This window comes from Stenotrophomonas sp. GSD10, from assembly GCF_056172695.1.
In genome coordinates, this window is the sequence record NZ_JAOCMC010000002.1 from 2,171,598 (window position 1) to 2,229,089 (window position 57,492).

General features: G+C 67.7%; 43 protein-coding genes and 6 pseudogenes (2 of these 49 running past the window's edge). 22 read left to right on the plus strand and 27 right to left on the minus strand.

The genetic code is table 11. The features are described 5' to 3' along the window. Positions 1-1,021 (plus strand): annotated as a pseudogene (locus tag N4G47_RS10320) (TonB-dependent receptor); it begins 1,297 nt to the left of the window's first position. Between the two features lie 21 nt (positions 1,022-1,042). Further along, positions 1,043-2,503 (plus strand): esterase-like activity of phytase family protein, encoded by a 1,461-nt coding sequence (locus N4G47_RS10325; RefSeq protein WP_475286918.1) that lies wholly within the window; start codon positions 1,043-1,045, stop codon positions 2,501-2,503. Positions 2,504-2,682: 179 nt separating this feature from the next. Here the strand turns inward: N4G47_RS10325 and N4G47_RS10330 are convergent, their stop codons facing one another. From N4G47_RS10330 to N4G47_RS10375, 10 genes and pseudogenes are all read right to left on the minus strand, one after another. Continuing rightward, entirely contained in the window at positions 2,683-3,168 is a 486-nt protein-coding gene (locus N4G47_RS10330) for an REP-associated tyrosine transposase (RefSeq protein ID WP_475286920.1), read from the minus strand. Between the two features lie 204 nt (positions 3,169-3,372). Beyond that, the gene (locus N4G47_RS10335; RefSeq protein ID WP_475286922.1) at positions 3,373-4,131 is read right to left on the minus strand and encodes a 2,3-dihydro-2,3-dihydroxybenzoate dehydrogenase; all 759 of its coding nucleotides are present in this window, start codon (positions 4,129-4,131) and stop codon (positions 3,373-3,375) included. Then, a pseudogene (locus N4G47_RS10340) lies at positions 4,122-8,011 on the minus strand (amino acid adenylation domain-containing protein). The gene N4G47_RS10335 and the pseudogene N4G47_RS10340 overlap by 10 nt, the downstream one beginning before the upstream one ends. Then, on the minus strand, positions 8,008-8,265 hold the full coding sequence (locus N4G47_RS10345; RefSeq protein ID WP_475286924.1) for a phosphopantetheine-binding protein: 258 nt from the start codon (positions 8,263-8,265) through the stop codon (positions 8,008-8,010). The pseudogene N4G47_RS10340 and the gene N4G47_RS10345 overlap by 4 nt, the downstream one beginning before the upstream one ends. Further along, entirely contained in the window at positions 8,265-8,897 is a 633-nt protein-coding gene (locus tag N4G47_RS10350; protein ID WP_475286926.1) for an isochorismatase family protein, read from the minus strand. Before N4G47_RS10350 ends, N4G47_RS10345 begins: the two co-directional genes overlap by 1 nt. Further along, positions 8,897-10,549 carry a (2,3-dihydroxybenzoyl)adenylate synthase gene (locus tag N4G47_RS10355; RefSeq protein ID WP_475286928.1) on the minus strand — a complete coding sequence of 551 codons (1,653 nt, stop codon included), beginning with the start codon at positions 10,547-10,549 and terminating at the stop codon, positions 8,897-8,899. Before N4G47_RS10355 ends, N4G47_RS10350 begins: the two co-directional genes overlap by 1 nt. Then, a complete protein-coding gene (locus tag N4G47_RS10360; RefSeq protein WP_475286930.1) occupies positions 10,546-11,739 on the minus strand; it encodes an isochorismate synthase in 1,194 nt (397 codons plus the stop codon). Before N4G47_RS10360 ends, N4G47_RS10355 begins: the two co-directional genes overlap by 4 nt. Beyond that, a complete protein-coding gene (locus tag N4G47_RS10365) occupies positions 11,736-12,932 on the minus strand; it encodes an MFS transporter (RefSeq protein ID WP_475286932.1) in 1,197 nt (398 codons plus the stop codon). The genes N4G47_RS10360 and N4G47_RS10365 overlap by 4 nt, the downstream gene beginning before the upstream one ends. A gap of 153 nt (positions 12,933-13,085) precedes the next feature. Then, complete coding sequence (locus N4G47_RS10370) at positions 13,086-13,397, minus strand: DUF3817 domain-containing protein (protein ID WP_107230770.1); 312 nt, start codon at positions 13,395-13,397, stop codon at positions 13,086-13,088. Positions 13,398-13,554: 157 nt separating this feature from the next. After that, on the minus strand, positions 13,555-14,490 hold the full coding sequence (locus tag N4G47_RS10375) for a TIGR03571 family LLM class oxidoreductase (protein WP_475286934.1): 936 nt from the start codon (positions 14,488-14,490) through the stop codon (positions 13,555-13,557). Between the two features lie 66 nt (positions 14,491-14,556). On the opposite strand from N4G47_RS10375, the gene N4G47_RS10380 reads away from it, so the two are divergent. Next, positions 14,557-15,009 carry a GNAT family N-acetyltransferase gene (locus N4G47_RS10380; RefSeq protein ID WP_475286936.1) on the plus strand — a complete coding sequence of 151 codons (453 nt, stop codon included), beginning with the start codon at positions 14,557-14,559 and terminating at the stop codon, positions 15,007-15,009. Between the two features lie 9 nt (positions 15,010-15,018). On the opposite strand, the gene N4G47_RS10385 is transcribed toward N4G47_RS10380, so the two are convergent. Next, positions 15,019-15,780, minus strand: a complete 762-nt coding sequence (locus tag N4G47_RS10385) for an SDR family NAD(P)-dependent oxidoreductase (RefSeq protein ID WP_475286938.1) — start codon at positions 15,778-15,780, stop codon at positions 15,019-15,021. A gap of 38 nt (positions 15,781-15,818) precedes the next feature. Between N4G47_RS10385 and N4G47_RS10390 the strand changes: the two genes are divergently transcribed. From N4G47_RS10390 to N4G47_RS10410, 5 genes and pseudogenes are all read left to right on the plus strand, one after another. Further along, positions 15,819-16,793, plus strand: a complete 975-nt coding sequence (locus N4G47_RS10390; RefSeq protein ID WP_475286940.1) for a LysR family transcriptional regulator — start codon at positions 15,819-15,821, stop codon at positions 16,791-16,793. A 101-nt stretch (positions 16,794-16,894) separates the two neighbouring features. Beyond that, the gene (locus tag N4G47_RS10395; protein WP_475286942.1) at positions 16,895-18,418 is read left to right on the plus strand and encodes a thioredoxin family protein; all 1,524 of its coding nucleotides are present in this window, start codon (positions 16,895-16,897) and stop codon (positions 18,416-18,418) included. Positions 18,419-18,584: 166 nt separating this feature from the next. Continuing rightward, entirely contained in the window at positions 18,585-19,214 is a 630-nt protein-coding gene (locus N4G47_RS10400; protein WP_475286944.1) for a superoxide dismutase, read from the plus strand. Continuing rightward, positions 19,211-19,788: pseudogene (locus N4G47_RS10405) on the plus strand (flavin reductase family protein). The gene N4G47_RS10400 and the pseudogene N4G47_RS10405 overlap by 4 nt, the downstream one beginning before the upstream one ends. Next, entirely contained in the window at positions 19,785-20,120 is a 336-nt protein-coding gene (locus tag N4G47_RS10410) for a tetratricopeptide repeat protein (protein WP_475286946.1), read from the plus strand. The pseudogene N4G47_RS10405 and the gene N4G47_RS10410 overlap by 4 nt, the downstream one beginning before the upstream one ends. Before the next feature lie 5 nt (positions 20,121-20,125). Here the strand turns inward: N4G47_RS10410 and N4G47_RS10415 are convergent, their stop codons facing one another. Beyond that, positions 20,126-21,274, minus strand: a complete 1,149-nt coding sequence (locus tag N4G47_RS10415; protein ID WP_008266479.1) for a fatty acid desaturase family protein — start codon at positions 21,272-21,274, stop codon at positions 20,126-20,128. A gap of 11 nt (positions 21,275-21,285) precedes the next feature. Next, positions 21,286-22,356 (minus strand): ferredoxin reductase, encoded by a 1,071-nt coding sequence (locus N4G47_RS10420; RefSeq protein ID WP_475286948.1) that lies wholly within the window; start codon positions 22,354-22,356, stop codon positions 21,286-21,288. 92 nt (positions 22,357-22,448) lie between these two features. Here N4G47_RS10420 and fabR point away from each other — a divergent pair. The 3 genes and pseudogenes from fabR to N4G47_RS10435 all read left to right on the plus strand — a co-directional run. Further along, positions 22,449-23,080: pseudogene (fabR, locus tag N4G47_RS10425) on the plus strand (HTH-type transcriptional repressor FabR); the annotation flags it as partial. A 322-nt stretch (positions 23,081-23,402) separates the two neighbouring features. Then, positions 23,403-25,531 (plus strand): annotated as a pseudogene (locus N4G47_RS10430) (TonB-dependent receptor plug domain-containing protein). After that, on the plus strand, positions 25,521-26,069 hold the full coding sequence (locus N4G47_RS10435) for a thioredoxin-like domain-containing protein (protein WP_475286950.1): 549 nt from the start codon (positions 25,521-25,523) through the stop codon (positions 26,067-26,069). Before N4G47_RS10430 ends, N4G47_RS10435 begins: the two are co-directional and overlap by 11 nt. 77 nt (positions 26,070-26,146) lie before the next feature. On the opposite strand, the gene mntR is transcribed toward N4G47_RS10435, so the two are convergent. Then, positions 26,147-26,611, minus strand: coding sequence for a manganese-binding transcriptional regulator MntR (gene mntR, locus N4G47_RS10440; protein ID WP_049465391.1), 465 nt, complete (start codon positions 26,609-26,611; stop codon positions 26,147-26,149). A gap of 117 nt (positions 26,612-26,728) precedes the next feature. Here mntR and N4G47_RS10445 point away from each other — a divergent pair, with 117 nt between their 5' ends. Next, the gene (locus tag N4G47_RS10445; RefSeq protein WP_475286953.1) at positions 26,729-28,060 is read left to right on the plus strand and encodes an Nramp family divalent metal transporter; all 1,332 of its coding nucleotides are present in this window, start codon (positions 26,729-26,731) and stop codon (positions 28,058-28,060) included. A gap of 178 nt (positions 28,061-28,238) precedes the next feature. Here N4G47_RS10445 and N4G47_RS10450 read toward each other — a convergent pair whose 3' ends face one another. The 4 genes from N4G47_RS10450 to N4G47_RS10465 form a co-directional block, all read right to left on the minus strand. Further along, complete coding sequence (locus N4G47_RS10450) at positions 28,239-28,565, minus strand: thioredoxin family protein (protein ID WP_475286954.1); 327 nt, start codon at positions 28,563-28,565, stop codon at positions 28,239-28,241. Then, positions 28,537-29,016, minus strand: coding sequence for a flavodoxin (locus tag N4G47_RS10455; RefSeq protein ID WP_475289925.1), 480 nt, complete (start codon positions 29,014-29,016; stop codon positions 28,537-28,539). Before N4G47_RS10455 ends, N4G47_RS10450 begins: the two co-directional genes overlap by 29 nt. Positions 29,017-29,029: 13 nt before the next feature. Further along, positions 29,030-30,070: a ribonucleotide-diphosphate reductase subunit beta gene (locus N4G47_RS10460; RefSeq protein WP_475286956.1), complete on the minus strand. Its 1,041-nt coding sequence runs from the start codon at positions 30,068-30,070 to the stop codon at positions 29,030-29,032. 110 nt (positions 30,071-30,180) lie between these two features. Continuing rightward, entirely contained in the window at positions 30,181-32,544 is a 2,364-nt protein-coding gene (locus tag N4G47_RS10465; RefSeq protein WP_475286958.1) for a ribonucleoside-diphosphate reductase subunit alpha, read from the minus strand. Between the two features lie 433 nt (positions 32,545-32,977). Between N4G47_RS10465 and N4G47_RS10470 the strand changes: the two genes are divergently transcribed. Both N4G47_RS10470 and N4G47_RS10475 read left to right on the plus strand, forming a co-directional pair. After that, complete coding sequence (locus N4G47_RS10470) at positions 32,978-33,955, plus strand: zinc-binding dehydrogenase (RefSeq protein ID WP_475286960.1); 978 nt, start codon at positions 32,978-32,980, stop codon at positions 33,953-33,955. 192 nt (positions 33,956-34,147) lie between these two features. Beyond that, the gene (locus tag N4G47_RS10475) at positions 34,148-36,775 is read left to right on the plus strand and encodes a TonB-dependent receptor (protein WP_475286963.1); all 2,628 of its coding nucleotides are present in this window, start codon (positions 34,148-34,150) and stop codon (positions 36,773-36,775) included. A gap of 141 nt (positions 36,776-36,916) precedes the next feature. Here N4G47_RS10475 and betT read toward each other — a convergent pair whose 3' ends face one another. After that, positions 36,917-38,896: a choline BCCT transporter BetT gene (gene betT / locus N4G47_RS10480; RefSeq protein ID WP_475286965.1), complete on the minus strand. Its 1,980-nt coding sequence runs from the start codon at positions 38,894-38,896 to the stop codon at positions 36,917-36,919. A 145-nt stretch (positions 38,897-39,041) separates the two neighbouring features. Next, positions 39,042-39,422, minus strand: coding sequence for a VOC family protein (locus N4G47_RS10485; protein WP_107230791.1), 381 nt, complete (start codon positions 39,420-39,422; stop codon positions 39,042-39,044). 148 nt (positions 39,423-39,570) lie between these two features. Here N4G47_RS10485 and N4G47_RS10490 point away from each other — a divergent pair, with 148 nt between their 5' ends. From N4G47_RS10490 to N4G47_RS10500, 3 genes are all read left to right on the plus strand, one after another. Further along, positions 39,571-40,089, plus strand: a complete 519-nt coding sequence (locus N4G47_RS10490) for a sigma-70 family RNA polymerase sigma factor (RefSeq protein ID WP_475286967.1) — start codon at positions 39,571-39,573, stop codon at positions 40,087-40,089. Continuing rightward, positions 40,086-41,030, plus strand: a complete 945-nt coding sequence (locus N4G47_RS10495) for a FecR family protein (RefSeq protein ID WP_475286969.1) — start codon at positions 40,086-40,088, stop codon at positions 41,028-41,030. The genes N4G47_RS10490 and N4G47_RS10495 overlap by 4 nt, the downstream gene beginning before the upstream one ends. A gap of 67 nt (positions 41,031-41,097) precedes the next feature. After that, positions 41,098-44,046, plus strand: a complete 2,949-nt coding sequence (locus N4G47_RS10500; RefSeq protein WP_475286970.1) for a TonB-dependent receptor — start codon at positions 41,098-41,100, stop codon at positions 44,044-44,046. Between the two features lie 166 nt (positions 44,047-44,212). On the opposite strand, the gene N4G47_RS10505 is transcribed toward N4G47_RS10500, so the two are convergent. Both N4G47_RS10505 and N4G47_RS10510 read right to left on the minus strand, forming a co-directional pair. After that, a complete protein-coding gene (locus N4G47_RS10505; protein WP_110712584.1) occupies positions 44,213-44,536 on the minus strand; it encodes a DMT family transporter in 324 nt (107 codons plus the stop codon). Further along, positions 44,536-44,889 carry an SMR family transporter gene (locus N4G47_RS10510; protein ID WP_019659945.1) on the minus strand — a complete coding sequence of 118 codons (354 nt, stop codon included), beginning with the start codon at positions 44,887-44,889 and terminating at the stop codon, positions 44,536-44,538. Before N4G47_RS10510 ends, N4G47_RS10505 begins: the two co-directional genes overlap by 1 nt. Positions 44,890-45,049: 160 nt before the next feature. Between N4G47_RS10510 and N4G47_RS10515 the strand changes: the two genes are divergently transcribed. Continuing rightward, positions 45,050-45,901: a LysR family transcriptional regulator gene (locus N4G47_RS10515; protein ID WP_475289926.1), complete on the plus strand. Its 852-nt coding sequence runs from the start codon at positions 45,050-45,052 to the stop codon at positions 45,899-45,901. A gap of 54 nt (positions 45,902-45,955) precedes the next feature. Here N4G47_RS10515 and N4G47_RS10520 read toward each other — a convergent pair whose 3' ends face one another. Next, on the minus strand, positions 45,956-46,876 hold the full coding sequence (locus tag N4G47_RS10520) for a M14 family metallopeptidase (protein WP_475286972.1): 921 nt from the start codon (positions 46,874-46,876) through the stop codon (positions 45,956-45,958). A gap of 131 nt (positions 46,877-47,007) precedes the next feature. Between N4G47_RS10520 and N4G47_RS10525 the strand changes: the two genes are divergently transcribed. The 3 genes from N4G47_RS10525 to N4G47_RS10535 all read left to right on the plus strand — a co-directional run bounded on the left by N4G47_RS10525 (position 47,008) and on the right by N4G47_RS10535 (position 51,743). Then, on the plus strand, positions 47,008-49,089 hold the full coding sequence (locus N4G47_RS10525) for a TonB-dependent receptor family protein (protein ID WP_475286974.1): 2,082 nt from the start codon (positions 47,008-47,010) through the stop codon (positions 49,087-49,089). A gap of 62 nt (positions 49,090-49,151) precedes the next feature. Continuing rightward, complete coding sequence (locus N4G47_RS10530; RefSeq protein ID WP_475286976.1) at positions 49,152-50,924, plus strand: chloride channel protein; 1,773 nt, start codon at positions 49,152-49,154, stop codon at positions 50,922-50,924. Positions 50,925-51,026: 102 nt separating this feature from the next. Continuing rightward, on the plus strand, positions 51,027-51,743 hold the full coding sequence (locus tag N4G47_RS10535) for an MgtC/SapB family protein (RefSeq protein ID WP_475286977.1): 717 nt from the start codon (positions 51,027-51,029) through the stop codon (positions 51,741-51,743). 15 nt (positions 51,744-51,758) lie between these two features. Here the strand turns inward: N4G47_RS10535 and N4G47_RS10540 are convergent, their stop codons facing one another. Then, positions 51,759-52,160 carry a MerR family transcriptional regulator gene (locus tag N4G47_RS10540; RefSeq protein WP_475286979.1) on the minus strand — a complete coding sequence of 134 codons (402 nt, stop codon included), beginning with the start codon at positions 52,158-52,160 and terminating at the stop codon, positions 51,759-51,761. Between the two features lie 63 nt (positions 52,161-52,223). On the opposite strand from N4G47_RS10540, the gene N4G47_RS10545 reads away from it, so the two are divergent. Further along, entirely contained in the window at positions 52,224-53,051 is an 828-nt protein-coding gene (locus tag N4G47_RS10545; protein ID WP_475286981.1) for a class I SAM-dependent methyltransferase, read from the plus strand. Between the two features lie 43 nt (positions 53,052-53,094). Here the strand turns inward: N4G47_RS10545 and N4G47_RS10550 are convergent, their stop codons facing one another. From N4G47_RS10550 to N4G47_RS10560, 3 genes and pseudogenes are all read right to left on the minus strand, one after another. Continuing rightward, complete coding sequence (locus N4G47_RS10550) at positions 53,095-53,385, minus strand: DUF6959 family protein (RefSeq protein WP_057495982.1); 291 nt, start codon at positions 53,383-53,385, stop codon at positions 53,095-53,097. A gap of 120 nt (positions 53,386-53,505) precedes the next feature. Next, positions 53,506-54,348, minus strand: coding sequence for an OmpA family protein (locus N4G47_RS10555; protein WP_475286983.1), 843 nt, complete (start codon positions 54,346-54,348; stop codon positions 53,506-53,508). 61 nt (positions 54,349-54,409) lie between these two features. After that, positions 54,410-57,492, minus strand: a pseudogene (locus N4G47_RS10560) (ESPR-type extended signal peptide-containing protein); it runs 2,883 nt beyond the window's last position.

The window sequence follows — 57,492 nt, forward strand, 5'->3', positions numbered from 1 at the left end:
GCGCACGCGCTGGAAGACCCATCAGTTCTTCCTGAAGGACACCTGGCGCCTGCTCGATGATCGCCTGACCCTGGAATTCGGTGCCAAGAGCCCGCATGCCACCTCCGATGCACAGGCGCTGCCGGGCGACGCGAAGACGCCGATCTCGCCGACCTCCAACAACCAGTTCGCCACCGGCTCGCTGAAGGCCAGCAAGAATTTCCTGCCGAGCGTGGGCACCAACTTCCGCCTGGCCGAGCATCACGAAGTGTTCGCCAGCTACGCCGAGAACATCGCCATGTTCCAGGGCGGCTTCAAGCTGGGCCCGCAGGCGGTCAGCCAGGCCACCTGGAACGCGCAGGGCAACCTCAAGCCGGAAGAATCGCGCTCGCTGGAGGCCGGCTACCGTTTTGTCACCGACACCCTGCAGGCCTCGATCGCCGCCTACAGCGTGCGCTTCGACAACCGCCTGCTGCAGTACAACCCCTGCGACTCGCGGCAGCCGGTCGGCCCGACCTGTGGCAACCGCTTCTACAACGTGGGCGGCGTCGACAGCCGTGGCGCCGAGCTGACCGTGCTGTGGACCCCGAACGAACACTTCAGCTGGTACACCTCGGCCTCGCTGAACCGCTCGACCTATGCGTCGAACTACGTGCAGGCCGGCGTCGAGCAGCAGATCAAGGGCAAGATCCAGACCGATACGCCCAAGCAGCTGCTGGCCACCGAGATCACCTGGCGCGACAACGGCTGGTTCGCCAGCCTGCGTGGCAAGTACACCGGCGAGCGCTTCTACACCTATACCAATGACCAGGGCTTCGGTGGCTTCACCGTGTTCGATCTGGCCGGTGGTTATGACTTCGGCCAGGTCAGCTTTGCCAAGGGCGTGCGTCTGTCGTTCAATGTCACCAACCTGACCAACAAGCGCTACGCCAGCAACCTGGATTCGAGCGTGTTCGCGCCGAGCGATCCGGCCGGCAAGCTGTACGTGTTCCATGCGTCGGCACCGCGCCAGGTGTTCGGTACCCTCGACCTTCGCTTCTGATCGACGGCCCGGAGCCCACTGATGCTCGCAACCGCCCTGCTGCTGGCCACATTGTCGGCCAGCGGATACTCCGCCCCGCATGAGGCCAGCGGCGCACCGCCGCGCACCCTGCAGCTGGGCGGCCGCACCTATGTGGACAAAGGCCTGGTTGCAGCCGGGCGGCTGCCGGCGGGCACGGTCGATTTTCTCGGCGACACGCTGGGCTCGTTCTCGTCGCTGGCGATACAGCCCGGCACCTGGAAACGTACCGCCAACGGCTACGAGGGCGTGCTGTGGACCCTGCCCGACCGTGGCCGCAACGATCCCGAGGCCGGCCTGTTCTACGACTACGCCGGCCGCGTGGAGCGCATGCAGCTGCGTATCGACACAACGCAGGGCAAGGCCGGTGCGCTGGGTACGCTGACGATGGTGCCGGACAAGGGCGTAGTGCTGAAGGACTTCAACGGTCAGCCATTCACCGGCGCCGACCCGGGCGACCACACGATCACCCAGCGCGAGGTGGTGCTGCCCTCGCCGGCCGGCGGCGCCGGTGCGGGCAAGGTCTCGCTGGATGCGGAATCGCTGCAGTTCACCGCAGATGGCCACTTCTATATCGGCGATGAGTACACCGCCAACGTCTACTACTTCGATGCACAGGGCCAGCTGCAGGGCGTGATCGTGGCACCGCCGGCGATCAGGCCGCAGCGCGATGGCAAGCCGGCGTTCGGCTCGCTGGCCCCACCGCAGAGCGGGCGCCGCAACAACCAGGGCGTGGAAGGCATGGGCCTTTCGCCCGATGGCAGCCGACTGTTCGTGGCCCTGCAGAGCGCGACGCTGCAGGACAGTGCGCAGGGCAATGCCGCAGGCCGCATCAACACCCGCGTGCTGGTCTACGACGTGACGTCCTCGCCGACGCCGCAACAGCCGATCGGCCATTACGTGATGGCCCTGCCCACCTACGCCCACGACGGCAACGGCAAACTGGACCGTACCGCCGCGCAGAGTGAGCTGCGTGCGCTGGATGCCAATCGCTTCCTGCTGCTGGCCCGCGATGGCAATGGCCTGGGCAAGGACGGCGACGACCCGATCGTCTACAAGTCGGTGCTGCTGGTGGATGTGGCCGGCACCAGCAACCTGGCCGGCTCCTCGTATGAGACCGGCACCACGTCGGTGCTGGCCGATCCGACCGGCACCGCGTTGAAGTCGGAGATCGTGCCCGCACGCAGCGACGAGCTGCTGAACCTGCTCGACCGCCCGCAGCTGGCCCGAGCGGGTCTGGATCTGGACACCCGACGCGGCCCGCACGACGGCCTGCTGTCGGAGAAGTGGGAGGCGATGGACGTTCTGCCGGCACTGGACCCGCAGCATCCCAACGACGTGCTGCTGCTGATCGGCAACGACAACGACTTCATCGCCCGCCGTTGCCGCATGCAGGGCGAGGCATGCGGCAGCGCCTACGACAACGACAACCGCGTGCTGGTGTACCGCCTGACCCTGCCCTGACAGCCCACCAGGATTCACCCGCCATCTCCGGGTAGTGCCGGCCGCTGGCCGGCATCACAGCCAAGCCGACCTTGCGGATTGGGATGCCCCGATCGCTCCGATTGACCTTCGCCGCGTGGTCACAGGAGAAACCGGAAAACTGGCTGAGGTTGCCGGCCAGCGGCCAGCACTACCTGCAATCACCCGCCCTCCCTCGGTAGTGCCGGCCGCTGGCCGGCATCAAACCAAACCGACCATGCAAACGGATACTCCCCAATCGCTTCGGCAAGCCCGGCCCGTATCGGATTCCCCAAGATGTACAGGGCCTGCCGCTCAAGCGACTCCGCGGCCCTCACCGCGTGGTCGTAGTAGCCAGACTGCCATACCACACCCCGACGATCGGCCAACCGGTTCAATGCCAGCGAGCTGGAGGACTTGAGCCGGCGCGCAACATCGGCCAGGTTCGCAGACGTCAGCTCCAGCATCCAATGCACGTGATCCGGCATCACCACCCAGGCCAGCGACCGTACAAGTCCTCGTTGTTCGATGTAGTGGAATTGATCGATCACGCAACCGGCGGTGGCGTTGCTTTCAAAAAGCCGGCGACGCTGGCGTGTCGCTGTGGTCAGTACGTAGGCTTGACCGTTGATCGAATGACGGCCCAGGCGTAGGCGATGGCTGCTCATGGCCCATGGTGGATCGGGCGACTGGGCTTGAATGTCGGGGCGTGCCTTGTTGAAGGCAGGGAGATGCCTGAAAGCTGCCTGAGGTTGCCGGCCAGCGGCCGGCACTACCGGGCTCTGTGGGTTGCCGGCCAGCGGCCGGCACTACCGACATGTGTGGGTTGTCGGCGAGCGGTCGGGCGTCAGCGGATGTTGCGCGGTCTGGGTTCAGCCGTGCAGGGTGGCGCCACCGTCTACGTACAGGTCACTCATCGCCACATGGCCGGCCTGCTCGGACAGCAGGAACATCACCGAATGGGCGATGTCTTCCGGCGTAGCCAGCTTGCGCAGGGGAATGCCGGCCTTGTAGGTCTCCAGGTTGCCGGCGATCACCCGCTCGGCGCCGTGCGCGCCCTGCCACATGCCAGTCTGCATCGGGGTCAGCGTTGAACCCGGCGCGACGATGTTGCAGCGGATGCCCAGCGGCGCCAGCTCCAGCCCGAGGCAGCGCGTGAACATGGTCGCTGCCGCCTTGGACGCGGCGTAGGCCGCCATGCCGTGCCGGGGCACGCCGGCGGCGTTGGAGCTGACGGTCACGATGGCACCCGCCCCGCGCGGCGACATGACACGCGCCAGTGCACGCCCGACATGGAACACGCCATCGGCATTGACGGCGAAGACGCGGCGCCAGTCGGCATCCGACGTCGCCCCCACCGCGCCCACATGCAGCACCCCGGCCACGCTGGCCGCCAGCTGGATCGGCCCGATATCGGCCTCCACGCGGTCCACCAGCGCATCCACGGCCGCGCTGTCGGTCACGTCCAGTGCGAAGCCCTGCGCCCGCGGCCCGCTCACCGCGGGCCTCTCGCGATCAGTCGCCACCACCGTGCATCCGGCCTCGGCCAACAGCCGGACCAAGGCCTCGCCGATGCCACCGGCAGCACCGGTCACCAACGCCACGCGGCCTTCAAAACCGGTCAACTGCATGTTGCGATCTCCTGTTGTTCATCCCACTGGCGCAGACGCGCCGACAACCACGGCGCCAGCTGCGCCACCGCATCGCGTCCGGTCAGTTCGGCATGCAGGAACGGCAGTTCCAGCGCCTGCACCTTGTGCGCGTGTGCACGCCACAGCGCCGACTGCAGCTGCGGCCGCGCCTGGTGATCGCGGCCGGCGCGAACATGCACCAGAGTGCCGATGAATGGCCGGTGGTGATGTTCGCGGATCAGCCGGTTGGTGCCGGTCACCGCACGCACTACGCCGTCGAGCACCACATCCGGCAGGCTGCCCAGCGCACTGCCGCCGCGACGCAGGAACGCCAGGATGCGCTCACGGCTGTCCAGTTCCGGATGCGCGTCGGGGTCGTGCCCGGCGATGGCCAGCAGCGCACGCAGCGCGGCAATCGGGTCCGGTTCGGGCTCGGCCCGCCAGCACTCGCTGGGATAGGCATCGAGCAGCACCAGCTCACCCACGTCGCGACCGATCTCGTGCAGGCGCACCGCCATCGCCTGCGCCAGGATGCCACCCACCGACCAGCCCAGCAGATGCACTGGCCCGTGCGGCTGCAACGCAATCACGCGCTGCACGTAGTCGTTGGCCATCGCCTCGATGCTGCCAGGCAGCGGCTGCTGTGCGTCCAGCGCCGGCGATTGCAGTCCATACACTGCACGCGCCGGCTGCAGCGCGCGCGCCAAGGTGCGGTAGTTCCAGGCGATGCCACCGGCCGGGTGCAGCACGAACAGCGGTGAAGGCTCGATGGCGTCGGTCGCGGCCAAGGCGATCACCGGCCCCAACGCGTGGTCGGCCAGCGCCGGGGGTTCGGCGATGCGCACGGCCAGCGCGGCCACGGTCGGCTGCGCGAACAAGGCGCCCAGGCCAAGATCACAGCGCCAACGTTGTTCAATGGCCAGCAACAGGTGCACCGCAGACAGCGAATCGCCGCCCAGGCTGAAGAAGTCGGCATCGACCGCTACCGGCTCGGCGCGGCCCAAGGCCTGGGCGAACAGGCCCGCCAGCTCCCGCTCCAGCGGTGTACGCGCGGCCAGCCCAGCCACCGCCTGCTGCGGGGGTTTCGGCAACGCGTTGCGGTCCAGCTTGCCGTTGGCGGTCACCGGCCAATGATCCACGCCCACGAAGGCCGATGGCACCATGTAGTCCGGCACGCGTGTGGCCAGATGGCTGCGCAGCGCCGCCGCATCGGCCAGCGCGACCGGCACATAGGCCACCAGCCGCGCATCGTGGGGTGCATCGTGACGCAGCAGCACTTCCACCCGGTCCATGCCCGGCAGCTCGCGCAACGCCGCTTCAATCTCGCCCAGTTCGATGCGCAGCCCACGCAGCTTCACCTGATGATCGCTGCGGCCGAGATACTCGACCGCGCCATCGGCGCGCCAGCGCGCCACGTCGCCGGTGCGATAGATGTGCTCGCCCGGCAGGAACGGATCGGCGAGGAAGCGTTCGGCGGTCAGGTCGTCGCGGCCCAGGTAGCCACGCGCCAGCTGCACGCCGCCCAGATACAGGTCACCTGGCACGCCCACCGGCAGCGGTTGCATCCGCGCGTCCAGCACGTACAGGCGTGTGTTCCAGACCGGGAAGCCGATCGGCACCGGCCGTGACCGATCCTGCGAAGATGCAGGCCAATAGCTGACGTCCACGGCCGCTTCGGTCGGGCCATACAGGTTGTGCAGTTCGGCCTGCACACGCGCGTGGAAACGATCGCGCAGCGAGGCGTCCAGCGCCTCGCCGCTGGTGAACACCCGCCGCATCTGCAGGCCGTCGGAGGCCGGCGCCGCCAGGAAGGCATCCAGCATCGACGGCACGAAATGCGCCGTGGTGATGCCTTCCGCTCTGATCAGTCGCGCCAGCTCGGTGGGATCACGATGCGCATCCGGCGCAGCGATCACCAGCGTGGCCCCGCACAGCAGCGGCAGGAAGAACTCCCATACCGAGACATCGAAGGTGGCCGGCGTCTTCTGCAGGATCCGGTCGTCGGCGCGGATACCGTAATGCTCGCGCATCCACAGCAGGCGGTTGACGATGGCGCGGTGCTCGATCACCACGCCCTTGGGTTCGCCGGTCGAGCCGGAGGTATAGATCACGTAGGCCGCATCATCGGGTGCCGGGTCGGCCCAGGGCGCGGCAAAGCTCAGCGCGGTCCATTGCTCCGGCGCAAGAACCGGCACGCCAGGCATGCGCGTCTGCACGTCCGCCGCAGCCAGAACACACGCCGGCTGCGCAGACGCAAGGATGCGCGCCAAGCGCTCATCGGGGTGGGCAAGATCCAGCGGCAGGTAGGCCGCCCCCGCGCGCAGCACCGCCACCAGTGCAATCACCAGTTCCAGCGAACGCGGCAATGCCACCGCCACCACGCTGCCGGGGCCGACGCCCGTCGCGCGCAGCTGTGCCGCCAGTGCGAAGCTGCGCGCTTCCAGCGTGGCATGGTCCAGCGCCGTTTCGCCGAACACCAGCGCGAGCGCCTGCGGATCACGATCCATGCCCTGCTGCAGCAGCTCGACCAGCGTGGTCTGCGGGAGTGCGCGCGTGGTGGCATTGAAGCCGAACACAACCTGCTCTGCCTCTTCGTCAGTGGCCAACGGCACCGCTGTGATGCTTTCCGACAGAAGTGCCGCCGACACGAAATGCAGCAGCCGCACCGCATGCGCTTCCACATCCTCGCGGCTGTAGAGTGCGGGATTCGCTTCGATCTCCAGATCCAGCAACGTCTGGCCGTCGCCGCGAAGCCCAGCGTCAGATCGTCAACCGGGCCGGTACACAGCACCTCCAGCGTCGCCTGTACACCCGGCAGCGCCAACGGCTTGTAGAACGGCTGCACGTTCACCATCGGGCCATGCAGGCGCTGCTGCGCGCCGACCAGGCCCAGATCACGGCGCAGCTGCTCACCCCGGTAGCGACCGTGCTTGCGACTCTGGCTGAGTTGCCGGCCCAGCGCGCGGGTGAAGGCCTCGACGCTGCCCTCGCCGGCTGCCACACGCAGCGGCAATACGTTCATCACCATCGCCGGCACCCGCGCCGACGCGTTGCCGAGCCGGCCCATGTAGGGCACGCCCAGCACCACTTCGTCGGCAGCGCTCATCCGCCGCAGGTACTCAGCCGACAGCGCAGCCAGCACATCCGGCCAGGGTTGCAACCAACCTGCCGACACCTGCAGCAGGCGCTCGCGGAACGCCGCATCCAGCGGCTGCACCCAGCGCAGCGCGTCGCTGCTCGCCTCCAGCGATCCGGCCAGGCCAGCGCCGGCCGGGGCGCCCTGCATCTGCTCGCGCCACCACTGCCCAGCGGCTGCACGGCGTGGATCGGCTCGGTAAGCGGCATCATCGGCCAGCACCGCTGCCAGTCCTGGCATCGGTTCGCCCGCACGACCGGCGTACAGCGCGCACACGCGATCGGTGAACAGCGCCATGCCGTAGCCGTCGGCGGCAAGATGGTGCACGCGCAGGTACCAGACCCAGCGCTGCCCGCCCAGGTCGAACAGCACCTGCTGGCTGATCCGGTCGCGGCTTGGATCGACCGCACTGAGCCGGTCGGCCTGCATCAACGCACGTGCCACTGACGCGGGCTGGGCCTGGGCCGATACATCACGTACCGAAAGCCGTGGCACGTGCGCCGGCTCATGCCACTGCACGGGCTGGCCATCGGCACGCTCGGCAAAGCGCAGCGCGAAGGCCTCTGCCTCGGCGGCCGCCTGGTCGACCGCCGCAAGGAACGCCGGCACATCCAGCGGCCCGTCGATCCACACCGCATGGGCGGTGTTGAAGGACGGATTGTCCGGCGCCAGCCGCTGCGCGAACCACAGTCCGGCCTGCGCCTCGGTCAATGCCACCGGTGTGGCCAGCGCAACGGCATTCATGCGTTCTGCGATGCCTGCAGTGTCTGCACCACACCCCACCACTGGCGCAGCGTGGTGTGCTCGGCCAGCTGTGAGAACTCCAGCGGCAGTCCGGTGTTGCTCCAGGCCAGCACCAGGCCGAGCATGCGCATTGAATCCAGGTCCAGATCCATCAGGTTGTCGTCGTCACCGATCTCGGCCGGCGTACACTCCAGCACGCGCGCCACGTCGGCGCGCATGCGCTCCAGGTCCAGCGCTTCACCCGTGGCCGCCATCACAGCACCTCCAGCAACTGGTCGGTGGTCATCGGTACGCCGCTGGTGCGCGCGATCCAGTGCAGCGCCTGATCGTGGTCGGCCCGCGAGAAGTCGGCCACCGCGTCGGCGGCAATGAATGCTTCGATGTCGCGCTGGAAGGCCTCCACCACCGTCGCGGTGCAGCCGATGTGCGCATACACACCGGTCACCAGCAGCTGGTCGCGGCCACGAACCCGCATCAGCGTTTCCAGGTTGCTGCGCTGGAACGCGCTGTAGCGGTGCTTGACCAGCACATGCTCGCCCGGCTGCGGTGCCAGCGCTTCGATGATCGGCTCGTGGTCGGCACTGCGGCGCATGCCCGGGCCCCACAGGTCAGCCTGCAGGCCACGGTCACGACGGTCCTGGTCGCCGTGCTGGGCGGTATAGAACACCGGAATGGCGTGCGCGCGGCAATGCGCCAGCAGTCGAACGATATTGTCCACCGCCGGCCGCAGCGGCGCGTTGCCGGCGTCGAACGCAGCCAGGAAGTAGCGCTGCATGTCATGCACCAGCAGCACGATGCGATCACGCTGCGGGCGCCACGGGCCGCGTGCCGGCGGCAGTTCGGCAGCCGTCGGCAAGGGATAACCGGTAATACGGGGCAGCGCCATCAGCGCGTTCCTCCTGTCTGTTGCAGATGACGCGCGCGCAGCTGCGCGCGCAGTTCGCGGCGGCTGATCTTGCCAACCGCAGTGGTATCGAAACTGTCGACGAAGACGATCTGATCGGGCACCTTGAACGCGGCCAGGCCACGCCCGCGCATCCAGGCCTTCAGCGCCGGCGCCTTGAATGGCTCGCCCTGTGGTATCACGAAGGCGCAACTGCGCTCGCCCAGGTACTCATCGGGAATGGAGACCACGGCGGCGTCGAACACGCCAGCGTGCGCCAGCAGGTGGTCCTCGATCTCCTCGGCGGAGATCTTCTCGCCCGCGCGGTTGATATGGTCACCGGCACGGCCCTGCACCACCAGGTAGCCACCGGGCAGCTGCTGCACGCGATCCCCCGTGCGGTAGAAGCCATCATCGGTGAACGCGCGTGCGTTGGCCACCGCATCGTTGTGGTAGCCACGGATGGTGTACGGGCCACGGGTCAGCAGATGCCCGACCTCGCCTTCGGCGACCGGCTGGTCGTGGTCATCGACCACGCGCACTTCGTCATCCTCGCTGATCGGCCGGCCCTGACAGGCGACGATCAGGTCTTCCGGATCATCCAGCCGGGTGTAGTTCACCAGGCCCTCGGCCATGCCGAATACCTGCTGCAGGGTGCAGCCCAGGCCGTCGATCACCCGCCGCGCGGCTTCCGGCACCAGCTTGGCGCCGCCCACCTGCAGCACCTGCAGGCTGGACAGGTCGTGTTTGGCGGTGGCCGCGGCCTGCGCCCACAGCAGCGCCAGCGGCGGCACCAGGCCGCAGCAGGTCACCCGCTCGCGGGCGATCAACGGGAACGCCGCGTCCGGGCCCGGACCGGGGCTGAGTACCACGCGGGCACCGGCATACAGCGCGCCGAAGAAGCCCGGCGAACTCATCGGGAAATTGTGCGCGGCCGGCAGCGCGACCAGATACACGCTGTCGCGGTCGATGCCGCAGATCGCGTTGCTGGCGCGGAACGAATAGATGTAGTCGTCGTGGGTGCGCGGAATCAGCTTGGACAGGCCGGTACTGCCACCGGAAATCTGCAGGAAGGCCACCGACTGCGGATCCGGGTCGGCTGGCAACCGGGCGCGGTCGCCCTGCAGGGCATCCAGCGCGGTGAACGCCTGTGCATCGCCATCGATCACCACCTCGCGTATCGCCGGCACTTCGGCCTGCAATGCCTGCGCCAGCGTCCGGTGATCGAAGCCATCGTGCAGGTCGGTGGTGATGTAGGCACTGGCCTCGGCCTTGCGGGCGAAATGCACCAGTTCGGTGATGCGGTGGGCGGGCAGCGCATACACCGGCACCAGGCCGGCGCGGAACAGGCCACAGACCGTGGCGATGAATCCGGCCGTGTTGCCCAGCTGCACCAGCACCCGCTCACCCGGCTGCAACCCGCGTTCCAGCAGGCCCGCGCCGATACGCCCGGCTTCGTGCCACAGCTGCGCATAGCTCAGGCGCACGTCGCCGGCGACGACGGCGATGTCATCGGCATAGCGCTCGGCACGTTCGCGCAGGAAGCCCGCGAAGGTTTCGCCGCGCCAGTGGCCGGCCTCGCGATAGCGCATCACCAGGGGCTCGGGCCAGACCTGCTGCAATGGCAGGCGGGAGGAAACGGTCGGTCTGTTCATGCGGCGGGCTCGATCGCGGGCGCAGCGTCATGCACGCCCAGTGCGTTCAACAGGGCAGCGAACTTCGCTGCGGTTTCGGCCACCTCGGCCTCGGGCTGCGACTCGGCAACGATGCCGGCACCGGCGTACAGGCGCAGCTGGGTGCCCTGCAGCCGTGCACAGCGGATCGCCACGTACCAGTCGCCGTCGCCTTGTGCATCCAGCCACCCGACCGCGCCGGCATAGAAGCCACGCAGTACCGGTTCCAGTTCGCGGATGCGCTGCAGTGCGGCCATGCGCGGCGTGCCACAGACCGCCGGGGTCGGATGCAGCTGCGCCAACAGTTCGGCGGCCGAGGTCTGCGGATCCTTCAGCGTGGCATGGATGCGGGTGCCCAGGTGCCACATGCTGGCCGTGGCGTGCAGCGCCGGGCGTGGCTGTGCGTCGATGTGGCTGCAGTACGGTGCCAACCCATCGACAATCGCCTCGACCACGTGGCGGTGCTCGTCGTGATCCTTGGCCGAGGCCAGCAGCGCCTGTGCGGCGCGCTCGTCTTCGGCGGCATCGGCACTGCGTCGCGCCGATCCGGCCAACGGATGCGACAGCAGCTGGGTGCCGCGCTTGCGCAGCAGCAGTTCAGGCGTCGCCCCCACCAGCCAGGCCGGCGCCTGGCCGAGTTCGACCGGCAACGGCACCGCATAGGTGGCCACCGACGGATCAGCACCCAGCCGTGCCAGCAGCACCTCCGGTGACAGCGCATGGCGGGTATGCGCCAGCAGGCTGCGCGCCAGCACTACCTTGTGCAGATCGTGTTCCGGTGCACGCAGCACCTGCACCGCAGCCGCCACGGCCGCCGCGTAGAGCTGCGGCGCAGGCTCGGCCTGTAGCGCACCGTCCAGCGCTGGTGCTGCCCGCGGCTGCAAGGGCAACGGCGGCAGCAGGCGTTCGGGTTGGTACAACGCATCGTCGGCGCGCGGTTCAAACGGCACCGCACCGACCAGCAGGCCCGGCCCGCCACGCTGTTGCGCGAAGAACTTGCCGGCACGTTCTGCCAGCGTCGCCAGCGCCCCAGCGGGCAGTACCGCGCGGCAGCCACGCGCATGCACGTGCTGGCCGGCGTGCTGCAACAGGAACAGCGAGGCGTCGTCAGTGGTTTCCGACGGTGATGGCCCAGCCTCCGGCCACCCGCGCTGCGACAGGGAATCGTTCATGCGGTCTCCTTCATCCGATGCGCTGCGGCCAGCGCGCACAGCAACAGCAGCAGCGCGCCCACCAGCAGGTAAGGCAGGCTCGGCCCGCCGCGATACAACAGCGTGCCGAGCATCGGTCCGGCCACCATGCCCAGGCCCTGGGCGGCGGCCACGGTGCCGGCGGCGGCGCCTTGCTCCTGCGCCTGCACCGCATCGGCAGCCAGCGCCTGGAACGAGGGGAATACGAAGCCCATGCCGAAGGCCGCCAACGCGTAGGCGGCCGGCAACTGCCAGGCCTGCTGAACGCCCGCCACCGAGGCGAAACCGATGCCGGAAATCAGTGCGCCCAGGACGATCCAGCGGCGCGGGTGCACCTCCAGCTTCATCACCAGCGCCTGCGCCAGGATCAGGCCGACGCCGACCGCAGTGAGCGCGATGCCCGCCATGCGCGCACCGGCGGCGGCATCAAGGCCCAGACGGTCGATGGCGAAGAAGCCGACCGTGACCTGCGCGATGGTCACCGAGACCATGCCGATGAACGCCGCCAGCTGCGGCAGGCGCAGGCGCGGGTCGAGAGGGCTCATCGGTGGACGGCGCGGCGCGGACGCGCCAACCACCGGTTCGGTGGCCGGCAGCCGCCAGGCCAGCAGGGCCAACGCCAGCAGCGGCAGCAGTGCGGCCACATACAGCGCCAGGGAAAGATTCCTATAGGCCAGCCAGCCCGCGGCGGCAGGCCCCAGCACCATGCCCAGCGCGTTGGCGCTGCCCAACCGGGCCAGGAATTTGGCACGTTGCCCGGTCGGCGCCTTGTCAGCGATCAGCGCCGCGGCCGTGGGCGGCACAGCGGCGTAGAACAGGCCGATCAGGCCGCGCGCGCCGACCAGCACCAGCACCGAGAGCAGCACCGGCGGCACCGTCTGCAGGGCCACATCGATGAACACCGCCAGCGCGATGTAGACCACGGTGTAGGCGCTCATCGCCAGCATCAGCACGCGCTTGCGACCGATGCGGTCGCTGAGCTGGCCCCAGGGGCGCGCGGCCAGCATCCACAGCACGCCGGCGGCAGTCACCGACAGGCCGGCATGCCATTCGGACAGGCCGAGCAGGCGGACCACCGGGCCGATCACCGCGACAAAGGACATCATCGCCATGGTGCCGATCAGGGCCGCCAACACCAGCGCCGGCAAGTCGGGAACGACGGGACGTGCGTGCATGGAACACCAGCCGTAACAGGGAAGGATCACCGGACGCGCAGCTGCGTCCGGTCCGGCATCCACCCCGTTCAGGAGCGGATGCCATCCTCAAATGATAACGGCTCGTATTTGCATTTGATACCCATTCTCTTGAATGGGCATGCAACAGCGGGTTCAGCGCGTTGCACGCAGCCCCAGCAGGCCACGGCGCTTGAACCACCATTCCAGCGGCAGCGTCACCAGCGGCGGAATGGCCGCCAGCAATGCCAGCGCACTCGCCCACCACGGCCAGCGCAGGCGCACCGCGGCAAACAGGGTGACCGCTACGTACACCAGGAAGGCCACGCCGTGCAGCGGGCCGAACAGCTTCACCAGCGCCACATTGGCCATCGGCCCGTACTTCATCCACATGCCGATCAGCAGGCCGGCCCAGGTGATGGCCTCGATGAAGGCCACGGCAGCAAACAGCCGTCCGCTCGGGTGCATGGGGGTCGATGGGGTCACGCAGAACTCCGGAAGCGGGATATCAAATGCGAATGATACGCAGATGCGCACTCCATGTAGAGTCGAGCCCTGCTCGACTGCTGCCGCGCGAAAGAAGCATCGGCCGCAACGGCGACCCCGTGTCCACCAAGGTGGACGCCTACCGAAGCACACCCGGCAGGACGTGCTCGCCGATCTCGCGCACTACCTGCTCCATCGGCCGCCCGTTGTCGACCAGGTTGAACATCACATGCGCCACGCCCTGCGCGTGCACGCGCTGCAGGTAATCGCGCAGCCCCTCGCGGCCGACCTTCAGGCCCAGCGGCAGGGCTTCCGCTGGCGCCAGTGGGTCGGCCTGCAGATCCAGCAGCATCGACTGCACGAACGGCTTGGCCGGTCCGCCCTGCTGCGCCAGCGCCTGCTGCCACAACCCGATGCGGCCTTCCTGCGCCGCCTCTTCACGGTGGTAGGTGGCCCAGCCCTCGGCCTCGCGCGCGATCCACTGCAGGCTCTGCCGTGCGCTGCCCACCACCAGCATCGGAATGCGCGTGGTGGGCGCTGGCAATACATCGAAGCCGCCCGTGGCCTGCCGCACCGACGCCCGTTCCTCCGCATCGGCGGACAGCGCGGCACACAGCAGTGACCAACGCTCACGGAACGTCGCCGCCCTGTCCTCCAGGTCTTCGCCGAACGCCGCGAACTCTTCCGGGCGATCGCCCGAGCCAAGCCCCAGCACGAAGCGCCCGTCGCTGATCCGGTCCAGGCTCAACGCCGATTTGGCCACCTGCAACGGCTGCCGCAGTGGCAGCACGATGGCTGCACTGCCGACCGCAATGCGCTCGGTGGCCGCCGCCAGCATGCCCAGCCACAGGAACGGATCGTCCAGCGCGCTGGCTGTCGCGTCCGGCCCCTGCGGCACCATCAGCGGCACGTCGCGCGTCCACAGCGCGGCAAAGCCGAGGTCATCGGCCAGCCGCGCAATGCGTCGTGCCGCATGCGGATCGGCCAAGCCGCGCGCCGCCACCGGCGTCATCAGGCCCAGGCTCAGGCCCTGCCTCGGAAACACCAACGCGTGTGCAGCATTGAATTCACTCATGGCGACAGCTTAGCGTGCAGGGCTGCGGCGGCGATGACGCGCCGCGCACCACAGGAAGAACACTGCATGCCGAGGATCCGCCCCGCCCACGTCGATGATCTGCCCGCGATCAGCGCGGTATGCCTGGCCGCCTTCAACACCGCCGTCGCGCCGTCCCTCAGCGAGGCCGGCATCGCGACCTTCGGCAGCGTCGCGACCGCCGATGCATTCGCTGCGCGCCTGCACGGCGACAACCTCATCCTGGTGGCCGAGCACGAAAACCGCATCGTCGGCGTGGTCGAATTGAAGGAAGGCCGGCACCTGGCCATGCTGTTCGTCGATCCTGGCTGCCAGGGCCGGGGCATCGGCCACGCCCTGTTCCAGGCCGTGCTGCCGCAGCTGCGCACGCCGTCGATGAGCGTGCGCGCGTCGTTGAATGCCGTGGCCACCTACCAGCGCTACGGCTTCGCGCTGGACGGCGACGTGGGTGAGTTCAACGGGCTGGTGTACCAGCCCCTCCGCTACGCCGCGCCGCAGTAGCGGCGGCAATCAGACAAACATCCCACCAGAGGCTTCCACCCGCTGGCCGTTGACCCAGCCGGTAGCCGGCGACAGCAGCGCCACCACCACCGGGCCGATGTCATCGGGCCGGCCGGCACGACCCAGCGCAGTGATCGACGACACCATCGCATTGACCTGCGCATCGTCGCGCACCCGGCCACCGCCGAAGTCGGTCTCGATGGCACCCGGTGCCAGCGTGTTGGCGCTGATGCCACGCGCGCCCAGCTCCTTGGCCAGGTAGCGGGTGAACACCTCGATGCCGCCCTTCATCATCGCGTAGGCCGAGCTGCCCGGCAGCGAGAAGCGCGCCAGGCCGCTGGACACGTTGAGGATGCGGCCGCCATCGGCGATCAACGGCAACAACGCCTGGGTCAGGAAGTACGGCCCCTTCAGATGCACGGCCACGGCATGGTCGAACTGCGCTTCGGTGGTGTCGGCGATGGGCGCGTACAGGCCCTCGCCGGCGTTGTTCAACAGACCCTGCAAGCTGCCGGTGCCCCACGACTGCAGGGCGTCACGCAGGCGGACGGCAAATTCGGGGAAGGCCGCACTGTCGGCCATGTCCAGCGGCAACGCCTGCGCGCGACGGCCCAGGGCCTGCACCTGCTGGACCACCTCGGCCGCCGCCTCGGCCTGGGCGCGGTAGGTGATCACGATATCGGCGCCGTCGGCGGCCAGCGCGAGGGCGGCGTTGCGGCCAAGGCCGCGGCTGCCGCCGGTAATGAGGACAACACGGGAGGAAGACGTCATGGCCAGGCACCGGGTAAGGAGGAGGTGCGTCCAGACTATTGGGATTGCCGTCGCGCATAAATCGCGCGATGCTGGTTTTACTGTTCAATCCAGGTGAACAATTGATGGACCGCCTCGACACCCTGCGCGTGTTCCTGCGCGTTACCGAGCTGGGCTCGTTCACCCGCGCGGCGGACAGCCTCGGCCTGCCCAAGGCCAGTGTGTCGCAGGCCATCGCCCGGCTGGAAACCGACCTCGGTACCCAGCTGCTGCACCGGACCACCCGCCGCGTCCACCTCACCGCCGACGGCGCGCAGTTGCAGCAGCGCGCACACGATCTGCTGGACGACATGGAGGAACTGCAGAATCTGTTCCGGCGTCAGCCCAGCGAACTGAGTGGGCGCCTGCGGGTGGACATGCCCGGCGGCATGGCGCGCAACGTGGTGATCCCGCAGCTGCCAGCCTTTCTGGCGCTGCATCCGGGCCTGGAAGTGGAACTGAGCGCCACCGACCGACGCGTGGATGTGGTGCGCGAAGGCTTCGACTGCGTGCTGCGCGTGGGCCATCTGGACGACAGCAGCCTGGTGGCCCGTCCGCTCGGGCAGATGCGCATCGTCAACGCAGCCAGCCCCGGCTACCTGGCTGCACGCGGCGTTCCGCAGGTGCTGGCCGATCTGGACCAGCACCACCTGGTGCATTACGTCGGCACCCTCGGCCAGCGCTCGCCGGGTTTCGAGTACTTCGACGGCCAGCGCTACCAGAGCTGGCCGATGCGCGGCGCGCTGACCGTCAACAGCGCCGATGGCTACAGCGCCGCTGCGCTGGCCGGGCTGGGCATCATCCAGGTACCGGAACTGGGCGCCCGCGATGCACTGCTCACTGGCCGCCTGGTGGAAGTGCTGCCCGACTGCGTGGCCGAGCCGATGCCGGTTCATCTGGTCTATGCGCAACGCCGCCACCTGCCCCGCCGTGTCGAAGCCTTCATGACCTGGATGGCCGGCGTGCTCGCGGCGGAGCTGCAGCGCCCGGGTTGAGCGCAGGGCGCATATGCCCTGCCCCTTGCTGCTCATGATCAAACTGAATCAATGCAGCCGACCTCACTTCCTACAATGCCGGCTTACCCTGGCTCTTCGAGATGCTGCCGATGCGCGCTGCCTTTCCCTTGTTGTTGCTGGCCACGGCGCTGAGCGCCTGCTCCCCGGCGCAGGCGCCCATTGCCGCGGTGCAGGCCTCCGAGCCGGCAGCGGCCAAGGCCATCGCCTGGCGCCAGGGCGATGTCGACGATGCCTTCGCCGAGGCCGTCGACAGCGGCAAGCCGGTGCTGCTGTACTGGGGCGCGGTCTGGTGCCCGCCCTGCAACCAGCTCAAGGCCGGCCTGTTCAAGGACCCGGCGTTCATCGCGCTGACCGGCAAGTTCGTGCCCGTCTATCTGGACGGTGACGAGGAAGGCGCACAGGCCTGGGGCGAGCGCTTCGGCGTGCGCGGCTATCCGACCCTGATCGTGCTGGACCCCAAGCGCAACGAGATCACCCGCGTGGCCGGTGGCAACGACGCGGCCGAGCTGACCCGCGCACTGACCCTGGCCGCGAGCCGCCGCAGCGCGGTGGCCGCCACGCTGGCCACGGCACTGGCCACGCCGGACAGGCTGACCGCCGAGGACTGGCAGGTGCTGGGCGACTATGGCTGGGAAGTGGACGCCAATCGCCTGGCCGGCGAGCGCGGCAGCCCCGATGTGTTGCAGCAGCTGTCCAGGGCGGCACGGGACGCGGCGCTGCAACGTCGTTTCGCGCTGCTGGCGCTGGCGACTTCGGAAAAGCCAGGCACCGCCCCCACCCAGGTGCGCGAACTGCTGCAGGCGGTCCTGGCGCAGCCAACCGAGGTCCGTCGCAATCGCGAGCTGCTCGGCTATGCCGGCGCTCAGCTGGTCAAGCAGGCCAGTGCCGGCCCTGCCACCAGCAACACATTGGGCCAGCAACTGCTGGTGGCGCTGGAACGCGCCGATGCCGAGCGCGGCGACCGCGCCGACGATGCGCTGTCGCGCGTGCTGACAGAAGTGTCACTGGCGCGCCAGGCGCAACCGAAGGGCGCGCTGCCGGCCGCCTTGGTCGAACGCGTGCAGCAGCGCGTGGCTGCCGCCGATGCCGCCGCCAGCGACGCGCATGCGCGGCAGGCCACGATCAGCAGCGCGGTCTACGCCTTGCGCCAGGTCGGCGACGATGCCGGCGCCGAGGCACTGCTGCTGGCCGAGCTCAAGCGTAGCGAGCAGCCGTACTACTACATGCCCGAGCTGGCCGAACTGGCCGAGCAGCGCGGCGACGACGCCGCCGCACTGGAATGGCTGAAGCGTGCGTACGACAGCGCACAGGGCCCGGCCACCCGCGTGCAGTGGGGCGTGCTGTACGTCGAAGGCCTGCTGAAGCTTGCACCGGACGATGCACCGCGTATCGAACAGGCCACCACCGCGCTGATCGCCGAACTGGACGCCCAGCCGTCGGGCTACCACCAGCGCACGCGGCAGCGTTTCGAGCGGCTGGCCGGCCAGCTGAAGACCTGGAGCAGCAAGCACCAGGGCGCGCAGACGCTGGCGCGGCTGCAGCAGCGGATGCAGCAGGTCTGCGGCGAGCAGGCCGATGGCGCGTGCAGGGCATGGCTGAGCTGATTGCGGTAGTGCCGGCCGCTGGCCGGCATCCCGATGCTGCCTGATTGCCGGCCAGCGGCCGGCACTACCGCGCCTGCACGTTGCGCTTGACCTAAACCAATGTTGAGGTGCGATAACGATCTCCGCACCGGCCAGCCCCCTGGCCTTCCCCACGGAGATCGCTTCAATGTCGTACTCGCTTCCCCTGCTCCCCTACGCCTACGATGCCCTTGAGCCGCATTTCGATGCGCGCACGATGGAAATCCATCACAGCAAGCACCACCAGACCTACGTCAACAACCTCAATGCCACCATCGAGCAGGCCGGCCTCGCCGAACAACCGGTGGAGACGCTGATCGCCCACCTCGATGCCGTGCCCGAAGCCCAGCGCGGCGCCGTCCGCAACAATGGCGGCGGCCATGCCAACCACAGCCTGTTCTGGACCGTGCTCAGCGCCAACGGTGGCGTTCCGGACGACGAACTGAGCGCTGCGATCGAGCGCGATCTCGGTGGTTTCGATGCCTTCAGGGAGGCCTTCAGCAAGGCCGCGCAGACCCGTTTCGGCAGTGGCTGGGCATGGCTGACCACCGATCGCGATGGCCACCTGCGGGTCGAAAGCAGCGCCAACCAGGACAGTCCGTTGATGGGTGCGGCCGTTGGCCTGTCCGGCAACACCCCGATCCTGGCACTGGATGTCTGGGAGCACGCCTACTACCTGCACTACCAGAACCGTCGCCCGGACTACATCGGCGCGTTCTTCAACCTCATCAACTGGGCCGAGGTCGGCCGGCGTTACCGCCAGGCCCGGGCCTCATGAGCGGCGAGACACTGCCCTACGCCGGGCCGTGGGCGGGGTGTTCCCCGCCCCGGCCCCGGTGCCGTCGGTCGAGATGCCGCCGCGCGCCCTGCGTCGGCTGCTCGGCCATTTCCCCACGGGCGTGGCCATCGTCTGTACGCGCGATGCGCAAGGCAAGCCGGTGGGCCTGACCATCAATTCGTTCGTGCCGGTCTCACTGCAGCCGCCGCTGGTGCTGTGGAACCTGGCGCTGCATGCGCAGAGTCTGCCCACCTTCCAGCGCGCCACCCGCTTTGCGATCAGCGTGCTGGCGGCGGGCCAGGAAGCGTTGGCCCGGCGCTTTGCCGACCCACAGGCGCGCGACCGCTTTGCCGGCCTGGCACTGCTGGATGACAGCGACGACGCACCGCCGCGCATCGCCGGTGCGGTCACCCATCTCACCTGTACCCGCCACGCGATGTGGCCGGTCGGCGATCACCTGCTGCTGGCCGGGCGCATCATCGAAGTCAACGAGAACGGCGGCACACCACTGCTGTTCCATCGCGGCCGGTTCCAGCCAGGACCGGCCGAACTGCTGGTGGAGGTGCGGCCATGAACATCGAAGCACTGGAATGTATGCTCGCCACCGGCAAGGACGGCGCGTTGCTGCGCTTCGGGTTGGGCAAGAGCTGGCTGGATGCCGGCAACCCGGTGCGCGCGGCCACCCATCTGGGCCGCTGCGTGGTGCTCGATCCGCAGTATTCGGCGGCGTGGAAACTACTGGGCAAGGCCTGGCTGGCCAGTGGCCAGCCGCAGGCGGCGCGCGAGGCGTGGCAGCGCGGGCTGAGCGTGGCCGGCAGCAAGGGCGACCAGCAGGCACGCAAGGAAATGCAGGTGTTCCTGCGTCGCCTGGACCGCGAACAGGCGGACCAGGCGAAGACCGGCTGAGTCGATCAGCCCGCGTTGGCCGATGCCGGGGCGGACATGATGTCCGCCATCGGCAGGCGGCGCGGCTTGCTCGGGAACGCGTGGCGCAGGATGCGCCAGACCACCTGGCCGAACTGGCGCGGCAGCGAGCCGTTGTTGTAGTGCTGGCCGTAGCGGCGGCAGATGTCCTTCACTTCCTTGGCGATGGCCGCATAGCGGTTGGCCGGCAGGTCCGGGTAGAAGTGGTGCTCGATCTGGTGGCTGAGATTGCCCGACAGCACGTTGATCAGGAAGCCGCCGCTGATGTTGGACGAGCCACGCAGCTGGCGCAGGTACCAGTGGCCACGCGATTCATTGCGCAGGCATTCCTTCGGGAAGGTTTCCGATTCGGCGGTGAAGTGGCCGCAGAAGATGATCACGTAGGTCCAGATGTTGCGCAGGCCGTTGGCCACCATGTTGCCCAGCATCACGGTGAGGAAGAACGGGCCGGCCAGCAGCGGGAAGAATACGTAGTCCTTCAGCACCTGGCGGGCCATCTTGCGCGCCACCGGGCGGGTCTGCAGCCACATCGCACGGGCACTCATGCGGCCCTTCAGCCAGCGGCCCAGGCGCAGGTCCTGCGCGGCCACACCCCACTGGAACAGCAGCGCGAAGATCGGCGCGATGATCGGCTGCAGCAGGTAGAACGGCTTCCAGCGCTGTTCCGGGAAGATGCGCAGCAGGCCGTAGCCGATGTCATCGTCCATGCCGCGCACGTTGGTGTAGGTGTGGTGGCGGAAATTGTGGGTCTTGCGCCAGTTGTCGGCGGTGGCCACGATGTCCCACTCGTAGGTGTTGCCGTTGAGCTTGGGATCACCGGTCCAGTCGAACTGGCCGTGCATGACGTTGTGGCCCAGCTCCATGTTCTCCAGGATCTTCGACAGCGCCAGCAGCAAGGTGCCGGTGATCGCGGCCGGCCACAGCAGCGGCATCCAGAACAGCGGCGAGAACGCCGCCAGGAACAGCAGGCCACGGCCACCCACGCCGAACCAGCGCACGGCGGCGGCCACGCGGCGGATGTAGCGGGTATCGGAGGCGCCGAGGCTGCCGATCACACGGTCGCGGATCGCGTCGAGTTCCTCACCGAAGGCATGCATCTCGGCAGTACTCAGGGCACGGTCGGTAGCGCGGGTCATGGCAGGCGTCCTCAGAGATCCAGGGTCAGGTCGGTGGTCGGTGCGCTCACGCAGATCCGCACCGGCTGTGCCGATTCGGACTGCAGGTCGCCGGTGCGCAGGTGGCGGGTGGCGCCACTGACGCGATCGCAGGTGCAGGTGTTGCAGATGCCCATGCGGCAGCCGTGCTTGGGCTTGATGCCATGCGCTTCCAGGCTTTCCAGCAGCGAGCGGCCACGCGGCACGCTCAGCTGGCGGCCACTGCGGGCCAGGGTCAGCGACACTTCGCCCTGGCTGTCGGCATCATCGATCGGCGCCGGCGGGGTGAAGGCTTCGGCCTGGAAGCCGGCGACCTGCTGCGCCAGCCGCGCACGTGCAGCGGCGACGAACCCATCCGGGCCGCAGGCCAGCACGTGGCGCTGCGCCAGCGGCGTGTCATCGCCCGCAACCTGCAGATCGTGGGTATCGATGCGCGCGGCCGGCACCTCGCCGTCGCGGGTGGTCAGCAGGTGCACGCGCAGGTTCGGCTGCGCCGCGGCCAGCGCCTGCAGTTCATCACGGAACTGCAGATGGGCGGCGGTGCGCTCCCAGTAGAACAGGTCCACCGGTGCCGCCAGCGGGCGCTGGCAGGCCTCGCGCAGCAGGCTGCGCATCGGCGTGATGCCACTACCGGCGGCCAGCAGCAGCACCGGCGCGGCGGCCGGCACATGGAACTCGCCGAAGGCGCTATCGAGGCGGAACAGCTCGCCAGGCTCCGCGTGGTGGACCAGATGCTGGCTGACCCGGCCGCCCTCGACCGCCTTGACGGTGATCGCCAGTTCGCGCCGCCCCAACGCGGTGGGGCTGTAGCTGCGCTGCCACAGGCGCCCTTCAATCTCCACGCCCAGGGTGACGTGCTGGCCGGCGCGCATGCCGGCCCAATGCCGGTTGATGCGCAGCACCAGGGTCGCCGCGCCCTCGCCGGCCGGCTCACGCCGGACCAGACGGGCCATCGGCGCGCGCAGGGTCCACAGGGGATTGAGCTGGCCCGCCCAGAAATCGAACAGCGACGGCGAGACCCAGCGGTATGGAGAGAACAGGGACGGACGGACGACAGCGCTCATGGGCGCACTATACGGGCGCACATACACCTGTGTATACATGTGTATATTGAACCGGATTGGGTATGATTCAGCCTCGCCGCACCGGAACCCCCATGGCCGCCGCCACCGCCCTGACGCCGAACGAAGATGCCAGCAGCCCGGCCCGCCGCACGGTGAGCCGCGAGGATCTGCTGGCCGCCGCGCTGAAGCTGATCGGGCCGCACCGCAGCCTGTCCACGCTGAGTCTGCGCGAAGTTGCACGTGAGGCCGGCATCGCGCCGAACAGCTTCTACCGGCAGTTCCGCGACATGGACGAATTGGCCGTGGCGCTGATCGACGTGGCCGGCCGCTCGCTGCGCACGATCATCGGTGAGGCCCGCCAGCGCGCCACCTCCAGCGCCACCAGTGTGGTGCGGGTGTCGGTGGAAACCTTCATGGAGCAGCTGCGTGCCGACGACAAGCTGCTGCACGTGCTGCTGCGCGAAGGTGCGGTCGGCTCGGACGACTTCAAGCACGCGGTCGAACGCGAGCTGCACTATTTCGAAGAAGAGCTGCAGCACGACCTGGTGCGCCTGGCCGCCCTCGATGGCGCGGTCCTGCACAAGCCGGAACTGGTCTCGATGGCGATCACCCGCCTGGTGTTCGCGATGGGGGCTTCGGCCATGGACCAGCCCCCGAGAAAGACCCGGAGCTGGTCGAACAGATCTCCACGATGATCCGCATGATCATCGTCGGCGCCCGCACCCCGCCGCCTTCCGCCGCGGCTGATCAGCGCCAGACCTGGGATCGGATCCCTTTCCGCAGGAAAGGGCTCTGCCCCCAACCCCTCCGCAGCTCCCAGAACGACATGACCACCGACACGGTTGTTGCGCCCGAATGTAATGTTATAACACCCGCATGATCCGCCCGCCGGCCTGGCCCTCGCGCAGGTCTGGTCATGCATTGATATAGCATTTGCTATATATCAAAGCGCCTGCTTTTATATGCGCCAGCCAGGACACCCCCGCCGCCCTCCCTCCCCCAAGGACGACGCCCCCCATGCCCATCGCCATCCACCTCCCCGCCCCCTGCAACTGGCCGCCGCCATCGCGCTCACGCTGCCGCTACCTACGCTGGCCGCCGCCCCCAGCCGACCGAACTGGACCGCGTGCAGGTCAAGGTCAGCACCGCCACCCGCAGCGAACGCCTGCTGTCGGACGTGCCGATCCGCACCGAAGTGCTGCGCAAGGAGGACATCGCGCTGCGCGCGGCCACCGACTTCTCACGCGCCGCCGAGCTGATCAACGGCCTGCGCGTGGAAAGCAACTGCCAGAACTGCAACACCAGCGAAGTGCAGCTGCTGGGCCTGCCCGGCGCCTACAACCAGCTGTTGTTCGACGGCATCCCGCTGCTGTCCACGCTGGGCAGCGTCTATGGACTGGAGCAGATTCCGGCCGGGTTCGTGGACCGCATTGAAGTGGTCAAGGGCGGTGGCTCGGCGCTGTACGGCCCGGGCGCGGTGGCCGGTGTGATCAACCTGATCCCGCCGCTGCCGGCGCGCAGCGGTGGCCATGTGCAGGCCGGCGTGGACATGCTGAAGGGCACGCCGCAGAAGAATGCCGACGTGCGCCTGGACCTGGTGGCGAAAGACGCCGACGCGGGGCTTTCAGTGATTGCCCAGCGCAACTGGAACAGTGGCATCGACTACAACGGTGACGGCTACACCGAAATCACCCGCAAGAACCTCAAGGTCGGCGGGCTGCAGGCCTGGTATGCGCCCACGCCGGGCACTCGGCTGCGCCTGGACCTGCAGGTGACCGATGAAACCCGGCGTGGCGGCAACCGACTGGAGCAGCCGGAGTACCTGGCCAACATCGCCGAATCGCTGGATACGAAATACCGCCGCGGCAGCGTGTCCTGGGACCAGGAAATCAATGCCGCCGTCGATTTCCGCCTTGCCTATGCGTTCGCTGATATCGACCGCGATAGTTTCTACGGCGGCCTGGGCGAGGTCGTTACCGATCCCTCAGCGCCCGGCTATGACCCGTCGCAGCTGGACCACAACGTGGCCGGCAGCGCGGCCTCGCGTTCGTGGCGCCAGTACGGTCGCACCCACAATCCGCTGCACTACCTCGACAGCCAGTTGAACTGGCGGCTGGGTGCGCATGCGCTGGCCTTCGGTGTGCAGTACAAGCACGAGGCGCTGCGCGACGACAACCGCACCGGTGACGGGCAGCGTATTGCCGTGCTGGAGGATGCGACCTTCCACAACCTCGGCGCCTTCATCCAGGACGAGTGGAGCCTGCGCGACAGCGTGGACCTGGTGCTGGGTGCACGTGTGGACAAGAGCTCGGAGCTGGACAACGCGGTGTTCTCGCCGCGCATCGCGCTGGCCTGGCAGGCCACGCCGAACCTGAAGTGGCGCGCCGGTATCGCCACCGGCTTCCGCGCACCGGAGATCTTCGTCGAGGATGTGCACGTCGATACCCTCGGCGGCGAACAGGTGCGCGTGCGCAACACCGGTGGCCTGAAGGAAGAACGCGCGCTCACCACCCTGTTCGGTTTCGACTGGCGCTCGGACCCGGCCAATCCCGTGTGGAGCTGGGATGCCACCGCATCGTACGCACGCATCCGCGACACCTTCGCACTGGGCGAGATCCAGCGCGGTGACGATGGCCAATTGAGCCAGCTGCGCTACAACGCTTCCGGCTCCAACGTGCTGGGCGCGGAGACCAACCTCGGCTGGCAACCGTCGCCGCAGTGGCGCATGACGGCGGGGGCCTCGTGGTACCGCTCACGCTTCCGCGAGCCGCAGCGCATCTTCGACGACACTGCCGACGGTGGCGACACCGTGATCGAAAGCCGTGACTACCTGAAGACGCCGCGCTGGAGCGGCGTGGCACAGCTCAGCTGGATGCCGGCCGAGCCGTGGGAAACGTTCGTCGCCCTGCGCCACACCGGGCCGATGTCGGTGCTGAACAACCGGCTCGGCGAACTGCACCGCACGCGCTCGTTCCTGGTCACCGACCTCGGCGCACGCTGGCATCGTCATCTGGGCGCGCAGGCACAGCAGGAAGTCTCGGTGGCGGCGGGGGTCAAGAATGTGTTCGACCAGCGCCAGAAGGATCTGGAAGTGGGTGCGCTGCGTGACAGCGACTATGTCTACGGGCCGCGTTTCGCGCGCTCGTGGTACGTCAACCTGCGCTATGCGTTCTGAACCACTGCGCAGGTTGCTGCTGGCCGCTGCACTGCTGTTGGCGGCACCGGCCATGGGCGCGGACCTGCATGCGCAGGTCTCCGCCTCGCTGATGCGGCCCGAACAACGCTCGCTGCGACCGATGCAGTGGTCGCCACCGCCGAAGCTGGTCGCGCTCTACTTCGGTGCCGACTGGTGTGCTCCCTGCCATGCCTTCGTGCCAACCCTGCGCAGTCTGCGCGATGCGTTGCGCGAGGCCGGCGCCGATACCGAGGTGGTGTACGTCAGCCTGGACGAAAGCGAGGCCGCGCTGCGCCGCTACATGCACGCGCAGAGCATGCCGTGGCCGGTGCTGGACCCGCGCCGCGCCGCGCGCATGCCGGCACTACAGGCCCTGGCCGGGTTGGGCCCACCGAACCTGGTGCTGATCGATGCCGATGGCAATGTTCTGGCCAACGGCTGGCACGGGCGCCGCTATGAGGGCCTGCAGCCAGTGTTGAAGGAATGGACGAGACGCGCATGCGCGCAGCAGCAGGCGCGATGCCCGCCTGGATTGTAGATCCACGCCATGCGTGGATGCCCCAGTCATCACGCGAATGGCAGCCGAGCATGGCTCGGCTCTACAGGAAACGTGACTCAACCGCCCTCGGCCTTGCGCACGAACGCCTCGAACAGTGCCAGTGTCTGTTCGCTCACATGGTGCTCGATGCCCTCGGCATCGCGCCGTGCGGTATCCGCGTCCACGCCCAACGCCAGCAGGAAACGCTCCACGGTCTGGTGCCGCTGGCGACTGGCATGGGCCAGCGCCTCGCCTTCGGGCGTCAGGAACACGCCGCGGTACGGCCGCTGCACCACCCAGCCATCACGGGCCAGCCGCCGCAGCATCTTCGCCACGGTCGGCTGGGCCACGCCCAGACGCGTGGCGATATCAACCTGGCGGGCCTCGCCGCCGTCGGCCAGCAGGTCCGAGATCAGCTCGACATAGTCCTCCACCAGCTCCATCCGGTGCGCCTCGCGCACTTGCCGGAAGCTCTCGACCTGGCGCTCGGCCTCGATCAAGGGGGTGCTTTTCAGCGATGTCGAATCGTCGGTCTTGCCCACGCCTGCGCCTGTCCTTCCGGTGTAATCCGGTGTTGAACCTGAATTCTGGACCAGTAACGCGATAAAGACGATTGTTTCACATTGCTAATGACTATAGCAGGAGCTATATTCGAACCCATGGACACCCTGGCGCCCCGCGACCCTTCGGCCTCCACTCCGGCCAGCCTGGGTGCGCTCAACGCTTCGGTGGCGGTGCCCGACAAGGGCCATTGGTGGTTCCGCCTGCTGGCCTTCCTCGGCCCCGGCTACATGATCTCGGTCGGCTACATGGACCCGGGCAACTGGGCCACCGACCTCGCTGGCGGTTCGCGCTTCGGCTACCTGCTGCTGTCGGTCATCCTCATTTCCAACCTGATGGCAGTGATCCTGCAGGCGCTGTCGGCGCGGCTGGGCATCGCCACCGGCATGGACCTGGCGCAGGCCTGCCGCGCGCGTTACCCCAAGCCGGTGAACCTGGCGCTGTGGGCGCTGTGCGAGGCGGCGATCATCGCCTGCGACCTGGCCGAGGTAATTGGCACCGCGATCGCGCTGAAACTGCTGTTCGATCTGCCACTGCTGTGGGGTGCGGTGATCACTGCACTGGACACGTTGCTGGTGCTGCTGCTGATGAACCGTGGCTTCCGTGCACTGGAAGCGTTCGTGATCGCGCTGCTGATGGTGATCTTTGCCTGCTTCGTGGTGCAGATCGCAATGGCGGCGCCGCCGCTGATGGCGGTGCTGGGCGGCTTCATTCCGCGCGCGCAGGTGGTGACCGATCCGCATGCGCTGTACATCGCCATCGGCATCATCGGTGCCACGGTGATGCCGCACAACCTGTATCTGCATTCGTCCATCGTGCAGACACGCGCCTACCCGCGCACCGATGAAGGCCGCCGCAGCGCGCTGCGCTGGGCGGTGACCGACAGCACCCTGGCGCTGACCCTGGCGCTGTTCATCAACGCCAGCATCCTGATCCTGGCAGCGGCGGTGTTCCATGCCAACGGCCGATTCGACGTGGAAGACATCGAACAGGCGCACCAGCTGCTGGCACCGATGCTGGGCGTCGGCGCGGCGGCCACGCTGTTTGCCATCGCACTGCTCGCCTCGGGCCTGAACTCGACCGTGACTGCCACGTTGGCGGGGCAGATCGTGATGGAGGGCTTCCTGCGCCTGCGCCTTCCGCCCTGGCTGCGCCGGCTGTTGACGCGGGCGCTGGCGATCATTCCGGTGGTGGTGGTGATCGTGATGTTCGGCGACCAGGGCGCGGTGAAGCTGCTGGTGCTGAGCCAGGTGGTGCTGTCCATGCAGTTGCCGTTCGCGATCATTCCGCTGGTGCGGATCGTGACCGACAAGGTGACGATGGGCGCGCTGGTGGCGCCGCGCTGGCTGGGCGGCATCGCCTGGGTGATCGCCCTGGTGATCGTGGCGTTGAACGTGAAGCTGCTGCTGGATACCTTCAGCGGAGCCTAGCGTGGAATGCCCGGGCCCTGCCCAGGTAGATCCACGCCATGCGTGGATGCCCTTGTAGAGTCGAGCCATGCTCGACTCATCGCGCACCGCGCGAACGGCAGCCGAGCATGGGCTCGGCTCTACAAAAAGTGAGGCGCACGAAGTGCCGCCGGGCGTGGCCCGACCCCGCCACCTCTACCTACAGATGCAACGCGATCGCCGCTTCAATCTGCTGCGGTGACTGGAATCCGGCCAGGCGGGTGCGTTCATCGCCGTCACGGAACAGCGCCAGCGTCGGTGTCTGGCGCAGGCCCAGCTGCCGGAAGAACGCCTCGCCCAGTACTTCCAACTGCACGCGCAGCAATGTGGTGCCCTGCCCCGCCAGGCTGTTGGCCACCCGATGCAGCGACATTTCCAGCATCCGGCAACCCGGGCACTGGTCCTTGTGGAAATCCACCAGCACCCGTGGATGCTCGGCCAGCAGCTGCTGGAACTGTTCAGGCGTGGTGGCGTCGATGATCTGCATCGGTGTTGCTCCAGTAGTGGGCCAGAACCGTGTCGGTCCAGGCTTCGATGGCCATGGCATGGCGAGCGCCATGCGGCATCTGTTCAATCTCCAGCGGCGGGTAGCCGCTGTGGAAATAGCGGATCAACCGATGCACGGCGCCGCAGTAGTACTCCTGCCCCCACTGCGTCTCGCCGGTACCGAACACCGCCAACTGCCGGGGCCGCTCGCCGCGCTCGGCGATACCGGCCACCCACGCCTTCATCTCCGCCGGGGTGCGCCCGGCGTTGTCGGTCCAGCTGCCCAGCAGCACCAGGTCGGCTTCGTCCGCCGCCAGCGCAGGCATCTGGCGCAGGTCGTCGGCCTCCTGCCAATGCACGGCATGACCGGCGGCCCGGCAGCGCTCGGCAATCTGCCGGCCCAGTTCGCGGGTGTTTCCGCTCAACGAGGCCACCACCAGCAGGATGCGCAGCGCCCCGCGCGGCTCAGAGATCGTCGAAGCCGTTGTCGACGTTGGTCTTCTTGTAGCTTGCATTGCGCATCTCGAAGAAGTCGGTCTTGGTCTCGGTGAAGTTGTCGGCGTAGGCCTTGATCCACGGCATCACGTTGTCGGTGGTGTCGCTGTAGAGCCGCTCGATGCCGAGCATGCCGGCCATCTTGTTGGCGCGGTATTTCACGTAGCGCACCATCTCGTTCACGTCGATGCCATCGATGCCGTCCAGCACTTCCGACGACCACTGGGTCTCCAGCTCGATGGCGTGCTGGAACGCGCCGTGCACATAGTCGGTCAGCTCGTGGGTCTGCAGTTCCGGGTTCTCGCCGATGATCGCGCGGATCAGCTCGCTGATGAACTTGGTGTGGGCCAGCTCGTCGCGGTTGATGAAGCTGATGATCTTTCCGGTGCCGGTCATGCGGTTCTGCCGCACCATGTTGTAGAAGTAGGCAAAACCGGAATAGAAGTTGATGCCCTCCAGGATCGATGACTGGATCAGCGACTTCAGCAGGGTCTCGGCGGTCTTCTCGCGCATGAAATCGTCATACGCCCCCATGATCGGCGCGTTGCGCTTGATGATGGTCGGGTGCGTGCGGGCGATCTCGAAGATGCGGTTCTGGTTCGGCAGATCGGTGATCGAGGCCAGCACGTAGCTGTAGCTCTCGTTGTGGATCACTTCCTGCTGGCCGATGATCGCCGCATTGGCATGCGCCGCCGGGTCGGTGATGTACTCGGCCACGTTGTAGATGAAACGCGTCTGCGGCGAGTCCAGCGTGGCGAGCAGGCCGATGATCGAGTCATAGGCATTCTTCTCGCGCCCGGACAGCTCGCCGTACTGGCGTGCATCCAGCTTCATGTCCACTTCGTCGGGGATCCAGAAGTTGGTCGACAACTCCTTGTAGGCCCGATAGAACGATGGATACGGAATGTCGTTCCAGTTGAGGATGCCGCTGGTGCGGCCATTGATGATGCCGGTACTGCGGTTCGGGTGGCGCGGTTCGAGGATCTTGATGCGATCGAGCGGGGTTGCCATGGTCGTTTGCCTTCGTTCTACGTGCGTTGCGGATGTAGAGCCGAGCCCATGCTCGGGTGCTGTTCGCGTCTGAGCCGAGCCTGGGCTCGGCTCTACAGGGACCGCAGCAATCAGCTGGCGCACCATTCGCATTCGCTGATGTCGATGTCGTTGGAGCGCACGTAGTAGGTGGTCTTCAGACCCTCGCGCCACGCCGTCAGATGCAGCTCCAGCAGCGTGCTGGCGCGGATCGTACTGGGCACGTACAGGTTGAAGCTGATCGACTGGTCGACATGGCGCTGCCGCCGTGCGTTCTGGCGCACGCTGGCGAACTGGTCCACCTTGTAGGCGCCCTTCTCGTAGTACGGCCAGGTGTCCAGCGACAGGCCCGGCGCCGCCACCGGTCGCCGGAAGTCCTTCTTTTCCTCGTAGTAGAACGCGCTGTAGATCGGATCGATCGAGGCGGTGGAGCCGGCGATCTGCGCGGTGCTCATGTTCGGCGCCACCGCCAGCAGCCAGCCGTTGCGCAGGCCGTGCGTGGCGACCTCGTGGGCCAGGCTGTCCCAGGCGGCACCGCTGTAGTCACGGTCGCGGAAGTAGCGGCCGTTGTGCCAGTCGCTGCCGGCGAACATCGGGTAGCTGCCCTTCTCCTTCGCCAGCTGCGCGCTGGCCTGGATGGTCAGGAAGTTGATGCGCTCGTACAGGCGGTCGGCCAGCTGTTCGGCGTCCGGCGACTCCCACGGGATCGCCTGTTGCGCCAGCAGGTGATGCCAGCCGAACGTGCCCAGGCCGATGGCGCGGTACTTGCGGTTGGTGATCGTGGCCTGCGGCACCGGCAGCGCGTTGAGGTCGATCACGTTGTCGAGCATGCGCACCTGGATCGGGATCAGCCGCTCCAGCACGTCGGCCGCCAGCAGATCGTCCGGCGCACTGATCGCGCGGCCGAGGTTGATGGAGGACAGGTTGCAGACCACGAAGTCACCGGCACGGCGGGTGGTGACGATCTGGTCGCCGCTGACGATCTCCTGGATCATCCGCGTCGGGCTCATGTTCTGCAGGATCTCGGTGCACAGGTTGCTGGAATAGACCATGCCTGCGTGCTTGTTCGGATTCCTGCGGTTGACCTCGTCGCGATAGAACAGGAACGGGTTGCCGGTCTCCAGCTGGCTGAGCATGATCCGCTTGAACAGATCGATGGCCTTCACCGTGCGGCGGCTGATGCGCTCGTCGGCCACCAGCTCGGCGTAGCGGTCGCGGAAGCTGCCCGATCCGCGCTTCTCATCGTAGAAGTCCTGCAGGTACCAGCCCTTGGCGCTCTTCACTTCGTGCGGATCGAACAGGTACCAGTCGGCGCGGCGCTCGACCGCCTCCATGAACAGGTCCGGCACGCACACCGAGGTGAACACATCGTGCGCGCGCAGGCGCTGGTCGCCATTGTTCAGGCGCAGGTCGAGAAAGGCCTCGATATCGCGGTGCCAGATGTCCAGGTACACCGCCACCGCACCCTTGCGCTGGCCGAGCTGGTCCACCGACACAGCGGTGTTGTTGAGCTGCTTGATCCACGGCACCACGCCGCCGGAAGAGTTGGGCACGCCCCGGATCGGCGCACCGCTGCTGCGCACATAGCCCAGGTAGGCACCGACGCCACCGCCGTGCTTCGAAACACGGGCGATATCGGTGTTCGAGTCATAGATGCCCTGCAGGCTGTCATCCACCGTGTCGATGAAGCAGCTGGACAGCTGCCCGCCCACCTTGCCGGCGTTGGCCAGGGTCGGCGTGGCCACCGTCATGTACAGGTTGGACAGCGCCCAGTACGCCTCGCCGACCAGCTGCATGCGGCGCTCGCGTGGCTTTTCTTCCTGCATCAGGTACAGCGCGATGGTCAGCCAGCGCTCCTGCGGCAGTTCGTAGACCTCGCGGCTGCGATCGCTGGCCAGGTAGCGCGTGGCCAGCAGGTACAGGCCGTTGTAGGCGAACAGGCGGTCGCGCTCCGGCTCGATCATCTCGCCGGCCTGCTGCAGTTCTTCCTTGGAATAGCAGCGCAGGATGTCGTTGCTGTAGATGCCACGGTCGGCCAGGCTTTCCTGCAGGCCCACATACGAGCCGTATTTCAGGCTGACATCGTAGAAGCGGTTGCGGCTGGCGCGCTTGTACAGGCGGCGCAGGTAGATGCGTGCGGCGAACTGTTCCCACTCGGGCGCGACCAGATCCACGCGTGATTCTGCCTCACGGATCAGCAGATCGACCAGGTCATCGGCGCTGAGGCTGGGCTTGCGCTCGACCATCGCCTGCACCACGCGACGGTAGTCACTCACATCCAGCTGCGGGAACTCGGCATGCACGGCATCGATGCTGCGTTGCAGGCGTTCGGCGTCGAACGGCAGGCGACGATTGCCGGCCTCCTTGGTGATCCAGGTCGGCACGCGCTCGCCGCCAGCGCGCAAGGCGTCGCCGGCGCCGGCCAGGTCGGCCACGCGGAAGGTACTGTCGGTCATGGTGGTGGAACTCCAGGCTCGCACGCGCGTTGGCGGTCGATGCCGTGGCGGCCCTGCACGCGATACCGGCGCACGGGGCGGTCGGGGTGGGATGCCATAGCGCGGGAACACCAGGTCGTCGGCATCTGCCTGCGCCTGCGGCCGGTATCCGGGCCGTGGGGGCGATCTGGGTCCGCGCGATGGCGGCCGCGTCGACACGGCAAGCCTTCAGGGGCGGGCCGCGGGACGTTTGCTGCTGTCCGGCGGCGGCGGCTGACCGGGAGTGACGGCCACAACATAGTGGGGATACTCCGAACCGTCAACACAAGATGCGGTAATCAGCACATGCCGCGACCATCCGTCGCAGGATGCCGTGTTGCACCGCCGTCGCCTTGTCGACGGCGCCTGCGTCCCCAGTTCGATGGAACATCCCCTTTCCCACGGAACACCGCCCATGCGCGCAGCCCTGTATTCCTCCTTCGGCGATCCGGCCGATGTCCTGGCCATCAGCGAAACGGCCCTGCCCGAGCCCGGCCCGGGTGAAGTGCGCATCCGCACTGTGCTGGCCTCGATCCACAACCACGATCTGCTGACCGTGCGCGGCCTGTACGGCTACAAGCCGACGCTGCCGGCGATCGGTGGCAGTGAAGCGCTGGGCGTGGTCGATGCACTCGGCGAAGGCGTCGATGGACTGCAGCTTGGCCAACGCGTTGCCGCCGCCTCGGTGCACGGCACCTGGGCCGAAGCCTTCATCGCACCGGCGCGGATGGTGATTCCGATGCCGGAGGCAATTCCCGACGAAATGGCCGCGCAGCTGATCGCGATGCCGCTGAGCGCGCTGATGCTGCTGGAGTTCCTGCACGTCGAAGCAGGCCAATGGATCGTGCAGAACACCGCCAACGGCGCGGTGGGCAAGTCGCTGGCGATGCTGGCGCGCGCACGTGGCGTGCATGTGGCCAACCTGGTGCGCAACGCCGATGCGGTCGCACAGTTGCAGGCGCTGGGCATCGATCATGTGTTCGACACCTCGGTAGACGGCTGGAAAGACCGTGTGCGTGAGGCGACCGGCGAAGCACAGGCCGCAGCCGCGGTCGATTCCATCGGCGGCGACGCCAGCGGTGACCTGGTCGACCTGCTCGGCCACCACGGCACGCTGGTGTCGTTCGGCGTGATGAGCGGCGAGCCGATGCGCATTCCCGCCGGCGGCCTGATCTACAAGGAGGCCACGGTAAAGGGCTTCTGGGGCAGCAAGGTCAGCCAGGCAATGGCGGTGGAGGACAAGCGCCGGTTGGTCGGCGAGCTGCTGAAGCGTGCGGGCAGCGGCGAGCTGACCCTGCCGGTGGAGCAGATCTTCGCACTGGACGACATCGCCCAGGCAGCGAAGGCCGGTGCCGGGTCGGGGCGTAACGGCAAGGTGTTGCTGCGGCCGTGACAACCGGGGTCAGATCCCCTTCCGTTGGAAAGGGATCTGACCCCCAGGAGGCGTGCGGACCAACGGTCCGCACCCACCGATCCGGCTCGTTAAGAACCTGTGATGTATAACTGAATGCGCTTTCGTCATTGGAAGGCGCATGTAAATGCGTGCGGTACTGACGGCTCCTCCCCGTTCGGCGCTGTCGCTTCCATGTACCGCACCACCCTGAACCTGCTTGCCGGCGCGATTGCGCTGGGCCTCACCGTCGGCGCTGCCGGCGCCGCTGAAACCGCCGATACCGGCAAGGACAGCACCACCCTTGGCACCGTGCTGGTGACCGGTTCCAACATCAAGCGCAGCGATACCGCCGGGCCGAACCCGGTGCAGATCGTCAGCCGCGAACAGATCGAGCAGACCGGCCGCTCCACCCTCACCGACGTGCTGCGCAACCTGTCGGCCAATGCCGGCAACAGCTTCGACGAGCAGTACACCGGCAGTTTTGCCGCCGGCTCGGCCTCGATCGGCCTGCGCGGCCTGTCGCCGAAGAACACGCTGGTGCTGGTCAACGGCTACCGCGTGTCCAACTTCGGCTTCGCGCTCAATACCCAGGACACCTTCGTCGACCTCAACGCGCTGCCGATCAGCGCGGTCGAGCGCATTGAAGTGCTGAAGGACGGCGCCTCGGCGGTATACGGTTCCGATGCCATCGCCGGCGTCATCAACATCATCCTGCGCAGGAACTTCCAGGGTGTGGAAGTCGGTGGCGGCTTCGGTACCGCCACGCAGGGCGGCTTGAACGAACGCAAGGCCAACCTGCTGGCCGGCTTCGGCGACCTGGAACAACAGGGTTGGAACGTGCTGTTCGGGCTGGACCTGCTCAAGCGCGACCGCCTCGACGCCGACCAGCGCGCCTACACCCGCAGTGGCGATTTCCGCGAGAAGCCCGGTGGCCGCCTGGCCGGCTGGTCCACCGCCGGTGGCAACTGGCTGTCCAACCCGCGCGCGCCGCAACCGTTCGCCAACTGCCCTGATGGCAGCCAGCTGCGCCCGTACAGCGACTTCGGCAGCACCCTGCCCGGCCAGGCCTGCGCCTTCAACGCGCAGCCATTCAAGACCCTGCAGCCCGGCGCCGAGCGCCTGCAGGCGTCATTGAGTGCGACCTATCGCTTCAACGACAATGTCGAGGCCTTTGCCGATGTGCTGTACAGCCACAACAAGGCCGACCAGATCTTCAGTGCACCGCTGACCGTCGGCCCCGGCCTGCGCGCCTACAACCCGGCCACCGGCACGCTGATCGACGTGCCGGCGGTGCTGCCGGTCGGGCACCCGAACAATCCGGGCAGCACGCCGCTGCCGTTTGAATACACCTTCTTCGACCTCGGCCCGCGCCTGAAGGACAACACCCAGGTGTTCTACCGCGCGCTGGCCGGCGTGCGCGGCAGCGGCGAGCGCTGGGACTGGGAAGTGGCCGCATTGACCTCGCAGAGCGCGCAACGCGAGTACGTCGACAACTTCGTCAATCGCTATGCGTTCGAGCAGATCCTGCGCGACGGCAGCTACAACTTCCTCAACCCGTCCAGCACGCCTGGGGCACTGGATGCACTGCGCCTGCAGACCAAGCGCCCGGGCTGGTACAGGTTGCACTCGCTGAACGTGAAAGCCTCGACCTCGCTGTGGGAGTTGCCGGCCGGTGCGGTCGGCTTCGCCTGGGGCGCGGAGTTCCGCAAGGAATCGCTGGATGCGCGCACCAGTGCGCAGGTGCTGTCGGGCACCGAATTGCGCCCGGCGATCAACGTGGTCAACGGCGAGCGCCAGGTCAGCGCCGCCTACGCCGAACTGAGCGTGCCGCTGCATCGCACCCTGGAACTGCAGGTGGCCGGTCGCGGCGACCACTACGATGATTTCGGCAAGGCGTTCTCGCCGAAGGTGGCGCTGCGCTGGCAGCCGCTGGACAGCCTGCTGCTGCGCGGCTCGTTCTCGCGCGGCTTCCGCGCACCGTCGCTGCCGGAGATCGCGCCGGGCCAGACCGTCAGCTACGGCTCTGTGATCGATCCGCTGGACCCGCTGCAACCGGGCGGCAGCCGTGGCGTGACCAACATCCGCACCGGCAACCCGGACCTGAAGGCCGAGCGCTCGCGCAACTTCAACGTGGGTGCGGTGTGGTCGCCCGATGGCGACACCAGCATCGGCCTGGACTGGTACCGCATCGAGCAGGACAACCTGGTCAAGCCGGACAGCGCGCAGTTCATCGTCGACAACCCGACCCTGTTCCCGGGCCGGGTGCAGCGTGACGCGCAGGGCCGCATCCAGTTCATCACCAACCAGTACGCCAACCAGGGCGAACTGACCACCTCCGGCCTGGACCTGGACGCCAGCCGCACCTTCCGCACCGACGGCTGGGGCAACTTCACCGTGGCCGGCAGCTGGACCCACCTGCTCAGCTTCAAGCAACCGCTGGTAGCCGGCCAGGCACCGTACGAAGGCGCCGGCAACAACCGCCACGGCGCGCTGCCGCGCACCCGCGGCACCACCTCATTGAACTGGGCGGTGGGCGACTGGAGCAGCACGCTGAGCCTGCAGTACGTGAGCGGCTACGACCAGCGCGTGGCGACGGCGACCAGCAACCCCGGCCTGCGCGACCGCGTCAAGCCGTATCACCAGCTGGACCTGTACGTGGCCTACGAAGGCATTGCCAACACCACGTTGTCGCTGTCGGTGCTGAACCTGACCGACAAGGATCCGCCGTTCGATCCGGCTGGCGGTTCCAACGGCTTCGACATCAGCCAGTACAACCTGCGCGGGCAGTTCGTCTCGCTGGGCGCGCGCTACCGGTTCTGATCGGCCACCCGTGGCGTCGAGCTTGCTCGACGGCCGTTGCTATGGAGCCGAGCCCATGCTCGGCTGCTCTTCGGCACCACGCAGCCGAGCATCGGCTCGGCTCTACAGGAGGGTGCGGACCCACGGTCCGCACCCTCCGCATCACCGGCTCAGGTGCAGGAACTGCAGGTGCCGTTCGTACTGGCTGATGATGTCATTGATGATCTGCTTGCGGCTGTAGCCCACCAGGTCGTAATCCTGGCTGCCTTCATACAGGTGCACTTCGGCGCGGTAATAGCGCTGGTTGCGCAGCTGCTGTGCGGCGAACGACGGGGTCAGGTAACCGCTGAGGATCACCCGGTACAGGAAGTCCTGCTGCTCGCCGTGATTGACGGTCAGCTCCATGTCGCCCGCTTCGAAGCGCGTGGCCACGTCCCAGCCCTGCCCGCGCAGCTGCTCGGCCACCGCTTCCATCGCCGGCTTCACCGTGTCATCCATGAAGCGGTAGACCTGGTCGCGTACCGGGAAGTGCATGGCCTGGCTCAGGCGCTGGCGCCAGCCCTGATGATGACGATCGTCACCGATCAACGGCGACGGCCGGTACTGCAATGCGCGCTTGCGGTGCGACTCGTCGCTGAAGGCGCGAGTCAGGCCCCACATCATCAGCAGCAGGATCGCCGAGAACGGAAGTGAGGCCAGCACCACCGCCGATTTCAATGCATCGATGCTGCCGGCCAGCAACAAGCCGGCGGTCAGCACCGCGATCACCGTGCCCCAGAACACGCGCAGCCAGCGTGGGCCATCGTCCTCCGGCGCCCCGCCATGCGACGACAACGTAGACAGCACCACGGCACCGGAGTCGGCCGAGGTCACGAAGAAGATGAAGCTGACCAGCACCGTCACCGTGATCACCGCACGGCTCCACGGATAGCCGTCCAGCAATGCGTACAGCACCGTCGGTGGATCATCCACCGCCAGCTGGGCCAGCTGCTGCTGGCCGTGGTGCAACACCTGGTCCAGCGCGCTGTTGCCGAAGATCGACAGCCACGCCAGGGTGAAGCCGAGCGGGATCAGCAGCACACCGAACACGAATTCGCGGATGGTTCGGCCACGCGAGATGCGCGCGATGAACAGACCCACAAACGGCGCCCAGCCGATCCACCAGGCCCAGTAGAACACCGTCCAGCCGCCCAGCCATTCCGGGCGGCCGCCGTAGGCGTACACGTCGAAACTCTTGCCGACCACGCTGCCCAGGTAGTCGCCCAGGTTCTGCATCAAGGTGCTGAACAGGTACTGCGTCGGCCCGGCAAACAACATGAACAGCACCAGCGCGATCGCCAGCAGCATGTTGATGTTGGCCATCCAGCGCACGCCCTTCTCCACGCCGGACACCGCGACCGCCACGGCCGCGCCCATCATTGCCACCACCAGGATGATCTGCACCAGATTGGAGTGCGGCACGTTGAACAGGTGCGACAGGCCGGCGTTGAGGTGCAGCACTCCAAAGCCCATGTCCGCGCCGATGCCGAACACGGTAGCGACGATACCCAGTGCATCCACGGTGTAGCCGATCGGGCCGTTGATGCGTTTTCCGATCAGCGGATACAGCGCCGAGCGCAGCGCCAGCGGCAGGTTGTGGCGGTAGGCGAAATAGGCCATGGCCATCGCCGCCAGCGCGAACACGCCCCAGCCATGCAGGCCCCAATGCAGGAACAGCAGCTGCATGGCCTGGCGCGCACCGGCCTCGCCCGCGGCCGGATCGCCCTGCGGCGGCTGCAGGTAGTGGGTCAGCGGTTCGGAAACACAGAAGAAGAACAGCGTGATGCTAATGCCGGCGGCGAACAGCATGCCGGCCCAGGAGAGGTAACTGAACTCCGGTTCGTCATGGTCGGCGCCGAGCTTGATGCCGCCGTACTTGGACAGCGCCACGCCGACCACGAACACCAGGTAGAGGGTCATCGCCAGCAGGTAATACCAGCCGACGTTGAGGGCGGCCCAGTCCTGCGCCTTCAGCAGCAGGCGCCCCGCACCGAGCGGAAACAGGCTGACAAACAGCGCGAACGCCACGACAACGATCGCCGCGAAGGCGAACACAGGCCGAAGGGTGCGCACCGGGGATTGTTGCGGCTCCAGTACATCCATGGGGCGGCGTTCTCCGGTAGATCAAGGAATTAGCCGACCAATTCTGGCTGAACCGCAGTGGACAGAGCATGAAGTTGCGGCCTGAGGTCACGGCCCGCGCGCGTGGTTTCGTGCTATCACGCGCGCGCCGCCTGCCCGCTGCGCGTCACGACATCACATGCACCGCGCACAGCTTGTTGCCATCGGGATCGCGCAGGTAGGCCAGGAACAGCTGGCGGCCGGCCATGTTGCGGATGCCAGCCGGATCCTCGATGGCAGTGCCGCCCTGCGCCACGCCAGCGTCCTGCCAGCCGCGCACGGCCTCGGCGCTGTCCAGGGTGAAGCCGATGGTGCCGCCGTTGGCGTGGCACGCCGGCTGACCATCAATCGGCGCGGTGACGATGAACATGCGTCCGTCCTTGAAATAGACCAGACGCCCCTTGTCGTCGAACACGCCCGGGCGTGCGCCCAGCGCGGTGAACAGTGCATCGTAGAAGCGATGCGCGACATCCATGTTGTTGGTCCCAACGGTAACGTGGCTGAACATGTGGCACTCCCTGCGGAAAACCGCAGTGTCGGCGAGCCCGCCGGGCATCGCAAATGGGCCCGCCACCCCACTGCGCGCTGCGCAACGTTTGTCGAGTGCCGCCCGATCACTCTATAATAGGAATCATTCTCATTAATGATCGATGCCGATGGCCGTGCCCGCCGACTCCAGCACCGCGCTGGCGGGGTTCTACCGCGAACACCATGGCTGGCTGCTGGGCTGGCTGCGCCGACGCACCCACAACGCCGAGTGCGCCGCCGATCTGACCCAGGACACGTTCCTGCGCCTGCTCAGCCGCCGCGTTGACCCGGGGCAGCTGCGGCTACCACGCGCCTACCTCAGCACCATCGCCCACGCCCTGCTGGTCAACCACTGGCAGCGCGCGGATCTGGAGCGCGCCTATCTGGCCGCGCTGGCTGCCCAACCCGAGCCGGTGCACCCTTCGGCAGAAGAACGGGCGCAGGCGCTGCAGCTGCTGCACGCCATCAACGACATGCTGGCGGGGCTGGCCGAACGCCCTCGTCGCGCCTTCCTGCTGGCGCGCCTGTCCGGCCTCGGCTATGCGGAGATCGGCCAGCAGCTGGGCGTGTCCGAACGGATGGTCAAGAAATACATGGCACAGGCGATGCTGCATTGCCTGCGCCTGTCCGGCGACGCCGCCGCATGAGCACGGCATTGGCCAGCCCCGCGCTGGAACAGGCCGCCGAGTGGTTCGCATTGCGCGAGCACGGATGGAATGACGACGAGCAACAGCGCTGGCAGGCCTGGCTGCACGCTGACGCCAGCCACGCCCACGCTTGGCAACGGGTCGAATTGGTCTGGCAATCGTTCGCACCGCTGTCGGCCCCCGCCGCCGCAAAGGCGCTGGGCGGCGCTGGCCATCGCCGCCGGCAGGCACTGCGCAGCCTCGGCGGTGCACTCGGCATCGGCGCCGTTTCGCTGCTCGGCCTGCACGCGCTGCACCTTCAGCGTAGTGTGCAGACGCGGCGCACCGGCGCCGGCCGCACCGGGCACTGGACGCTGACCGACGGCAGCCAGCTGTGGCTCAACGCCGACAGTGAAGTGGCGATCCGCATGGGCGACGACCAGCGCGCCATCCATCTGCTGCGTGGCGAGCTGCTGTTGCAGACCGGTCACGCAGCTGCCTTCGACGGCCTGCCATTGACCGTGCACGTGCCCGGCGCCCGCCTGCAGCCGATCGGCACCCGTTTCGCGGTAGGCCGCGAGGCACAGGGCAGCCGCCTGGATGTGTTTGAAGGCGTGGTGCGCTGCCTGCCGCAGTTCGGCACGGCACGGGATGCAGCCGCCGGCAGCGCCGTGCAGATCGGCCCGATGGGCGGACTTGCAGCGGTCGAGCCCGATCCGCTGCGCGGCGACTGGCAGGACGGTCGCCTGCAGGTGCAGGACACCCGGCTGGTCCGCGTCGTCGAAGAGCTGGCGCGACACCATCGCGGCTACCTCGGCTGCGATCCCGCCGTCGCGCCACTGAAGGTCACCGCCGTGCTGCCGCGACTGGACAGCGCACAGGCCCTGCAGTTGCTGGCGCGTGCGCTGCCGATCCGCATCGAACAGCGCTGGCCCTGGTGGACCGTCGTGCATCCGCGTTGATGCGCGGTTCCCCTTTGCACGCTCACCGGGCAGTACAGGGGAACCCATTGCGGATGTTGCCGCCCCCATGAAACTGCCCTGCCCCTCCCCTCGCCCCCTGGCCATTGCGCTGTACCTGGCCCTGGCCAGTCCCTGCCTGCTGCCCGCCACCGCCGTTGCACAGAACACCGCAGCGACGGTGCGCTGGCAGATTCCAGCAGGCCCGCTCGACCAGGCGCTGACCGCGTTCGGCCAGCAGTCCGGCCAGCCGATTGCCGCCGATGCCCGCCTGACCCGTGGCCGCCATAGCCAGGGTGTGCAGGCCACGCTCAACGCCGATGCCGCGTTGACCCAGCTGCTGGCCGGCACCGGCCTGGTCTTCCAGCGCGACGCCGGCGGCGTGGTGCTGCAGGCCGCGCCAGCCGCCGACGCCGGTGTGCGCCAGATCGGCACCCTGCGCGTGGCCGGCCAGGCCAGCGAAGGCGCCTCACCCTGGGGCCTGGCCGATGCCGATGCGGTCTTCCGCGACAGCGGCTCGCGCGTGCACCTGGACCGCCAGCAGCTGGAGCGCTTCCGCGGCCAGTCGATCGGCGATGTGCTGGCCGGCGCGGTTGGCGTGCACACCGCCGACGTGCGCAATGGCGGCGCACTGGACGTGAACATCCGCGGCCTGCAGGGCCAGAACCGGGTACCGGTGATCATCGACGGCGGCCAGCAGGCCATCGACGTCTATCGCGGCTATGCCGGCGTACAGCAGCGCAGCTACCTCGACCCGGACCTGATCAGTTCGGTCAGCATCGAGAAGGGGCCGAGCCTGGCCGCCAACGCCGGCAGCGCGATCGGCGGCGTGGTCTACATGGAAACGCTGAACGTCGATGACATCCTCGACGACGGCCAGGCCTGGGGCCTGCGTGTGCGTGGTGGCGTGGCCGACAACAGCATCGACCGCACCCGCACGTTCAAGCAGATCGCGCGCGGCAGCAACAATCGCAACAGCCTGCGTGACCCGCGTGACTGGAACGGCAGCGTGGCCTTCGCCCAGCGTGGCGAGGATTGGCAGCTGGTGGCCGCCTACGCGCGGCGCCGCCAGGGCAACTACTTCGCCGGCAGCAACGGCGCCCATCGCTACGACGACCAGCACCTGTCCAGCGGCGGCACCGGCATGTCCAGCCAGGCGGTCTCGGACATGTACCACCCGGGCGATGAGGTGCTGAACACGCATACCGACAACGCATCGGCGCTGCTGAAATTCACCTGGACGCCCAACCCCGACCAGCGCCTGGAGCTGAGCCACCGCTACTTCAACTCCAGCTTCGGCGAGATCATGCCGTCGGCGATCGGCCGTGTCGGCGAGTCCAACGAATGGGTGACCTACGTGGACAAGGCCAACACCATGTTCCAGTTCGAGCCCGGGAAAATGCGGCTCAATGCCACCTCGCTGCGCCACCGCTACCGGCCCGAAGCACACCCGTGGCTGGACCTGAGCAGCACGCTGTGGTTCACCACCGCCACCAGCCGCATGTTCAACAGCAACATCGCCAACACGCCGCTGTTCAAGGACGTTCCCAACGACCAGATGCCGGACACGCTGGGCGAGACCTATGGCCCCGGCCTGCGGTCGGACGTGAAAACCCGGCGCTGGGGCGTGGACAGCAGCAACACCACCCGCTTCAACAACCGCCTGGGCGACTGGACCCTGCGCTATGGCGCGGCCTTCCAGCACGAGGACACCGCACCGAATTCGCCGGTGCTGCCGGTGGACTACAACAACAACCGCTACCTGCGCTCGGGCACTCGCCGCGAGGTCAGCGTTGTCGCCTCGCTGCAGTGGCAGCCGTGGGACTGGCTGTCGCTGACCGCTGGCGGCCGCTTCATCGACTACCGCACCCGCGACCGCAACCGCGTCGCCTTCGTCAGCGAATCGCGCGACCTGCGCTACACCTTCGCGCGCCTGAGCAAGGGCGGGCAGCTGCTGCCGGGCTGGTACAAGGAGTGGTACCCGGATGCGCAGGGCAACTACACGTATGACTCGCTGCGGGCCACGCCCTACGGCGACAGCACGCTGGGCCAGAGCTACGACTTCGATGGGTTCATTGCCGACCCGCGCGGCGCCAACGGTTTCTACACCAAGCAGATTCCCACCGCGTGGGGCTACAAACCGGCGATCCGCCGTTCCGGCCACGGCTTCGCACCGTATGCCGAGGCCCGCTTCAATCTCGACGAGGACATGTTCTTCTACGTGAAGTACGCGCAGGGCTGGAAGATGCCCAGCCTGTTCGAATCGACGCTGGGCAACAGCACCTCGGCACCGGTGGCCGACCTGAAGCCGGAGAAGAACCGTTCCTGGGACATCGGCTTCAGCCTGCTCAAGCAGGACCTGTGGCGCGATGGCGACCGCCTGGCGTTCAAGGTGGCCTGGTTCAAGAACGATATCGACAACGCGATCACCCGCCGCTTCGACTCCAGCAACTGGGCGTTCTATGTCGACAACGTGGACAACTACACGGTGTCCGGCTACGAGCTGCAGTCCGGTTATGACGCCGGCATCGCCTACCTGGACCTGTCGGCCAGCTACTACCAGCGCGCGCGCACCTGCGACGCGGCCACCGCCAAGCGCCTGCGCGAAGACCCCTATGCGAAGTGGAGCAAGCTGGACACCACCCCTGACTGCGTGGATGGCGGCTTCGGTACTTCGTTCGTCAACGCGCAGAATCCGCCGAAGTACTCGATCCACAGCACATTGGGCTTCCGCCTGTTCGACAAACGCCTGGATACCGGCATCCGTCGCACCTACAACAGCGGCCCCACCCACGAACTGGACAAGCCCTGGAACACCACCGGCTCGACCGGGTTGCAGAACATCTACCTACCCACCGCGATCTACGACTTCTATGCGCGCTGGCAGTTCACCCCGAAGGCCGAAGTGGAACTGGTGGTCAGCAACCTGCGCAATACCTACTACATGGACACGCTGGCGATGAGCCTGATGCCCGGCCCGGGCCGTACCATGCGATTGAACTTCACCGCACGCTTCTGACCGCTGCTGAAACAGCAACGCCCCGGGGAGATCATCCCCGGGGCGTCTGCATGCGGCGGCTCACGCGCTGGCAGGTGCCAACCTTTCAGCACTGGTAGGTGCCAACCTTGGTTGGCACAGCGACTCTGCACGGGTAGGTGCCAACCTTGGTTGGCACAGCAACGCGTTACTTCGCGGTACTCAGCAGCAGCACCGCTACGGTGACCAGACCGATACCGACCCAACCGATCGGGCGCAGGCGGTTGCCGAACAGCAGGCGGCCGCAGGTGGCGGTACCGATCACGCCGATCGCACCCCACATGGCGTAGGCCGTTGCCAGGTCCATGTAGCGCACCGCCTGGCCCAGCAGGGCGAAGGCGATCCAGACCATGACGATCGCGCCGACACCCCAGCGCCAGCGGCGGAAGCCTTCCGACTTGGCCACCATCATGTTGGCGGCGACGTCGATCAGCGCAGAACAGATCACGAAAAACAGGGCCAGGGTATTCATCAGTGCGCCTCCCCGAGGGTGACACAGACGATGCCGACCACCGCCAGTACCAGGCCGGCCAGCTGCTGCAGCGACAGGCTCTCGCCGAACACGGTGAGGCCGACCACGGTCAACAGGGTCAGGCCCAGGCCTTCCCACACCGCGTAGGCCACGCCCACCGCGATGCGGCGCACCGACAGGGCCAGGAAGTAATAGGACAGCGCCAGCGCGCCGGCCATGATCAGGTAGCCGGTCCAGCCGCCGTCGCGGGCGGCGTGGGCCATGAACGAGGTGCCGACCACTTCGGCGACGATCGCCACGGTCAGGCAGGCCCAGGCGACCAGCGCGCCACGGGCGGGAACAGTGCGGGACATGTGAAACTCCTTGCGGGACGGGGACCACGCCCCGCCATCAGTAGATCCACGCCATGCGTGGATGATCTGGAACGCCCCGCAGACAGGGGCGACGGCGGCCAGTATCATCGTCTTTTACGGTGGTATCAAAATGGATTCCATCGACAAGAGCGATGGATCAATGCCCTATTCCCCTGAATCCCTGCAGGCGTTCGTCGAAGCGGCAGCGCTGGGCTCGTTCTCGGCAGCAGCACGCCGATTGCGCAAGACCCAGTCAACGGTCAGCACCGCCATCGCCCACCTGGAAGCCGATCTGGGCGTGAGCCTGTTCGACCGCAGCGGACGCTACCCGCAGCTGACCGAAGCCGGGCGCCAGGTGCTTGGCCACGCGCAGGAAATCCTCGCCGCCGATGCCCGTCTGCAGCAGTTGAGCGTGCGCCTGGCGGCGCCGGTCGAAGCGCGGCTGACCGTGGCGTTCTCCGATGTGTACCAGCTCGATCCGGCGCAGCATGTGTTGCAGCGCTTTGCCGAGGCGTTCCCGGAAATCGAACTGGAATGGCTGGATGCCGAAGGCGATGACGTGCTGGAGCTGGTCGGCAGCGGCCGCGCCGCGCTGGGCCTGTTGCCGCGACAGGAACACTATCCGGACGGCCTGGTGGCACAGCCGTTGGCCCATCACAGCGAACTGTCGGTGTATGTGGCGCGCGGCCATCCGCTGGCCGACGCCGGCCGTCGCGCGGCTGCCCAGCTGGCACGACACCGGCAGGTGCGGTTGAGCGCGGAGGTCGCCCCTGCGCGCGCGGTTACCGGGCTGGCCTGGACCGCCACTGATTATCTGATGGTGATGGAGATGGCAGAGGACGGCATCGGCTGGGCCGAGCTGCCACGCGCGCTGGTACAGCGCTACGACCGCGGGCAGCTGGTGGAATTGACACTGCCCGGCTGGCCGCGACGCATCCACAGCGACCTGTTGTGGCGCCGCGACACGCCGCCGGGGCCGGCGGCGCTGTGGTGGGCAGAGGCGTTGGGGTGACGCACCCACCACGCGCCCTCCACGCATGGCATGGATGGGATGCCGGTTATCCGATCAACGATGGGCGAGCGCGTAATCCAGCGCCGAGCACACCGCCGCGACCTGCGCGTCGTTGCACTGCTGCGGCGTGGCGCGCGGGCTGTCCGGGTAGACCTCGGTGGTGGTGGTGTACGTTGCACCGGTAATGCCAGCGCACAGGCCCAGCTTCACCAGCGGGTACTCGATCACGCCATGGGCCACCACCGGCGAACCGATGATCTCGCCCTTGTCGTCGGCCGGTGCGATATGGGTGACCTTCTCCACCGCGGCGATGACCGCCTGCTGGAAGGCCGCCTGCGGGTTCTCGCTGTCGTCCACCAGGTAGAAGCCATCGGGAATCAGGCCCGGTTCGAACGGCTTGCCATCGCGCGCCGCCAGCGCCGGGCGGAATTCGCTCTCGTCGCTGTCAGTGGTTTCGTGCAGATCGATATGCAGCACGAACTGGCCCTTGTACGGCGCGATCAGGTCGATGACGGCGGTCGATTCACGCGCCGGGCCATCGCTCCGGAAATTGCGGTTCGGATCGATCGCATCGAAGTTCCAGCGGTTGATGCGCTCGAAACCCCACGGGTTCACGCACGGCGCCACCAGCAGGTTGGCCTTCCCAGCATAGTCGGCGGCGTGCTTCTCGAGGAACTGCAGCGCGCCCATCACGCCGCTGGTTTCGTAGCCGTGTACACCGCCGGTGACCAGCGCAGCCGGCAACGCCGGGTTCCAGTCGCGGCTGCGCAGGGCAAACAGGGTGTAGGTCTCGCCGGCGTAGTCCAGCTGGCCATAGGCCACCCTGTCAAAGCGCGCAGCCAGCGCCTCGACGCGCGGCAGCACCTCCTCGTCATAGCGACGCAGGCGCTGCTGGCGACCGCGCCAGGCCTCCCGTTCCGCCGCTCCCCACGGCTGGCCAGGGGTTCCGACGGGGTAGAAGGCAGCTTGGGACATGGCGGATCTCAGCGGGTCAGGAAGCAATCCACAACTCTACCATCCGGGCATCGGGATGAACCGGTGACGCATTCCATTGGCGAATGGAATCAGCAATAATTCTCATTTGCGACCTTCCACGACCTGCACCGATGCCCACTCACGCCCTGCAACCGGCCCGCCTGCCGCTGGCCGCCGCTCTCGCCCTGTGCCTGCTCCCCGCCGCCACCGCCTTCGCCCAGGACAGCGCCACCACGCTGGACAGCATCCAGGTCTCCGGCAGCTGGCTGGGCACCGGCCTGCATGACAGTGTCAAGAGCTTCGCCGGCGCGCGTACCGTGGTCGACCGCCAGCGCATCGAGGCCAGCGGCGCGGCCAGTCTCGGCGATGCCATGCGACGCATCCCCGGCGTGCAGGTCACCGACAACTCCGGCACCGCCGGCAGCTCGGTCTCGCTGAACATCGGCGTGCGTGGCCTGACCGGCCGCTACTCGCCACGCTCGACCGTGCTGCTGGACGGCGTGCCGCTGGCGGTGGCGCCGTACGGCCAGCCGCAGCTGTCGTTCGCCCCGACCAGTCTGTCCAACATCGAATCGATCGACGTGGTGCGCGGCGGCGGCGCGGTGCGCTACGGGCCGCAGAACGTGGGCGGCATCATTAATTTCAGCACCCGCGCCATTCCCACCGAGACTGGCCTGCACGGCGAAGCCGGCGTGCGTTACACCGCCTACGACCACGGCGGCGGTGACAGCACCCAGTACAACGCCTTCCTCGGCGGCACCGGCGACAACGGGCTGGGCGCCGCCCTGCTCTATTCCGGCCAGGATGGCCGCGGCTGGCGCCAGGGCAGCGATGACCGCTTCAACGATCTGGCGCTGAAGTTCGCCTACGCCATCGACGAACAGCAGGAGCTGCGCGCCAAGCTGTCCTACTACGATGTGCGCTCGTTGACCCCGGGCGGCCTGACCCGCGCCCAGTACGAGACCGATCCGTTCCAGAACACCCGTCCGACCGACTTCTGGAAGGGCCACCGCACCGGCATCGATCTGGGCTACACCAACACGTTGTCGGCCAACAGCGAGTTCGAGGTGCTGGCCTATTACAACGAAAGCACCCGCGCCAGCTCGCTGATCAACGCCGCCAACACCCAGCTGACCGTGCAGCCGCGCGACTACCGCGTACTCGGCATCGAGCCGCGCTACACCCAGCGCCTGCACTGGGGCAGCTCGGTGCATGACATCACCGCCGGCTACCGCTTCCTGCGCGAGCGCGGCAACGACCGCAGCTACACCGTCACCCGCCGCACCGGCGCGGCCAGTGCCACCACTCGCTTCGACAACGCCACCGATGCGCACGCCTTCTACATCGACGACCGCATCGCCATCGGCCAGTGGCGGATCACCCCCGGCGTGCGCATGGAGTGGATCGACATGGACCGCCGCCAGGCCGGCGGTACGGCCACCTTCAGCAGCCGCAACGACAAAGCGCTGCCCTCGCTCAACATCGCCTACCTGCTGACCCCGCAGCTGACCGTGTTCGGCAACTACACCACCTCGTTCGGGCCGGTGCAGAACATCCAGCTCAATTCGCAGACCGCCAGCAACCCGCTGAACCCGGAAGTGGCCAAGACCACCGAGCTGGGTGCGCGCTGGCAGGACGGTGCACTGCGCGCGGAAGTGACCGTGTTCAAGATGCGCTTCGACAACCAGATCCTGCAGGTGCCGGGGATCACCCCGCCGACCTTCCAGAACATCGGCGCCACCGACCACAAGGGCGTGGAGAGTGCTCTGGAGTACCACTTCGCCGAGGACAGCGCGCTGGCCGGGCTGGAGCTGTACGCCAACTACACCTGGACCAAGGCGATCCAGCAGTCCGGTGACAACCGCGGCCTGGACGTGCCGTTCTATTCGCGCGACACCGACAGTGTCGGCGCCCGCTACGCGATGGCCGGCTGGACCTTCAACGTCTCCAGCACCCACCAGAGCGGCCAGTTCTCCGATGCCGCCAACACCTGGGACGAAACTGCCGATGCGCGCGTGGGCCGCGTGCCCGGCGTGCGCCTGTGGAACGCACAGGTGGCCTGGCAGGTGCCGGGGCTGGGCGACAGCGAGATCGCGCTGGGCGTGAACAATCTGGCCGACAAGCGCTGGTACACCCGCAATGTGGATGGCAACGCCGGCCGCATGGTGGCCGCGCCGCGCACCTTCTACGTGCAGGGCCGCTACCGCTTCTGAGCCGGTAGCCGCCCGATGCGGTGACGGCGGCACTCACGGTGGCGGCGTATCATGCCGCCACCATGTCATCGCCCGTTTCGCCATCGCGCCTGCATCTGGCCTTCCAGGGCCTGCGCCTGCGCCTGCGTGGCAGCGACCTGTGGTTCATCGCGCTGGCGCTGCTGGTCGGGCTGATTGCCGGCTACCTCACCCTGCTTCAGTCGGGCATCGCACGCTGGCTGCAGGGCACGCTGTACGGGCTGGACGACGGCATGCGTCTGAGCTCGCTGCCCTCGCTGACCTGGACTGCGCTGCTGGTGCTGCCCCTGGGCGGCCTGCTGGTCGGCCTGGTCAGCCTGGCGGCGACCCGGCTCAAGCGGCCGCTGCTTGATGCGGTGGAAGCCAATGCGTTGCATGGTGGCCGCATGTCGATGCGCGACAACCTGATCGTGCTGACCCAGACCCTGCTGTCCAACGGCTGCGGTGCGTCGGTCGGGCTGGAGGCCTCATACACACAGATGGGCGCCGGCAGCGGCTCGCAGCTGGGCCGGGTGATGCGCCTGCGCCGCAACGATGTGCGCATCCTGGTCGGCGCCGGTGCCGCCGGTGCCATCGCCGCCGCGTTCGGTGCGCCGCTGGCGGGCGCGTTCTATGCGTTCGAGATCGTCATCGGCGCCTACACTCCCGCTGCGCTGGCACCGGTGGCGGTCGCTGCGCTGGCCGGCGCCTTCGTGGCCGACCAGGCCGGCATCGAGGCCTACCTGCTGCCGGCGGCCTCGACCATCGACGTGCGCGCCGCCGACTACGCCATCTACGGCCTGCTCGGCTGCTGCTGCGCGATGGTCGGCATCGCCATCATGCGGCTGATCGCCTCGATCGAAGGCACGGTCAAGCGCAGTCCCCTGCCCGCGTGGGGACGGCCGGTGGTTGGCGGTTTGCTGCTGATTCCATTGGCGCTGGCCAGCCCGCAGGTGCTTTCGTCCGGACACGGCGCGCTGCACCTGGACCTGACCACCCACCTGCCGTTGATCTGGATCGGCGGCCTGCTGACCCTGAAGTGCCTGGCCTCGGGCATCTCGCTCGGCTTCGGCTTCCGCGGCGGCCTGTTCTTCGCCTCGCTGTTCATGGGCACGCTGGTGGGCGCGCTGTTCGCCGGCCTGCTGGGCATGGCCGCCGGCGTGCCGGTGGTCGATGCCACCTCGGCCGCCCTTGCCGGCATGGCTGCACTGGCGGCGGCCGTGGTCGGCGCACCGATGACCATGGCCATGCTGGTGCTGGAAGGCACCCACGACTTCCTGCTGACCAGCGTGGTGATGAGCGCGGTGCTGGTCTCCAGCACGCTGGTGCGGCAATGGTTCGGTTATTCGTTCTCGACCTGGCGCATGCACCTGCGCGGCGAAACCATCAAGAGCGCCCGCGATGTCGGTTGGGTGCAGAACCTCAACGCCGGCCAACTGATGCGCAAGGGCGTAGCCACCGCCCCTGCCGACCTCGATACCAGCGCGTTCCGCCAGCGCTTTCCACTGGGCTCCGGCACCCGCGTGGTCCTGATCGACAGCGAAGGCCACTACGCAGGCATCGTGCAGATTCCGCATGCCTATGGCGACGGTATGAAGCCCGACACACCGATCGGCGAACTGGCTGAGAACCGCGATATCTCGCTGGCGCCCTCCTCCGACGTGGTCAGCGTGATGCAACGCTTCGACCAGACCCAGGCCGACGAACTGGCCGTGGTCAGCGCCGACGGCCAGGTGCTGGGCGTGGTCTCCGAAGCCTTCGTACGCAAGCGCTACGCCGAGGAACTGGACAAGCGCCAACGCGAGCTGATGGGCGAGCGCGTCGAGGACACCGACTGACCCCGGAAAAGGGGACGGCGGGAATCAAGTCGTTCCTGGCGCATCCCGATATCCGCGCGTGGCGTGGATCTACTGTCACGTCGGCGGAGTAGACTCCGGGCCATGCGCTTCATTGAAACCTTCCAGGCCGGCCCCTTCGCCGACACCGTGGTCAGCCTGCTGGCTGCCTTCGTGCTGGGCACCCTGATCGGCGCCGAGCGCCAGTACCGGCAGCGCACCGCCGGGCTGCGCACCAACGTGCTGGTGGCAGTGGGCGCCGCCGCCTTCGTCGACCTGGGCATGCGCATTGCCGGCAGCGCCGAAGCGGTGCGGGTGATCTCCTACGTGGTCTCCGGCGTCGGCTTCCTCGGCGCCGGCGTGATCATGAAGGAAGGCATGAACGTGCGCGGCCTGAACACCGCCGCCACGTTGTGGTGTTCGGCGGCGGTGGGCAGCTGTACCGGTGCGGACATGTTGGCCGAGGGCGTGCTGCTGACCGTGCTGGTCATCGCCGGCAACACCCTGCTGCGACCACTGGTGAATGCGATCAACCGCATTCCGATCAATGAAGCGGCCACCGAAGCCACCTATGAAGTGCGACTGAGCGTGGATGCCGAAGCCGTGCCGCGGGTGCGCGAGCGGCTGGTCGACGCACTCGAAGCGGCGCAGTACCCGGTCAGTGATGTGCAGGTGGTCGAGCATGCCGATGCGCCCACCGACGTGATCGCGGTGCTGGTCAGCACGGCGGTCAGTGCCGACGAGCTGGACGTGGTGCTGGCGCGGATGGAGCAGGTACCGGGCGTGCTGCATGCGAACTGGGAAGTCAGCACCCGGGATTGAGGGGGTTCCGGTGGTTCATCCACCCATACGCTGCTGCGCGCGCAGCGGTTTCCGGAACGAACCGCACTTCCGGGCATCCTCTGCCTGCGGGCAGGCGGCAGCGCGCTGCAGGTGCCGGCGCACCCGCTGCAGCTGGGTGATCTGTCGCTGCAGCACCTCGGCCTGCGCCAGCAGTGCTTCGCGATCCAGGGTGATGCAACCCTGCTGCGGCAACGACAGCCCGATCTGCTGCAACGACAGTCCGGCCGCCTGGCCCAGGCCGATCAGCGCCAGCCGTTCCAGAACCTGCTCGTCGTATTGCCGGCGCAGGCCACGACGCCCCAGGATCTGCAGCAATCCCAGCTGTTCGTAGTAGCGCAGGGTCGAGGCCGGCACGCCGCTGCGCCGTACCACCTCGCCAATATCCAGTTCACGCATGGGCTTGACCTCAAGTCGCCTTCAAGCGCCAAGCTATGGGCACGTTCCTGCCGAGACAAGGCCATGTCCCGTACATCCCCTGTTGATCAGAACGCCCTGTGGAACGGCCCAGGAGGCCAGGTCTGGGTCACCCAGCAGTCCATCCTTGATGGCCTGTTCCAACCGATGGCCAACCTGCTCGCCTCCGAGTTGCCGCAGACCGTCACGCACCTGCTGGATGTCGGCTGCGGTACCGGTGCCAGCCTGCTGGCCGCCGCCACTACCCGGCCGTCTGCCCACTGCACCGGCCTGGACATCTCCGCACCCATGCTGGCGCTGGCCCGTCAGCGTGCGGACAGCGCCGGGCTGGAGGCAGACTTCATCGTGGCCGATGCCGAGCGGCACCCGTTGCCGTCCGCGCACTTCGACTGGATCCAGTCACGGCTGGGCGTGATGTTCTTCGAGGACACTGCCGCAGCCTTCAGCAACCTGCATCGCGCCGCACGGCCCGGCGCCGGCCTGCGTTTCATCGCCTGGCGCGGTGCCGACGAGAACCCGTTCATGACCACCGCCGAGCGCGCGGTGGGCAATGCACTGGCGCTGCCACCACGGATAGCGGGCGCGCCGGGGCAGTTCGCCTTTGCCGATGGCCCGCGCGTGCGGCACCTGCTTCAGGTGTCTGGCTGGAAGCAGGCGGAGGTGGTGGCGGTGGAAGTGCCGTGCTCGATGGCGCGCGACGATCTGCCGGCCTACGTCGGCCAGCTGGGCCCGGTGGGCCAGGCGCTGCGGGCACTGCCCGAAGCGGAGGCCGCCGCGCTGCGCGACCAGGCGCTGGCGGCATTCGCACCGTTCATCGAGGGCGACCGCGTGCGCGTGGACGCCGCCTGCTGGTTGATCCGCGCACGCGCATGAGCAGAGCCCTCCACGCATGGCGTGGATGAGGATACGTCGGGTGCTACAGCGCCTCGCCGGCGTCGGCCAGCCGCGATTCGATCAGCGCGTACCACTGCTGCAGCACGTCGATCAGCATGTCCAGCTCGGCATCGGTGCGTTGCGCGCGGCCGCTGCGCAGGCAGGCCTGCGCCTCCTGCAGCTGGGCGAGGAAGCCGGCCACGGTATCGGCCTGCAGGATCAGGCCCGGCAGGCGCCGCCCGGGAATGCGCACCACCGCATGATTGCCGAGTTGGCCGTACACGCTCAGCGTCGTTTCCGTCTTCATGGCAAGGGGCAGGAATTGGGCGTTCATGGCGTGCACCGTATGAAAACCTGAGCCGCCGGCAGGCGTGGAAGACGGGGAGACGTTGCCACGTCCTGCCGGCGATTCAGGGGGACTCGGGATGCCGGGGCCCTGCCCCGGCGCAGGACGTCAACGAGGCTGCGCGACCCCGGCAATCTGCACCCGCCGGTTCGGCGCCAGGCAGGCAATCAGCTCGCGGCGGTTGCGCTGCGCGCATTGCACCATCGGGTCGGCCGCGCCACGCCCTTCGGCGCTGATGCTGGCCGCCGGCACCCCGCCCTGTACCAGGGCGCTGCGTACCGCCTCGGCGCGGCGCAGTGACAACGCCTGGTTGTAGCTGGCACTGCCGATGCGATCGGTATAGCCGGTCACGCGGATGGACTGCACCTGGCTGGCCTCACGCACCTGCGCCAGGATGCCCTGCACGGCCTGCTGCCCTTCGCTGCTCAGCACCGCGCTGTCGAAGCCGAACAACGCATCGGCAGACAGGCGCAGGGGCTGTTCCGGCAGCGGCGCCGGAGGCGGCGGAGGCGGCGCCGGGGGCCGTGGCGGCTCGAGCACGGCGGCGCACGATTCGGGCTTCCAGTAGCCGCCCTGGGCAATGCCCTTGCTGTCGAAGCGCACCTGGAACTGGCAGGTGAAGTACTCCGCGCCCTGCGCCGTGCGGAAGTTGAACAGGTAGTTCCACTCGCGCACGCCCCACATGCCTTCATTGAAATGCGGCGTCCCCAACATGGTGTACAGCTGGCGCTTGCTCATGCCCGGCGCGAAACGGCGCAGGTCGGCAACGTCCGGATAGATGCCCTCCTTCAGCGAGGCCTTCGATGCCTCCGGGAAGTGCACGGCGGTGGCTTCGGCCGGGCCGTCGGCCGCCGGTGCGTGGCTGCGGCAGGCGGCCAGCAGGCCGATTCCCAGTACCAGGCCCAGCGCGGCGGCGAGCTGACCGCCGCGGGCGATGCGATGCTGTTTCATGTCGTTCCCCCTGTAGACGTTTCCGCGATGCCGGGCCGCCTATGCGGCCCGGCGGCGGGGATCACCACTGGATGCCGGCACCGACGGCCACACCGGCCTCGCCACGGCTGTTGGTCGAGCCGCTGAACTTGTAGATCCAGCGCCCACCCTCGGAGACACCCGAGATGCCCAGCGCGACACCGGACTCACCGTTGTAGCTGCCGGCCGCGATCGAGGCCATGCTGCGGCCCGCTTCACTGGGCTGCGGCAGCGCTGCGGTGGCCATCGCCGAGGCGATACCGGCCGAGGCACGGTTGTCGGTCTTGCGCAGGTCGCGCTCGAAGCCGCCCATACGCTCGTCGGTGTAGGCCTTCGACCAGTCCAGGGTCTGCGCCATGCCCGACTTCAGCTGGTCCACGTTGACCGCGTCGGTGCCCGCGGTACCGGCGGCGACGTTGCGCACCGTGGTCGGGCCGCTGGTGGTGCTGCCCAGGGTGACGCTGTTGTAGTTGGTCGCACCGTTGACGGTGGTGTCGTAGCGGATGGTGCCCTGCTGCGATGCCTGCAGCTGGCGCACGTTGACCGCGTCGGTCGCCTGGCTGCCATCAGCCACGTTGACCACCTGGCGCTCGGCACCGCTGGCGCCGACCGAGACCGTGTTGGCCCGGTTGGCGACGGAGCCTGCACCCAGCGCCACCGAGTTGTCGGCCTGCGCCTGCGAACCATTGCCCAGCGCGGTCGAGTTGGCTCCGGCTGCGGTGGAGCCTGCACCACCGGCGGCCGAGTTGGCACCGCTGGCAGACGGATCGGCCAGGTTGTTGGTGTTGTTGGCGCGGAAGCTGCCGGCCACGTTGGTGATGTTCTGGATCTTCTGGTCGGTATAGGACTTGGACTGGTCGATGGCGTAGTTCACGCCATTCTTCAGCTGGCCGACGTTGGTGGCGTCGTGGTCATCGGAACCATCGGCCACATGGGTGATCTTGCGCTCGCTGCCGGTGCTGCCCACCGACACTTCGCCGGCCGAGTTGCTGGCACCGGCCTGGCCATAGGCGGCGGTGTAGCCGCTCTGCGCGCCCACGCTGGCCACCGAGCCGGCACCCAGCGCGACACTGTTGCCGGCGCTGCTGCTGGCACCGTTGCCGACCGCCACGCTGTTGGCGCCGGCGGCGCTGGCCTGCGGGCCCACCGCCACCGCTTCGGCGCCAGCGGCCGTTGCCGCCGCAGCCGTCGAGTTCACGGCCAGGTAGGCACTGGTGCCACCGTTGGTGATGCGCTGGTTGAGCACCCTCAGCGAGCCGTCCACCGCAGTGAAGGCGGCGGTGACATTGTTGTAGTCGCCGGTGCTGAAGGTACCGTCGGTCGCAATGGTGGAGATGCTGAACTTCGGCGCGGTCCACACGTTGGTGGTGCCGTTGTAGGCCGTGTCGCCACCGAAGTAGTTGGCGACGGTGCTGTTCGTACTGAACAGCTGGTCGCCGGTGATCGCATCACTGCTGCCGGCCAGGATGCTGCCGGCGGCGACGTTGGTCACCTTCACCGCACCGGTGCCGGTGCCCTTCAGCGAGACACTGTTGATCACGTTGCCACTGCCATCGACGTCGTACTTCACCGCCAGCTTGTCGATCTCGCCGGTCTGGTCGGCCACGTTGGCCAGCGAGTTGCTTACTGCATCGAAGGCGGTGCCGACGTCGTTGTAGCTGCCCTGGCTGATGCTGCCGTTGGCGGCGATGTTGTTGAGGGTATAGGTGGGTGCGGTCAGCACGCCGCTGGCATTGACCGCCGCGCCGCCACCGAGGTGGGTGGCCACCGCCTGGTTGGCGGCGAACAGCTGCGCACCATTGATGGCTTCGCTGCTGGTGGCGCTGACCTGGCCCGGGCCGAGGTTGCGCAGGGTGGTGGCCGTTCCGCTCTGGCCCAGCGTGGCGCTGGCGTAGTTGACGCTGCCATCGCCATTGAGGTCATAGCGCAGCGCGCCCTGCTCCGAGGCCTGCAACTGGCCAACGTTGACCGCATCGGTGGCTGCGGTACCGGCGGCCAGGTTGGTGACCTGGCGTTCGGCACCGGCTGCGCCCAGCGAGACACTGTTGGCACGGTCGGCCAGGCTGCCGGCGCCCACCGCGATGCTGTTGGCGGCGGTGGCGCGGGCATTGGTGCCGACCGCGATCGAATCGGTGCCGGTTGCCAGTGCCTCGGTACCGGTCGAATTCACCCGCAGGTACTTGGTGCCGCCGTTGCGGATGTCGGTGATCTGCGTGTTGAGGTTGACCAGCGAGCCATCGACCGCCGCGAAGGCATCGGTGGTGTTTTCGTACAGCCCCTTGGCAATGGCACCGGTGGTGGAGATCGTGCTGATCTCGAACAGCGGCGCGGTGAAGGCACCACTGGCTGGATCGAACGCAGCGCGGCCGCCGAAGAAGCTGGCGATGGCGGTGTTGGTCGCCGCAAGCTGCCCTCCGTTGACGGCTTCCAGGCTGCCCGCGGTGACCGCACCCGCAGCGAGGTTGCCGATGGTGGTGGTGCCGGTACCGGCGCCGAGCGTGACGCGGCGATAGTTCGGATTGCCCGCGCCATCCAGGTCGTAGGTTACCGCTGCAGCCGCCACATCGTTGATGAGGCTGATCGCGCCCTTCAGCTGGACCACGTTGACTGCATCGGTATTCGCACTACCGGCAGCAACATTGGTGATCTGGCGTTCGCCGCCACCGGCGGTGCCCACCGAGACTTCACCGGCGGAGACCTGGGGAGCAGTCAGACCGTAGGCGGTGTAGCTGGCCTGTGCGCCGCGCAGTGCCGCCGAACGGTAGCCCAGGGCAACCGAGTTGGCCTGGTTGGAGGTGGACTCAGCACCCAGCAGGGTCTGGCCATTGGCGGTGCCGACGGCACTGTCGCCGACGATCACCGAATGGCCCATGCGCGCGGCATAGTCGGCCGTGGGCACACCGGTCGGGTTGCTCGGATCATTCACGCCATCGCCGGGGAAGGCCACGTTGGCATCGACCTTGGGCAGCTCGTGGCGTGCGTTGGCGCCGATCACCACTTCCTTCGAGCCGTTGGCGAAGGCGCCATCGCCCATCAGCACCTGGTAGTCCTGCGCGGCGTTGACCGCCCAGCAGGAGATGTCGGCCAGGGCGATATCCAGGCACTTGGCGGCCCAGGCCGGCGAAT

What these genes read in the sequence shown, in the direction of transcription:
- N4G47_RS10555 (WP_475286983.1), bottom strand. Translation starts at nt 54,348, where the DNA reads ATGAAACAGCATCGCATCGCCCGCGGCGGTCAGCTCGCCGCCGCGCTG.
- N4G47_RS10420 (WP_475286948.1), bottom strand. Translation starts at nt 22,356, where the DNA reads ATGAGCGCTGTCGTCCGTCCGTCCCTGTTCTCTCCATACCGCTGGGTC.
- N4G47_RS10380 (WP_475286936.1), top strand. Translation starts at nt 14,557, where the DNA reads ATGCCGAGGATCCGCCCCGCCCACGTCGATGATCTGCCCGCGATCAGC.
- betT (WP_475286965.1), bottom strand. Translation starts at nt 38,896, where the DNA reads ATGGATGTACTGGAGCCGCAACAATCCCCGGTGCGCACCCTTCGGCCT.
- N4G47_RS10415 (WP_008266479.1), bottom strand. Translation starts at nt 21,274, where the DNA reads ATGACCCGCGCTACCGACCGTGCCCTGAGTACTGCCGAGATGCATGCC.
- N4G47_RS10550 (WP_057495982.1), bottom strand. Translation starts at nt 53,385, where the DNA reads ATGAACGCCCAATTCCTGCCCCTTGCCATGAAGACGGAAACGACGCTG.
- N4G47_RS10330 (WP_475286920.1), bottom strand. Translation starts at nt 3,168, where the DNA reads ATGAGCAGCCATCGCCTACGCCTGGGCCGTCATTCGATCAACGGTCAA.
- N4G47_RS10465 (WP_475286958.1), bottom strand. Translation starts at nt 32,544, where the DNA reads ATGACCGACAGTACCTTCCGCGTGGCCGACCTGGCCGGCGCCGGCGAC.
- N4G47_RS10375 (WP_475286934.1), bottom strand. Translation starts at nt 14,490, where the DNA reads ATGAGTGAATTCAATGCTGCACACGCGTTGGTGTTTCCGAGGCAGGGC.
- N4G47_RS10345 (WP_475286924.1), bottom strand. Translation starts at nt 8,265, where the DNA reads ATGGCGGCCACGGGTGAAGCGCTGGACCTGGAGCGCATGCGCGCCGAC.
- N4G47_RS10530 (WP_475286976.1), top strand. Translation starts at nt 49,152, where the DNA reads ATGTCATCGCCCGTTTCGCCATCGCGCCTGCATCTGGCCTTCCAGGGC.
- N4G47_RS10410 (WP_475286946.1), top strand. Translation starts at nt 19,785, where the DNA reads ATGAACATCGAAGCACTGGAATGTATGCTCGCCACCGGCAAGGACGGC.
- N4G47_RS10460 (WP_475286956.1), bottom strand. Translation starts at nt 30,070, where the DNA reads ATGGCAACCCCGCTCGATCGCATCAAGATCCTCGAACCGCGCCACCCG.
- N4G47_RS10540 (WP_475286979.1), bottom strand. Translation starts at nt 52,160, where the DNA reads ATGCGTGAACTGGATATTGGCGAGGTGGTACGGCGCAGCGGCGTGCCG.
- N4G47_RS10485 (WP_107230791.1), bottom strand. Translation starts at nt 39,422, where the DNA reads ATGTTCAGCCACGTTACCGTTGGGACCAACAACATGGATGTCGCGCAT.
- N4G47_RS10490 (WP_475286967.1), top strand. Translation starts at nt 39,571, where the DNA reads ATGGCCGTGCCCGCCGACTCCAGCACCGCGCTGGCGGGGTTCTACCGC.
- N4G47_RS10435 (WP_475286950.1), top strand. Translation starts at nt 25,521, where the DNA reads ATGCGTTCTGAACCACTGCGCAGGTTGCTGCTGGCCGCTGCACTGCTG.
- N4G47_RS10325 (WP_475286918.1), top strand. Translation starts at nt 1,043, where the DNA reads ATGCTCGCAACCGCCCTGCTGCTGGCCACATTGTCGGCCAGCGGATAC.
- N4G47_RS10355 (WP_475286928.1), bottom strand. Translation starts at nt 10,549, where the DNA reads ATGAACAGACCGACCGTTTCCTCCCGCCTGCCATTGCAGCAGGTCTGG.
- N4G47_RS10495 (WP_475286969.1), top strand. Translation starts at nt 40,086, where the DNA reads ATGAGCACGGCATTGGCCAGCCCCGCGCTGGAACAGGCCGCCGAGTGG.
- N4G47_RS10535 (WP_475286977.1), top strand. Translation starts at nt 51,027, where the DNA reads ATGCGCTTCATTGAAACCTTCCAGGCCGGCCCCTTCGCCGACACCGTG.
- N4G47_RS10520 (WP_475286972.1), bottom strand. Translation starts at nt 46,876, where the DNA reads ATGTCCCAAGCTGCCTTCTACCCCGTCGGAACCCCTGGCCAGCCGTGG.
- N4G47_RS10450 (WP_475286954.1), bottom strand. Translation starts at nt 28,565, where the DNA reads ATGCAGATCATCGACGCCACCACGCCTGAACAGTTCCAGCAGCTGCTG.
- N4G47_RS10525 (WP_475286974.1), top strand. Translation starts at nt 47,008, where the DNA reads ATGCCCACTCACGCCCTGCAACCGGCCCGCCTGCCGCTGGCCGCCGCT.
- N4G47_RS10370 (WP_107230770.1), bottom strand. Translation starts at nt 13,397, where the DNA reads ATGCACCCGAGCGGACGGCTGTTTGCTGCCGTGGCCTTCATCGAGGCC.
- N4G47_RS10445 (WP_475286953.1), top strand. Translation starts at nt 26,729, where the DNA reads ATGGACACCCTGGCGCCCCGCGACCCTTCGGCCTCCACTCCGGCCAGC.
- N4G47_RS10470 (WP_475286960.1), top strand. Translation starts at nt 32,978, where the DNA reads ATGCGCGCAGCCCTGTATTCCTCCTTCGGCGATCCGGCCGATGTCCTG.
- N4G47_RS10515 (WP_475289926.1), top strand. Translation starts at nt 45,050, where the DNA reads ATGCCCTATTCCCCTGAATCCCTGCAGGCGTTCGTCGAAGCGGCAGCG.
- N4G47_RS10475 (WP_475286963.1), top strand. Translation starts at nt 34,148, where the DNA reads ATGTACCGCACCACCCTGAACCTGCTTGCCGGCGCGATTGCGCTGGGC.
- N4G47_RS10500 (WP_475286970.1), top strand. Translation starts at nt 41,098, where the DNA reads ATGAAACTGCCCTGCCCCTCCCCTCGCCCCCTGGCCATTGCGCTGTAC.
- N4G47_RS10385 (WP_475286938.1), bottom strand. Translation starts at nt 15,780, where the DNA reads ATGACGTCTTCCTCCCGTGTTGTCCTCATTACCGGCGGCAGCCGCGGC.
- N4G47_RS10335 (WP_475286922.1), bottom strand. Translation starts at nt 4,131, where the DNA reads ATGCAGTTGACCGGTTTTGAAGGCCGCGTGGCGTTGGTGACCGGTGCT.
- N4G47_RS10510 (WP_019659945.1), bottom strand. Translation starts at nt 44,889, where the DNA reads ATGTCCCGCACTGTTCCCGCCCGTGGCGCGCTGGTCGCCTGGGCCTGC.
- N4G47_RS10400 (WP_475286944.1), top strand. Translation starts at nt 18,585, where the DNA reads ATGTCGTACTCGCTTCCCCTGCTCCCCTACGCCTACGATGCCCTTGAG.
- N4G47_RS10365 (WP_475286932.1), bottom strand. Translation starts at nt 12,932, where the DNA reads ATGCACGCACGTCCCGTCGTTCCCGACTTGCCGGCGCTGGTGTTGGCG.
- N4G47_RS10350 (WP_475286926.1), bottom strand. Translation starts at nt 8,897, where the DNA reads ATGGCGCTGCCCCGTATTACCGGTTATCCCTTGCCGACGGCTGCCGAA.
- N4G47_RS10360 (WP_475286930.1), bottom strand. Translation starts at nt 11,739, where the DNA reads ATGAACGATTCCCTGTCGCAGCGCGGGTGGCCGGAGGCTGGGCCATCA.
- N4G47_RS10505 (WP_110712584.1), bottom strand. Translation starts at nt 44,536, where the DNA reads ATGAATACCCTGGCCCTGTTTTTCGTGATCTGTTCTGCGCTGATCGAC.
- N4G47_RS10545 (WP_475286981.1), top strand. Translation starts at nt 52,224, where the DNA reads ATGTCCCGTACATCCCCTGTTGATCAGAACGCCCTGTGGAACGGCCCA.
- N4G47_RS10395 (WP_475286942.1), top strand. Translation starts at nt 16,895, where the DNA reads ATGCTGCCGATGCGCGCTGCCTTTCCCTTGTTGTTGCTGGCCACGGCG.